The sequence below is a fragment of the Bradyrhizobium sp. LeoA1Lang genome (assembly GCF_055413685.1).
The window spans coordinates 1-57,671 of the sequence record NZ_JBVAPG010000030.1; the positions used below are offsets into that span (position 1 = coordinate 1).

Below are 57,671 nucleotides of genomic sequence, written 5' to 3' on the forward strand. Positions count from 1 at the left end.
CCGGCCACCGGCCCACAACCGGGTTGGCCGCCCCCCCGCGGCGCCGCTGTCGCTCGCCAGCGCTGCGCTTGGGGCGAGCGAGCGACGGCGGCTCCGAGGGGATGGCTTGGCCGGACCCCATGACCGATTTTGCTGAACTTGACGCACAGAACTCCCGGTCACCGGGGAGAGCACGAAGGAAGCCGTAACACCATCGCGCAGGGAAAGCCGGAATGCTTCGGTTGAGCCTGTGGTCCTACCCCCGTGCTTTTTGTTGCACGGGACCCATGGGTGCAACCGGCACCCGGCTTTCCCTGCGCCCTCTGTTCGATGAGAGGGTGAAACGAGACGCAAAGCTCGGGCGTAAAACGCCGCGAGAATGCGAACGCACATCCCTTCCGCTGTTTGACATTTGAATCAGAACTTACCCCGTCATTGCGAGCGCAGCGAAGCAATCCATCGCGCCACTTGCGGAGACGTGGATTGCTTCGCTGCGCTCGCAATGACGTGGAGAGAGCGTGCCGATTGCACGAACGTCGTAGGGTGGGCAAAGCGCAGCGTGCCCACCATCGCGCGCAGAGCGTCAGACGACCGCGGCGCGCCTGCTCGCCCTACGGATCTACGGCTTCGCGCCCTCGGCGGTCGGAAACACCACCCGGTCATCGGTGCGGCAATAGCGGTCGGCGAACATGCGGCCGACCGGGTGGTAGCGCTCCATGTGCACGCGCATGGCCTCGCGGTCCCACAGCTCGTCGCGGATGTAGAAGTGGATGCCTTCACCCATGATCAGCCGGCGGTCGTTGACGTCGATGATCTTCCAGGTCTTGCATTCCATCGCCCATGGCGCGTCGGCGAGGCGCGGCACCGCCACGCTGGTCGATGGCGCAAGCTTGAGCCCGAGATAATCGGGCTCGCCGACATCTGGCGGAAAGTCGCCGCTGGTCTCGTGCATCGCGTGCGCCAGCGGCTCGTCGGTCATGTTGACCACGAACTCGCCGGTACGCTCGATGTTGACAAGCGTATCCTTCACCCGCCCGTCCGGCCGCAGATTGACCGCGAACATGCAGAGCGGCGGGTCCTCGCAGAACACGTTGAAGAAGCTGAACGGCGCGGCATTGACAACGCCGGTTGGGCCTGTGCTCGTCACCCAGGCGATCGGTCGTGGCAGCACGAAGGATGCCAGCACCTTATAGCGCTCGCGGGGCTTCAGATCGCTGGCAGCGTATTCCATGAAGGCTCCTGTAGGGTGGGCAAAGCGAAGCGTGCCAACCATTCTGGCTCGGCTCGCGAGGGTGGGCACGCTTCGCTTTGCCCACCCTACGAATCGCCGCGCCCTTTACGGCATGCTCAGTTCGTGTCGGCCGACCACCATCCAATGCACCTCGTCCGGACCGTCGGCGAAGCGGAGGTGGCGGACGTCCTGGTACATTTCGGCCAGTGGCGTCCATTGCGAGATGCCGGTGGCGCCGTGCATCTGGATCGCCTGGTCGATGATCTTGCAGGCGCGCTCGGGGATCATGGCCTTGACCATGGAGACCCAGACGCGCGCTTCCTTGTTGCCGAGCACGTCCATCGCCTTCGCCGCTTTCAGCACCATCAGCCGCATCGCCTCGATCTCGCAGCGCGCCTGCGCGATGATCTGGAGATTGCCGCCGAGATGCGCGATCTTCTTGCCGAAGGCTTCACGGGTGAGGCCGCGCTGCACCATCATGTCGAGCGCCTTCTCCGCTTTGCCGATGGTGCGCATGCAGTGATGGATGCGGCCCGGCCCCAGGCGAACCTGGGAGATCTCAAAGCCGCGGCCTTCGCCGAGCAGCATGTTCTCCTTCGGCACCCGGACATTGTTGAAGCGCAGATGCATGTGTCCGCGCGGGGCATGATCCTGTCCGAACACATGCATGGGACCGAGGATCTCGACGCCGGGCGTGTCCTTTGGCACCAGGATCTGCGACTGCTGCTTGCTCGGCGGCGCGTCCGGATTGGTCTTCACCATCACGATCATGATCTTGCAGCGGGGATCGCCGAGGCCGGAGATGTAGTATTTCTCGCCGTTGATGACCCACTCGTCACCGACGAGCTTGGCGGTGGTGGAGATGTTCTTGGCGTCCGACGAGGCAACGTTGGGCTCGGTCATGGCGTAGGCCGAACGGATCTCGCCGTTCAGGAGCGGCTTCAGCCACTTCTCCTTCTGCTCCTTGGTGCCGACACGCTCCAGCACTTCCATGTTGCCGGTATCAGGCGCCGAGCAGTTCATGGTCTCGGAGGCCAGCGGGCTCTTGCCGAGCTCGGACGCGATATAGGCGTAGTCGAGATTGTTCAGGCCTTCGCCGGTCTCGGCGTCGGGCAGGAAGAAGTTCCAGAGGCCTTCCTCCTTGGCCTTCTTCTTGGCTTTCTCCAAAACCTCGATCTGGCCGTCGGTAAAGCTCCAGCGGTCCTTCTTGTTCTCGCCGTGCCGATAGAATTCGACCGACATCGGCTCGACGGTTTCCCGGATGAACTTCTTCACATGCTCAGGGACGGACCTGATCCGACATGCGGAGGTCGTTGAGCTCGTCGCCCGGATTGAGCGTGTAGTTGGTGGTCCGGGGTATGTAGGCGTGTTTCATGTTCTTCCTCCCATCGCCGAGATCGTTGCGGCCAACCATAGACGCGGTGGTTTCAAAGTGCGAGCGCGCTTTTTTCATGGGTGCCTGCGCTGACGCAGCGCAGGACGCCATTGCCGCATGACGGAATTCGAACAGCGTTTAAAACGCTGTGTAGCCGCCGTCGATCACGAAACAATCCGTCGTGTGATACGACGACGCATTGCTCATCAAGTAGACCGCGATGCCGCCGAAGTCGGAAGGCTCGCCGAAGCGGCGCACGGGGATGCGTGGCATCACATTGGCGACGAATTTCTCGTTCGACATGATGCCAGCCGTCATCTCGCTCTTGATCCAGCCGGGCAGGATCGCATTCGCGGTGACGCCATGGCGGGCAAGCTCGACGCCGAGGGCGCGCACGAGCGCGTTGATCGCGGCCTTGGTGCCGGCATAGTGCTCGTTGCGCGCGGTGCCGAACAGCGACGCCAGGCTCGAGGTGGCGACGAGGCGGCCGAAGGCGTCGCCGGCCTCGGCACGCTCGGTCATGTGGCGGGCGGCGGCCTGGAACACGTGGAAAACGCCGTCGAGATTGGTTGCGAACATGGTTCGCCATTCCTCCTCGGTGCGGTCGATGAAGGCGCGTCGTCCGCCGCCGCCGATCCCGGCATTGGCGAAGCAGCCATCGACGCGGCCGAAAGTGTCGAGCGTCGCCTTCATCGCATCCTGCACCGAGGCCGCATTACTGACATCGCAGATGCGGGTGTCGACCTTGCCGGGACCCGCCGCCATCGTTGCCGCAGCCGCCTTGTTCTTCTCGGCGTTGCGGCCCCAGATCGAGACATCGCAGCCGGCGGCATTCAGCGCCTGCGCGATGCCAAGCCCGATCCCGCCATTGCCACCGGTGATGACCGCGACGCGGCCGGAGAGGTCGAAGATGCTCATGGTATTTTTTCCTTGGCGTATTTCCCTGGGGTGTTTCCATTTGGCCTGACGCACGTTAATCGTGCATCCGAAAGCGAGGCGTGCTTGCTCCACCATGGACAAGCGCGTCTCAAAAATCAAATATGGGTCGAAGATTTGGCCCACCGCGTTACCCATGGCGCGGGTGCAACCCACGAGGAAACAATGCAATTTAAACATGTCACGCTCGATTTCGATGGACCGGTCGCGGTCCTCAAGCTCGACCATCAGGAAGTCATGAACGCGGTGTCGATCGACATGCTCGGCGGCCTCGCCGAGGCGCTCGATGCGATCGAGGACAAGCGGGACGAGGTGCGCTGCCTTGTGATCACCGGTGCCGGCCGCGCCTTCTGCACCGGCGCCAATCTGCAAGGACGAAACAACCAGACGCCGGGCAAGCGTAACGCAGGCGCGGCGCTGGAGACCGCGTTCCATCCGTTCCTGCGGCGGCTGCGCAATCTGCATTGCCCGATCGTCACCGCGGTCAACGGGCCGGCGGCGGGCGCCGGCATGAGCTTCGCGCTGATGGGCGACATGATCCTGTGCGCGCGTTCGGCCTATTTCCTGCAGGCGTTCCGCCGCATCGGTCTGGTGCCGGATTGCGGCTCGACCTGGCTCTTGCCGCGGCTGGTCGGCAAGGCGCGCGCGATCGAATTGTCGCTGATGGGCGAGCGGCTGCCGGCAGAGAAGGCGCTGGAATGGGGCCTCATCAATCGGCTCTACGACGACGGTGTGCTGATGGACGAGGCGATGAAGCTCGCGCATGAGCTTGCCAACGGCCCGACGGTCGCACTGTCGCTGATCCGCAAGCTCTATTGGGACAGCCCGGAGAATTCGTTCGAGGATCAGCTCGACCTGGAATACCAGTCCCAGCGGCTTGCCGGCACCACCGAGGATTTCAAGGAAGGCGTCACCGCGTTCCTCGAGAAGCGCCCGGCGAAGTTCAAGGGCAAATGATCGAGGCCGAGCTCGCGCGCTGCGTCGCGTCCTTCCGTCCGGGGGCGACCGGCGTCACCGGCGCCGCAAAACTTTCCGGCGGCGCCAGCCAGGAAACCTGGACGTTCGATATCGTGCATCCGGACGGCACTATCGGCGCAATCCTGCGCCGCGCGCCGCCGGGCTTTGGTGCAGCACCCTCGCGCGCGGCCGGGCTCGATGCCGAGGCGAGCTTGATGCAGCTCGCGCACGACGCCGGCCTGCCGTCGCCGCGCGTGCTGCACGTGCTGAATCCGGAGGAGGGACTCGGCACCGGCTTCATCATGGCGCGCATTGAGGGCGAGACCATCGCGCGGAAAATCCTGCGCGACGAGCAGTTTGCGAAGGCGCGGCCGCTGCTGGCGCGCCAGCTCGGCAAGGTCGCTGCCGGCATCCACGGCTTGCCGGCGGCGAAGCTGCCGAAGCTGCGGCAGATGACGGCGACCAAGGAGATCGGCGATCTCGAGCGCGAATATCGCGGCTTCGACTGGCCGCGCCCGGTGTTCGAGCTGGCGCTGCGTTGGCTGCGCGACCACGATCCCGGTCCATCGGACGAGGTGACGCTGGTGCACGGCGATTTCCGTCATGGCAACCTTATCATTGGTCCCGACGGCGTGCGCGCGGTGCTGGACTGGGAGCTCGCGCATTTCGGCGATCCGATGGAGGATCTCGGCTGGATCTGCGTCAACTCCTGGCGCTTCGGCGAGATCGACAAGCCGGTCGGCGGCTTCGGTTCGCGCGAGGAACTGTTCGCAGGTTACGAGGAGACCGGCCGCAAGGTCGATCCTGTCAGAGTAATGTTCTGGGAAGTGATGGGTACGCTGCGCTGGGGCGTGATGTGCTGCGGCATGATGCAGCGCTTCCGCTCTGGCCCCGACCATTCCATGGAGCGCGCGATGATCGGCCGCCGTGCGTCGGAGACCGAGATCGATCTGCTCAGGCTATTGGCACCGCGAGGGCGTTGAGATGCAGGATGAACCGACACCCAACGAGCTGATCAAGGCGGTCGCCGATTTTCTGCGCAGCGAGATCGCGCCTGCGATCGAAGGCCACAACGCGTTCAAGCTACGCGTCGGCATCAACGCGCTCGACCTGGTGATACGGCAGCTAACGCTCGCGCAAGCGGCCGATGCTGCCGAGGCTGCGCGGCTGCAGAAATTGCTCGGCACCGATGGTTCGCTGTTCGAGCTGAACCGTGCGCTTTCGGAGAAGATCGCAAAAGGCGAGATTGATCTGCAGACACCGGGGCTGGCCGAGCATCTCTGGCAGACCACAATGGACAAGCTAGCCGTCGACCAGCCGAACTATGGGTCCTACAAGCGAGAGCTGGGCGACACAACGAGATCGTAGTTATGTCGTCATGCCCGGGCTTGTCCCGGGCATCCACGTGCTTCTTCATCGAAGTGCCAAAGAACGTGGATGGCCGGGACAAGCCCGGCCATGACGGAGAGGGCAGATAACTTACTTCCCCACCCACTTCGGCGGGCGCTTCTCGGCAAACGCCTTCGGGCCCTCGATGTAATCCTGCGAGGCTGCCATCGCCTTCACCGCGCGGTAATCGCGCTGCTCGTTGATTGCCTGCTCCAGCGACACGGCCAGGCCGCGTTCGATGGTCTGCTTGGAGGCGCGGATCGACATCGGCGAGTTCTTGCAGATGGTCTCGGCCCAGCGCACGGCAGCGGCGAGCGCTTCGCCCTGCGGCACGACCTCGTTGACGAAGCCGAGCTCGTGGCCTTCCTTCGCGCTGACGTGGCGCGCGGTGAGGATCATGCCCATCGCGCGCTTCAGCCCGATCTGCCGCGGCAATCGGTGCAGGCCGCCGGCGAGCGCGGCGAGACCGACGCGCGGTTCCGGCAGCGCGAAGGTCGCGTTCTCGGCGGCAATGATGAGGTCGCAGGCGAGCGCGATCTCGAAGCCGCCGCCCATCGCCACGCCATTGACGGCGGCGATGATCGGCTTGTCGCAGTCGAAGCGCGAGGTCAGCCCACCGAAGCCGCCCTTGTCCCAGCCGCGCTTGCCGCCTGCCGCCTGCCATTTCAAATCGTTGCCGGCGCAGAACGCCTTGTCGCCGGCACCGGTGACGATCGCGACCCATTGCTCGGGATCGGCGGAAAAGTCGTCGAACACCTTGTTGAGCTCGAAATGTGCCTCGATATGCAGCGCGTTGTACACCTCGGGGCGCGACAGCGTTACGATCGTGATCGGGCCCTTGCGTTCCACCTTCGAGAATTTCAGATCCATATTCGCTCCCGCTGATTTTCTGTGGCGAAGAATATTGGCCGCGATATTAGCGCCGGCTTGGGGTTTGATGCCACTCAATTACGCAAGCAAGGCGCGCATGCCAAGCGCGACGTGATTGCTTGACTTGAGCGCCGTATTCTCACCTTAATCGACGAAGCAGGAGCGCGCAGCGCCTAAACGCAAAACGACAATCAACGATATCTCCGGGAGAGACTGCCTTGGATTTCAACCTGCCGGCCGACCTCGTCGCCTATCTCGCCGAACTCGATGCCTTCATCGCGCGCGAGATCAAGCCGCTGGAGGAGGCCGACAATAATATCCGCTTCTTCGACCACCGCCGCGAATGGGCGCGCACCGATTTCGACAATGGCGGCCTGCCGCGGCACGAATGGGAGGCGCTGCTGCGCAAAGCAAAGGACCGCGCCGATGCCGCGGGCCATCTACGCTTCGCGATCCCGAAACGCTATGGCGGCAAGGACGGCTCCAACCTCTGGATGGCCGTGATCCGCGAGCATTTTGCCTCCAAGGGTCTAGGCCTGCACAACGACCTGCAGAACGAGCATTCGATCGTCGGCAATTTCCCTGTCGTCACCATGCTGGACCGCTACGGCAGCGACGCGCAGAAGGCGATGATCGACGGCTCGATCACTGGCAAATACCGCATCACCTTCGGCCTCACCGAGCCCGACCACGGTTCCGATGCGACATATATGGAGACCAAGGCGGAGCCTGCGACCCGGGACAACGTCAAGGGCTGGCTGATCAACGGCGAGAAGATGTGGACCACGGGCATGCATGTCGCGACCCACTGCGCGCTGTTTGCGCGCACGTCAGGCAATGATGGCGACGCGCGCGGCATCACCTGCTTCCTGGTGCCGGCGAAATCGGAAGGCGTGAAGGTCGAGCAATACATGTGGACCTTCAACATGCCGACCGATCATCCCCGCGTCAGCTTCACGGATGTGTTCGTGCCTGAGGATGCGTTGTTCGGCGAGGTCGGCCGCGGGCTGTCGCTGGCGCAGTGCTTCGTGCACGAGAACCGCATCCGCCAGGCCGCGAGCTCGCTCGGCGCTGCCGTCTACTGCATCAACGAAAGCGTCAACTATGCGCGGGAGCGAAAGCCGTTCGGCAAGGCGCTGGCCGAGAACCAGGCGATCCAGTGGCCGCTGGTCGAACTCGCCACGCAAGCGGAGATGCTGCGTCTCTTGATCCGCAAGACCGCCTGGGAAATGGACCAGCTCACCCAGGCGCAGGTCGAGCACACGCTCTCCGACAAGGTCTCGATGTGCAACTACTGGGCAAACCGCCTCTGCTGCGAGGCCGCCGACCGCGCCATGCAAGTCCACGGCGGCATGGGCTATTCACGCCACAAACCGTTCGAGCACATCTACCGCCACCACCGCCGCTACCGCATCACGGAAGGCAGCGAGGAAATCCAGAAGCGCAAGGTGGCGGGCTTCCTGTTCGGCTATATGGGAGCGGGGAAGCGCTAGCCCCGCACTCCACTGTCGTCCTCGCGAAGGCGGGGACCCATAACCACAAGTGGATGTGATAAGCAAAGCTGTAACTGCTTGCTCGCGCCACAACGCCGCCCTGTGGTTATGGGTCCCGGGTCGCGCTTCGCTTGCCCGGGGACGACGGCCACCGCGCGGGTCACCCCCGCGCCGCGCGATCCTTCTCGTTCTGCGCCTTGATCGAGTCGCGGGCCTGGGTCCAGTCGTCGTCGCTCCATTCGCGGAGCTGATAGAAATTGCCGCCCATGGCGAGCGCCTGGGCGCCGTCCATTGCGATGGTCTCGCCGTTGATCCAGTCGCAACCGCCGGAGATCAGGAACACGGCGAGGTTCTGCAATTCCTCCATGGTGCCGACGCGGCCCATCGGGTTCATCGCTTTGGTCCGCGCGCCGGCTTCGTCGCCCGGCTTGATGCGCTTGCTCATGCCTTCGGTCGGGATCTCGCCGGGCGCGATGGTGTTGAGGCGGATGCCGTGTTTGCCCCATTCGATCGCAAGCGACATAGTCATGGCGTGGATCGCAGACTTGCTCATCGCCGACGGCACCACATAGGGCGAGCCGTTGCGCACCCAAGTGACGCTGATCGACACCACATTGCCGCGCTGCTTGCCGGCGATCCAGCGTCGCCCGACCGCATGGGTGACGTAGAACGTGCCGTGCATCACGATATTGGCGACCGCATCGAAGCCGCGCGGCGAGAGCTCTTCGGAGCGCGAGATGAAATTGCCGGCGGCGTTGTTGATGAGGTCGGTGAGGGGGCCGCTGGTCGTCCAGATCGCCTCGACCATCTCGTCGACGGCCAGTGCATTGCGGATATCGACGCCGTGGCTGACCACGCGCCCGCCATACTGGTCCATCAACTCGGTCGCGGTCTCGTCGCAGACGATCTTGCGGCGGCCGCAGATATGCACTTCGGCCCCCAACTGCAGGAATTTGGCGGCCATGGACTTGCCGAGACCGGTACCACCCCCGGTCACGAGGATACGCCGTCCGGCGAGAAGCTGATCTGTGAACATGGTTTCCACCCAAAGGGGATTGTCAGTTAATTGGTCGATTGACTAAAACCGGCAACGGCCCTTCTGTAAAGCGCCATCAAGAACAGCGGAGGACAATTCCATGGAGCAACGCGTCACGATCTCGGTTTCCGACGGGATCGCCGATGTCCGGCTGGTGCGCGCGGACAAGATGAATGCGCTGGATGCCCCGATGTTCGAGGCGCTGGTGGCCGCGACCGAGCGCCTTTCGACCGAAAAAGGCGTCCGGGTGGTAGTATTGTCCGGGGAGGGGCGGGCGTTCTGCGCCGGCCTCGACATGGGACGTTTCGCCGCGATGAAGGAGAAGGGCGGCAACGGGATCGCCGGCGGCGAAACGCGCGACCTGACCGTCCGGACCCACGGCGAGGCCAATTTCCCGCAACAGGCGGTGTGGGGCTGGCGGCAGCTCCCGGTGCCGGTCATCGCCGCGGTTCACGGCGTAGCCTTCGGCGGCGGCTTCCAGCTCGCGCTCGGCGCCGACATGCGGTTCCTCAGCGCTGATGCGCGGATGTCGATCATGGAGATCAAATGGGGCCTGGTGCCCGACATGGCGGGCACGCCGATCCTCGCCACGCTGGTGCGCGACGACATCTTGCGCGAGCTCACCTATACGGGGCGCATCTTCTCGGCCCAGGAGGCGCTGAGCTATGGACTTGCGACCCGGGTGTGCGACGATCCGCGCGCCGCGGCCTTCGATGTCGCGCGTGAGATCGCCGGCAAGAGCCCGGATGCGGTCCGCGCGGCCAAGCGCCTGCTGAACAAACTGTCGGTCGATCCGGGTCCTGCGCTACTCGCCGAGTCCGTCGAGCAGCAGAAGCTGTTGGGCAGCCCGAACCAGACGGAAGCGGTCCGGGCCAACATCGACAAGCGCCCGCCGCGCTTTGTGGATGCGTGAGCCGCCACGCACCGCCCTCATCCCGAGGAGCCGCGCAAGCGGCGTCTCGAGGGATGGGCCGCGGGTGGGACATCCGGGGCCTCATGGTTCGAGACGGCGCTGCGCGCCTCCTCACCATGAGGGGTCATCGTCGGAGCAAGTCGACACAAGCACGCAGCAAAGAACAATAACAATGAGCGAAACCTCCCAACTCTTCCTCGGCATCATCAGCGGCGATCACAGGCGCACGCATCAAGAAGTCGCCGAGCGCACTGAGCGCATCGCCAGCGGCTTGCGGAAGCTCGGCGTCCGCGAGGGCGACAGCGTGTGCATGTTGATGCGCAACGACATCACCTTCATCGAGGCCGCCTATGCCGCAATGCGGCTCGGAGCCTATGGCGTGCCGATCAACTGGCATTTCAAGCCGGAAGAGATCAACTACGTGCTGACGGATTCCGGCACGAAGGTGCTGATCGCGCATGCCGATATGCTGCATCCGCTGCGGGATGCTATCCCTGCCGGCGTCACCGTGCTGAGCGTGCCGACGCCGCCGGAAATCCTGGCGAATTACAAGATCAATCCCGATCATCTCGGCGTGCCGGATTTCGCTGTTGATTTCGAGCCCTGGCTCGCGAAGCACCCACGCTATGACGGCCCGGTGGTGCCGCAGCCGCAGAACATGATCTACACCTCGGGCACGACAGGCCATCCCAAGGGCGTCCGCCGCTTCGCGCCGACACCGGAGCAGGCGGCCAATGCGGAAGCGATGCGCGCCATGATCTATGGCCTCAGGCCTGGCGTCCGCGCGCTGCTGCCGGGTCCGCTCTATCATTCCGCGCCGAATTCCTTCGGCCTCCGTTCCGGCCGGCTCGGGGGCGCGCTGCTGATGATGCCGCGCTTCGATGCGGAAGATTTCCTGGCCCTGGTCGAGGAGCAGCGGGTCGACACCGTCTTCATGGTGCCGACCATGTTCATCCGCCTGATGAAGCTGCCCGAGAAAGTGCGCAGGAAATATGACGTGTCCTCGCTGCGCCATGTCATCCATGCCGCCGCGCCCTGTCCGGCCGATATCAAGCGCGCGATGATCGAGTGGTGGGGGCCGGTGATCTATGAGTTCTACGGCTCGACCGAGTCCGGCGCGGTGACGTTCGCGAATTCCGAGGATGCGCTGAAGAAGCCCGGCACCGTCGGCAAGATCTCACCCGGCGCCGAGCTGCGCTTCATCGGCGAGGACGGCAAAGTGCTGCCATCAGGCGAGATCGGCGAGATCTATTCGCGCATCGCGGGCAATCCGGACTTCACCTATCACAACAAGCCGGACAAGCGCGTCGAGATCGACCGCGACGGGTTCGTCACATCAGGCGACGTCGGCTATATCGACGAGGACGGTTACGTCTTCATCTGCGACCGCAAGCGCGACATGGTGATCTCGGGCGGGGTCAACATCTATCCGGCAGAGATCGAGGCGGTGCTGCATGCCGTTCCCGGCGTGCATGATTGCGCGGTGTTCGGTATCCCCGATGCCGAATTCGGCGAGGCGCTGATGGCGGTGGTCGAGCCGCAAACAGGGGCCAAGCTGGACGTCGCCTCGGTCCGCGCCCAGCTCAAGGCGTCGCTCGCCGACTACAAGGTGCCCAAGCACATCGAAATCGCGACCAACCTGCCGCGCGAGGATTCCGGAAAGATCTTCAAGCGCCGCCTCCGCGATCCCTATTGGGAACAGGCAGGCAGGAGGATTTGACTTTCCGTCGTCCCGGGCTTGACCCTCCCGACCCTCATGGTGAGGAGGCGCGCAGCGCCGTCTGGAACCATGAGGCCACGATCGTACCCGCGGCCCATCCTTCGAGACGCCGCTTACGCGGCTCCTCAGGATGAGGATGGAGATGGGGCGGGCGGCGCAACATCTCGTGTGCGCCGCCCCCAACTTCGTCTTGCGCTGCGGCAAAAAAGTTGCACACTCCGCACCTGCCGGGCAGTTGCTGGAGCGATCAGCCAATGTCTCCCCAGACCACGTCTTCCGAGACCGATGTCCGCGCCAATCGCGCTGAGGACAGCCAGGCGCTCGAGGAGGATGCGCGACTGCGCAATGACATCCGCCTGCTCGGGCGCGTCCTCGGCGACACCGTGCGCGACCAGGAGGGCGCCGACGTCTTCGACCTGGTGGAACGCATCCGGCAGACCTCGATCCGGTTCCATCGGGATGAAGACCGGCAGGCGCGGGGGGAACTGGAAACCATCCTCGACAGCATGTCGATCTCGGAAACGGTGCGGATCGTCCGCGCCTTCAGCTATTTCTCCCACCTCGCCAACATCGCCGAGGACCAGAACAACATTCGCCAGATGCGGGGGCGGGGAGCAGCCGCGCCGCGTCCGAGCCTGCTGGCGCAGGCCGTGGACCATGCGCAGCGGGCCGGTTTCAGCCCGGACGATTTGCGCCGCTTCTTCAAGGGTGCCCTGGTCAGCCCCGTTCTGACCGCTCATCCGACCGAGGTCCGGCGCAAGAGCACGATGGACCGCGAGATGGAAGTTGCACGCCTGCTCGACCGGCGCGAGCGGTTGCAGATGACGCCGGAAGAGAGCGAGGCCAGCGACGAGCAGCTTCGCCGCGCCGTGGTGACGCTATGGCAGACCAATCTGTTGCGCCGGACCAAGCTTACGGTGCTGGACGAGGTCACCAACGGATTGTCGTTCTACGACTACACGTTCCTCCACGAGGTGCCGCGGCTGCATTGCGCGCTGGAGGACCGGCTCAACAAGGAAGGCGGCGAGCCCGGCGAACTCGCATCCTTCCTGAGGATGGGAAGCTGGATCGGCGGCGACCGCGACGGCAACCCGTACGTCACCGCCGACGTCATGCGCGGCACGCTGCGGCTGCAGTCGAGCCGGATATTGAGCTTCTATCTGGAAGAGCTGCACGTACTCGGCGCCGAATTGTCGTTGGCCAAGAACCTCGCCGATGTTTCTGACGAACTGCGTGTGCTCGCCGAGCGCTCGCCCGATCCTTCGCCGCACCGGAGCGGCGAGCCGTATCGGCTCGCGGTATCCGGCATCTACGCCCGGCTGACCGCGACCGCCGAGAAGCTGCAGGTCGAGATCACGCGGCGGCCGGTCGGCAGGGCCGAGCCCTATACAAACGTCAACGAGATCAAGGCCGATCTCGACGTGCTCGACCGTTCGCTGATCGCAAACAACTCCGCCGTCATCGCGCGCGGACGCTTGCGGCTGCTGCGGCGCGCGGTGGATTGCTTCGGTTTCCATCTCGCCCGCCTCGACATCAGGCAAAACTCCGCGGTGCATGAGCGCACCGTCGCCGAACTGCTCGATACCGCGATCCCCGGCATGTCCTACATGGCGCTCAGCGAGGACGCCCGCATCAACCTGTTGCTCGGCGAGCTTCGCAGCGCGCGTCCGCTGTCGTCGCCCTTCGTGAAATACAGCGAGGAGACGCAGGGCGAACTCGCGGTGTTCCGGGCCGCCGCCGAAGCGCATGCGACCTTCGGCACGGAGGCGATTTCCCAATGCATCATCTCGATGTGCAAAGGCATGTCCGACATGCTTGAGGTCGCCGTGCTGCTGAAGGAGGTCGGGCTCATCAACCCCTCCGGCCGCAGCGCCATCAACATCGTGCCGCTGTTCGAGACCATCGAGGATCTGCAGGCCTCCAGCGGCATCATGGACCGCATGCTGGCGCTGCACGATTATCGCCGATTGGTGGACAGCCGCGGCGGCGTGCAGGAGGTGATGCTCGGCTATTCCGACAGCAACAAGGACGGCGGGTTCGTCACTTCCGGCTGGGAGCTCTACAAGGCGGAAATCGGCCTCGTCGAGGTATTTGAGCGCCATCACGTGCGCCTGCGCCTGTTCCATGGCCGCGGCGGCTCGGTCGGCCGCGGCGGCGGCCCGAGCTATGACGCCATCATCGCCCAGCCCGGCGGCGCCGTGAACGGCCAGATCAGGATCACCGAGCAGGGCGAGATCATATCGAGCAAATATTCCAACGCCGAAGTCGGCCGCAACAATCTGGAGATCCTTGCCGCCGCGACGCTCGAGACCAGCCTGCTGCAGCCCAGGCAAAGCGCGCCGCGCGCCGAATATCTGAAGGCGATGGAGCAGCTTTCGGCGCTTGCCTTCAAGGCCTACCGCGGTCTGGTCTACGAGACCGACGGCTTTGCCGATTATTTTTGGGGCTCGACGGTCATCAACGAGATCGCGACGCTCAACATCGGCAGCCGACCGGCGTCGCGCAAGAAGACCCGCGAGATCGAGGACCTCCGCGCCATTCCCTGGGTGTTCTCCTGGGCGCAGTGCCGGCTGATGCTGCCGGGCTGGTATGGCTTCGGCAGCGCGGTTGAGGCCTGGATCGCGGAGCATCCGGAGCAGGGCATGCCATTCCTGCAGGAGCTCTACCGGGAGTGGCCGTTCTTTCGCACGCTGCTCTCCAACATGGACATGGTGCTGGCAAAGAGCTCGATCGCGATCGCCTCGCGCTACGCCGAACTGGTGCCGGATGCCGAATTGCGTGAGAAGATTTTCGGCCGCATCCGCCGCGAATGGCATCTCTCGATCGAGACGCTGCTGGACATCATGGGCCATGAGCGGCTGTTGCAGGGCAACCCGCTGCTCGAACGCTCGATCCGCAACCGCTTCCCCTATCTCGACCCGCTCAACCACGTACAGGTGGAGCTGTTGAAGGAGCATCGCGCGCAGAACCCGGACGAGCAGGTGCTGCGCGGCATCCAGCTCACGATCAACGGGATATCCGCGGGGTTGAGGAATAGCGGGTAGCGAAGGGCGAATAGCGAATGGCGAGTAGCGAATAGACGTCTCCTATTCGCTATTCGCCACTCCCTATTCGCCGACTGCGTCAGCAGTTATGCGCGCCTTGCGTCTCCACATAGACCGCATAGAGCGACTGGCTCGCGGTCATGAACAGGCGGTTGCGCTTCTTGCCGCCGAAGCAGACGTTGGCGCAGGTCTCCGGCAGCAGGATCTGGCCGATGCGAGTGCCGTCGGGCGCGAACACCTGCACACCGTCATAGCCCGGACCGACCCAGCCGGCGCCGACCCAGATGTTGCCGTCGATGTCGACCCGCAGGCCGTCGGGGAAGCCTGACTTGCCGTCGAGCTTCATGTCGATCAATTGCTTCGGATTGGACAGCTTGTCGCCATTGATGTCGTAGCTCCAGACCACGTTGTTGGCATTCGGATAGTGCGTGATGCCGGTATCGCAGACATAGAGCTTCTTGTAGTCATGGCTGAAGGCGATGCCGTTCGGCTTGAACGGCTCGTCGGCAACCTTGGTGATCTGACCGGACTGGCCGTCGACCCGGTACACCGCCTCCTTCTGGTAGGGCTGCACCGAATTGGTGTTGGCGCGCTGCCCCTCGTAGATCGAGATCGCGCCATAGCCGGGATCGGTGAACCAGATCGACTTGTCGTTGGGGTGAGCCACCATGTCGTTCGGCCCGTTCAGCGGCTTGCCGTTGGCTTCCTGGGCCAGCACCGTCACCGTGCCGTTGTGCTCGAAACGCACCAGCCGCGTACGTTCGGCCGAAATCTGCCGTCCCTCGAAATCGAAGGAGTTGCCGTTGGCCTCGTTCGACGGTTTGCGGAATTGCTCGGAGATGTGGCCGTCGTCGTCGAGATAGCGAAGCTGCCGGTTGGCGGGGATGTCGCTCCAGACCAGATATTGCCCCTGCGCGTTCCAGGCGGGCCCCTCGGCCCACAGGCAGCCCGTATAGAGACGCTTGATCGCGGTGTTGCCGACCTTGGCTTTGAAGCGCTTCGGATCGATCACGACGATATCAGGGTCGGGATAGCGCTGCGGCTCCGCATTGCGACCGAAATCGCGGGCGAAGGCTTCCGGCGCCACCGCCGCAGTTGCAGCAATCGCCGTTGCACTGCGCAAAAGCGTCCGGCGGTCGAGCCCGATCGAGCCGCCGTCCTGCAGGTTGGGTGAATTGTTTGGATTGTTCATGACTTCCTCCCAGGCTTTTTTGTTGTTGGGAAGGAACTCATGCGCCCGCAATCCGGCATAATGCGGGCAGCCGTGATGGATCAACCAGAGATAGGCGTCGTCCCGGCAGCAAGCCGGGACGACGTTGTCATGAAAGTATCAGCGTAGGCGGCGGCCGGTAGGGTGGGCAAAGCGAAGCGTGCCCACCATCTAACGGCGTGCTCGGAATGGTGGGCACGCTGCGCTTTGCCCACCCTACGTCTTACCCAAGCTTCAGATCGGGTCCCAGCCGAAGATGTCGGCGGAGCGGTCGAGCTCGTAGAACGAGCCCTTGAGCGCCGGCATGCCGTGTTCGGCGATGGTCTGCGGCGTCCAGCCTTCGCCGCGGTGCACCGAGCGCAGCGGCCGCGACTGGCCCATCAGGAAGATCTCGTTCATGCGGACCGCAAAGATCTGCCCGGTGACCTCCTTGGCGGCGTCGCTGAGCAAATAGGCGCAGACCGGTGCGACCTTCTCCGGCCCCATCTGCTTCATCCTCTCCACGCGCGCCTTCTCGGCGTCGGTCTCGGTTGGAATGGTGCCGATCATGCGGGTCCAGGCGAACGGGGAGACGCAGTTGGAGCGCACGTTGAAGCGGCTCATGTCGAGCGCGATCGACTTCGACAGGCCGACGATACCGAGCTTGGCGGCGGCGTAGTTGGCCTGGCCAAAATTGCCGATCAGGCCCGAGGTCGAGGTGAAGTGCACGAAGGAGCCGCTCTCCTGCTCGCGGAACAGCCGCGCCGCGGCGTGGCTGACGTAGAAAGAGCCCATCAGATGGACCTTGATGACGGCCTCGAACGCTTCCACGCTCATGCGGTGGAAGATCATGTCGCGCAGGATGCCGGCATTGTTGACGACGCCGTCGAGCCGGCCGAAATGATCGGTCGCGGTCTTCACGATCTTGCTGGCCGGGATCGCTTCCGCAACCGACTCGAAATTGGCGACCGCGGTGCCACCGCGCTTCTTGATTTCCTCGACCACCTCCTCGGCTGGGGCGGCGCTCGATCCCGCGCCGTCGGACGTGCCGCCGGGATCGTTGACCACGACCTTGGCGCCTTCAGCGGCGCAGAGCAGCGCGATCTCGCGCCCGATGCCCCGGCCCGCGCCGGTGACGATGATGACCTTGTCCTGCAGTGATTTTGTCATGTGGGTTCTCCGCTCTCTGTTTCGCTTCAAGCCGTCATTCCGGGGCGCGCGAAGCGCGAACCCGGAATCCATTTTGCCGCGCGATGGATTCCGGGCCTGCGCCTATCGGCGCATCCCGGAATGACGGGCTGTTACTTCTCGTTCGTGAAGATGATCGTGCCTGACGCCGCGAACATGCCGCCGACGCCATGGCAGACCGAGATCTTCGCGTCCTTGACCTGCGCCGGCGCAATCCCGCGCATCTGGCGCACGCTCTCCTGCAGCGCGTACATGCCGTACATGCCCGAATGCATGTAGGAGAGGCCGCCGCCATTGGTGTTGAGTGGCAGCTTGCCGCCGGGGCGCGTGTTGCCGTCCGCGATGAACTTGCCGGTCTCCTCGTGCGGCATGAAGCCGAGATCGCCGAGGCCAAAGAGCGGCAGGTGCGCAAAGGCGTCGTAGATCATGAGATGGTCGACGTCCTTGTGGGTGATGCCGGCCTCCTTGAAGGCGAGGGGGCCTGCGACCTTGAAGGCGCGCGAGGAGTTGAAGGTCTCCATCTGGCTGACCATCGGCGTTTCCACGCTCTCGCCGGTGCCGAGGATGTAGACCGGCTTCTGCGGGAAATCCTTGGCCCGATCGGCTGATGTCAGGATGAGCGCGCCGCCGCCATCGGTGACGAGGCAGCACTGCAGGAGGCGGAACGGATAGGCGATCATCCGCGAGTTCAGGACGTCGGCAACCGTGATCGGGTCCTTCATGGTCGCGCGCGGATTCTTCGCGGCCCATTCGCGCTGCACGACGGCGACCATGGCGATCTGCTCATGGGTGATGCCGTAGGTCTTCATGAAGCGCAGTACCGGGATCGGGAACATGCTCGGCGGCCCGTACACGCCGAACGGTGCCTCGAACTGGCCGTTGAGGCTGTCCGGCGGCGTGGAGCGCGGCTGCTTGCCGATCATCGACTTGCCGCTCTCGGCGTGCGTGATCAGCACGGTCTTGCACAGGCCGGCCTCGATCGCGGCCGCGGCATGGCGGACATGCAGCATGAACGAGCAGCCGCCGACCGAGGTGCCGTCGACCCAGGTTGGCTTGATGCCGAGGTAGTGGCAGACCTGCTGTGGCGTCTCGACCGCGGTGGCGAAACCGTCGATGTCGGACAGCTTCAGCCCCGCATCGGCGATGGCATTGAGCGCCGCATCCGCGTGCAACTGGAGCTGCGACATATTGGGGATGACGCCGAGCTCGGTGGTCTCGGCCGCGCCGACGACGGCAACCTGGTTCCTGCGCATCTCTTTAACCCTTCGCCGGACGGAACAAAGGAAGCGTGATCTTGTCGTCGAGCTTCTCGAACGCGACTTCCAACTTCATGTCGAGCTCGAGCGCTTCCGGCGTCTGCGGGCAGTCGATGATATTGCTCATCATGCGCGGGCCCTCATCGAGTTCGACCACCGCAATGGCGTAAGGCGGCGTGAAGCCGGGCGCGGCGGGACGGTGGTTGATGACGTAGCTGTAGAGTGTGCCTTTGCCGCTTGCCTTGAACATGCTGACCTTGCGCGAGGCGCAGGACGGGCAGAACGGGCGAGGCGGAAAGTAGACATGCGAGCAGGCGTCGCAGCGCTGCAGGCGCAATTCGCCGACCTGCGTGCCATCCCAGAAATGCTGGGTTTCCGGCGTCGGTTTCGGTTTTGCGCGTGCAGCTTCGGCCATTCGGCATCCTCCCTGGATCAGGCCGTCAGGCCTCGTTCAAAAACGTGATGCGACAATTGACTATCGGTCGTCAACGGTCCAGCGTTTGCAATCGCATGGCGGTATTCCGAAGACGACAGCGCGCTTGTATGCCAGCCTGTCTCAGGCAATAGTCCGCCACGCGGCAAATCCGCCGCGCCGCGCCTCAAACAACGTTCGACGCCAGAAGAGACCTGAAATCGAAAGCCATGCCTGACAATCCGACCCTTGCCTCACTCGCCGCAGACCTCGAGAGCGGCCGCCTCACGGCCCGCCAACTGGTCGAGCAGTGCCTCGCCAAGATCGCCGATCCCGCGGGCGAGGGGCAGCGCGTCTTCATTCACGTCGACAAGGAAGCCGCGCTCGAGGCTGCCGATGCGATGGACCGCCTGCGCAAGGCGCATGCGGCGCCGTCGCCCTTCGCCGGCATCCCGGTTTCGATCAAGGACCTCTTCGACATCAAGGGGCAGGTGACCCGCGCCGGCTCCCGCGCGCTGGAGGATTCCGCGCCGGCGGAAGCCGACGCGCCGGTGGTGGCGCGGCTTCGCGCAGCCGGCTTTGTCGTGATCGGCCGCACCAACATGACCGAATTTGCCTATTCCGGCATCGGCATCAATCCGCATTACGGCACGCCGAAGAGCGCCTACAACCGCAGTGTCGGCCATGTGCCCGGCGGCTCGTCGTCGGGTGCGGCGGTCTCGATCGCCGACGGCATGGCCTTTGGCGCGCTCGGCACCGATACCGGCGGCTCCTGCCGCATCCCTGCGGCCTTCAACGGCATCGTTGGCTACAAGCCGACGCAGCGGCGCATCCCGCTCGATGGTGGTGTGCCGCTGTCGTTCTCGCTCGACAGCTATGGGCCGCTCGCCAATTCCGTCGCCTGCTGCGCAACGCTCGATGCGGTGCTCGCGAGCGAGCCGGTGACGCCGCTGCAGCCGCGGCCGGTGAAGGGCCTGCGGTTCGCGGTGCCGACCACGGTTGCGCTCGATGACCTCGATGATGCCGTGGCAAAGACGTTCGACCGAGCGCTCGCGGCGCTGTCGAAGGCGGGTGCGCTGATCGAGAAGATCGAGGTGCCGGAGTTCCTCGATGTCGGCATCATGAACGCCAAGGGCGGCTTTGCGGCTTCCGAGAGCTATGCCTGGCACCGCTATCTGCTCGCCAGCAAGGGCGACATCTATGACCCCCGCGTCGCCACGCGCATCATGCGCGGCGAGGGATATCTGGCCGCCGACTACATCGATCTGCTCAATGCGCGAAAATCCTTCATCGCACGCACCGAGAAGCGCATCGCGCCCTATGATGCGCTGCTGCTGCCGACCACGGCCAATGCGCCGCCGAAGATCGCCGACCTCGATGACGACAAGGCGTTCACCGCGGAGAATCTGCGCGCGTTGCGTAACTGCACGTTGATCAACGTGCTCGACGGCTGCGCGATCTCGCTGCCGGCCCATCGTGAAGATGATGTGCCGGTAGGTCTGATGGTCGCCGCCGCAGGCGGATCGGATCGCCGCATCTTCGAGATCGCGGCCGCAATGGAGACCATCATCCGTGTATGACCTCGCTTTCACCATCGACGACAAGGGCATGGCGACGCCACTGACGCTCGCCATCGACCAGGCCGTGATCGCCGGCTGGACCGGTCGCGATCCGGTGGCGCGCGACAAGCATATCGCCGAGCTAGAGGCGATCGGCATTGCGCGGCCGGCGACGACGCCGATCTATTACCGCTGCTCGGCGCGGCGGCTGACCACCGAGGACACGATCGAAGTCTGCGGCGAGGATTCCAGCGGCGAGGTCGAGTTCGTCTTGATCGGCTGGCAGGGCCGCATCTTCGTCGGCTGCGGCTCCGATCACACCGACCGCAAAGTCGAGAGCTACAGCGTCACCGTCTCAAAACAGATGTGCGACAAGCCGATCGCCTCCGAACTGTGGGAGCTGGAGGATGTCATCGACCACTGGGACCAGATGATCCTGCGCTCCTGGGCCTGGATCGATGGCGAGCGCGTGCTCTACCAGGAAGGCACGCTCGACGGCATGCTGCCGGTGAAGGAACTGATCGCGCGCGGCTTCGGCGACAAAGGCCTGCCCGACGGCTGCGCCATGTTCGGCGGCACTTTCGCCGCCAAGGGCGGCATCCGCCCGGCGAGCCGGTTCGAGTTCGAGCTGGAGGATCCGGTGCTGAAGCGAACGATCCGCCACGCGTATGACGTGGTGACGCTGCCGGTTTTGGGGTAGGTAGTCGCCCCATCGTCATTGCGAGCGCAGCGAAGCAATCCATGCCGCAGCGGGCGGAGAGATGGATTGCTTCGCTGCGCTCGCAATGACGCCGCAATATCGGAAATCGGGTGGTTGATAGTCCGCGGATCTGCCACCACCTCGGGACCAAAGCGAGCATTGTGGTTTGACGGCTGATTTATTCGATAGCGTTGCCGAGCGTCCGGCGCGGGAGGTGATCGCGGAAGGCGCGATGATCCTGCGCGGATTTGCGCTTGCGGTTGAGCCCGAGCTGATCCCGGCGTTGCGCGAGATCCTCGCGCAGGCGCCGTTTCGGCGCATGTTTACGCCCGGCGGTTATCAGATGTCGGTGGCGATGACCAATTGCGGCGCGGTCGGCTGGGTCACCGATCGCAGCGGCTATCGTTACGACAGCATTGATCCGGAATCCGGAAAGCAGTGGCCGGCAATGCCGCCGGTGCTCGTGCGCCTGGCGCGCGAGGCGGCGGCGGAGGGCGGCTTCGACGATTTCGGGCCGGATGCCTGCTTGGTGAATCGCTACGAGCCAGGCGCAAGACTGTCGCTGCACCAGGACAAGGACGAGACGGATTTTGCCGCGCCGATCGTCTCGGTGTCGCTCGGCCTGTCCGCGATCTTTCTGTTTGGCGGCGCAAAGCGCAGCGACAAGCCGGCTCGGCATCGGCTGACGCATGGGGATGTCGTGGTGTGGGGCGGCCCGTCGCGATTGTTCTTCCACGGCGTCGCGCCGCTCGCCGACGGTGAGCACACCGTGCTCGGTCGGCAGCGGATCAATCTCACGTTTCGCAAGACGCGATAGCTTCCCCCGTCATTCCGGGGCGCGCGTAGCGCGAGCCCGGAATCCATTTCACCGCGTTACCCGGTGGCGCCATGGATTCCGGGCCTGCGCCTTCGGCGCATCCCGGAATGACAGTGTCAGGGTTTGGCCGGATGAATAAACGCCCACGGGCTCACTTCCGAATCCGTCGGCACCTCGATCGCGATCACATAGGGCGCGGCATCGGCCAGCGCCTTTTCCAGCGCAGGGCGGAAATGATCCGGCGAGGTGACGCGCGCAGCTCCGGCACCAAAGGATTCCGCAAGTTTCACGAAATCCGGATTGACGAGGTCCGACGCCACCACGCGGCCGTCAAAGCGCTCGCGCTGGTCGCGCCGCACATTGCCATAGGAATTGTTGTTGAACACCAGCGTCACCACGCCGATGCGATACTGCACGGCGGTGGAAAGCTCTTGCACACCGAACATGAAACCGCCGTCGCCCGTGATCGCCACCACCGGCTTGTTGGGATTGGCGACTTTGGCGCCGAGCGCGGTCGGAAAGCCGGAGCCGAGTGTGCCCTGATAGCCCGAGGTGATGAAGGTGCGCGGCTCGTAGACGGGAAAGCCATACCAGGAGGCGAAACCGACCTGCGAGAGCTCGTCGGTGACGACAGCATTCGACGGCAGCACCTCGCGGAGAATCTTCAGGTAAGCCATCTGCGGCTGGATGCGCTGGATTTCGCGCGCGGCCGCCGCGGTCGCTTCGCGGATTGCCGCGCGCCGGCCGCTGCTCTTGCCAAGACCAGTCTTGCGTAGGGCCGCCAGCAACTCGGCGCTGCCGGCTTTGGCGTCGCTCACGATGGCGGCATCAGCCGTGAGCCGACGCATTTCGACCGGATCGATGTCGATGCGGATCGATTTGATGCCGTCGGGCTGGTACGGCCAGCGGAATCCTGAGGCCGGCAATTCCATGCGGGTGCCGATCCCGATCATCAGATCGGTCGTCGGCCACAATTTGTAAGCGGCCGCCATGGTCAGCCCGAGCTCATGCGCATTGGAGACGATGCCGCGGCCGCTGCGGAAGGCGACGACGGGCGCATCGATCATTTCCGCAAGCTCGAGAATTTCCTCGCCCGCGTCGATCGCGCCGCTGCCGACAAAGATCATCGGTGTCTTGCTCGCCGCGATCAGCGCGGCCGCCGCCTTGATCCGGTCAGGGTCGGGCAGTGGCGACGGAAACGGCTCGAACGGCTTTGATGGCGCGACGGCGGCACGCTGGGTGAAGACGTCCCAGGGCATCTCGAGCGATGCCGGTCCGCGCCGGCCCGACAGCATCTCCTGGAATGCGCGCGACACCATCGCCGGCGCCGCATCGGGATATTCGATGCGGTCCGCCCATTTCACGAAGGTACGCAGTGTCGCGAGCTGGTCCGGCATCTCATGCAGATGGCCGCGGCCCTTGCCGAGGAACGCGGTCGGCACCTGCCCGGTGAGGCAGAGCACCGGCTCGTTGCAGCCGAAGGCGGTGAGCAGCGCCGCGCTGGCGTTGAGCACGCCGGGGCCGGGCACCACGCTGAACACGCCCGGGCGGCCGCTCGAACGCGCATAGCCGAAGGCCATGTAGCCGCAGGCCTGCTCGTGCCGCGCGCCGATCACCTTGTGCTGCGCCTGATGGAAGGCGTCGAACAGGCCATAGATTTGCGCGCCGGGCAGGCCGAACACCGTGTCGACGCCGTGGGCGACGAGGCCGTTGACGATCGCTTCGCCGCCGCTGGCTGAACTCATCTTGCTATCCATCTGCTTCTTATGCTTCGTCGACAACGGTGTTGCGCAACACGCCGACGCCTTCGGCCTCGATGCCGATCGCATAGGTGGCGAGACGAGGTGGAGACATCGGCTCTCTCAATCTGCAATCGTGACGTCGGCAACGAACAGTGGCTCGCGCACCGCCTGTCCGGCGAATGGCGACCCCTGCTCGAACCAGGAGCGTGGAGCGGGCGCGCCCCACAACGTCTGCCGCCGCGGGTCCTTCAGCGACCAACGCAGTGGCTCATGGTCGTGATCTCCCGTGAAATAGTCGCTGGTGTAAAGCTCGAGCCGATGGCCGTCGGGATCCCTGACATAGAGAAAGAACGCATTGGAAATGCCGTGGCGGCCGGGGCCGCGTTCCATGTTCTTCAGGAAGCCGCTCGACGCCATAACGTCGCAGAGATGCAGGACATTCATCGCGGTCGGCACCCAATAGGCGAAATGGTGCAGGCGAGGGCCTTTGCCGTTGGTGAAGGCGAGGTCGTGCACATTGCCCTTGCGATGCATCCATGCCGCGGCGATGCGTCCGTTCGGGCCGTCTTCTTCGCCATATTCGGTGAGACGAAAGCCGAGCCGTGCGTAGAAATCGATGGTGTCCTGCAGCTCGGCGGCGAAGATATTGAAATGGTCGAGCCGTTGCGGATGACAGCCCTTGTAGAGGTCGTAACGGCGCAAGAGGTGCGGGCGGTTGTCCATCGTCGCGTAGAGCTCAAGCTGGAAGCCGAATGGATCGGAGAACTGCAAGGTGCGGCCCTGGAACGGCTGATCCGAGAAGCGATAATCGACGCCGTGCTCGGAGAAGAACGCCGCCGCCTTGTCGAGGTCAGCATCATTGCCGACCTTGAAGCCGAGCCGGCTGCAGGCTGCTACAGGCGCCTTGCGCAGCACCAGCGAGTGATGCTGATGCTCTTCGGAGCCGCGCAGATAAACCGTCTTGTCGTCCGCGTCCTCGACATGTAGCCCAACGGTGGTCTCATAGAACGCGCGGCTGGCGGCGAGGTCGGTCACGTCGAGCACGACGTGGCTGCAGCGGATGATGTTGAACGGCGGATCAAAGACGTGCTGCGGAACAGGCATCGATGCTTCCCTGCTTGAGGTCGTCATTCCGGGGCAGCCCGCAGGGCTGAACCCGGAATCTCGAGATTCCGGGCTCGATGCTTCGCATCGCCCCGGAATGACGGCGTACTACACTCCCAGTTTCTGTATCTTATGCGTCCCGCGTGCCAGCGAGACGTGCTTGGTTTCCATGTAGAAGTCGAACGAATAATCGCCGCCGTCGCGGCCGATGCCTGACGATTTCATGCCGCCGAACGGCGTCGGCAGGTGCCGGACATTTTCCGAATTGAGCCAGATCATGCCGGCTTCGAGCGCATCCGCTACCCGCAGGGCACGCCCCATGTCACCGGTCCAGACATAGCCGGTGAGGCCATACTGCACGCCGTTGGCGATTTCGACCGCATCTGTCTCGTCGCCGAACGGGATGACGGTAAGGAACGGCCCGAACACCTCTTCCTGTGCTACCCGCATCTTGGAATGCGCAGCCGTAACGAGCGTCGGCTGCACATAATGTCCGCCGCCGGGACCGTCATGCGGCTTGCCGCCAACCGCGATCGTCGCGCCTTCCCGTCGCGCCACGTCGAAATAGGAGCAGACCTTCGCCAGATGCCGTTCATGGATAAGCGGTCCGATCTCGGTTGCGGGATCGAGGGGATGGCCGACCTTCAGTGCCTTGACCCGCGCGGTGAGCTTCTCGATGAACTTCTCCGCGATGCTCTCTTGCACCAGGAGACGGCTCGAGGAGGTGCAGCGCTCGCCGTTTAGCGAGTAGATCATGAACACGACGGCATCGAGCGCGTGCTCGAGATCGGCGTCCTCGAACACGATCACCGGGTTCTTGCCGCCGAGTTCGAAATGTACACGCTTCAGCGTCGGCGCGCCCTGGGCCATGATCGCGGACCCGGTCGCGCTCTCGCCGACGAAGCCGATAGCCTTGATCGCGGGATGCTCGGTCAGCGCCTTGCCGGCCTCCTCGCCGAAACCGTGCACGGTGTTGAGCACGCCGTCGGGCACGCCCGCCTGCTTCACCAGCTTCGCCAATAGATCAGCCGTCACCGGCGACCATTCCGCGGGCTTGTGCACCACCGTGCAGCCGGCGGCGAGCGCGGGCGCGATCTTCCAGGTCGACAGCATGAACGGCGTGTTCCACGGCGTGATCACGCCGACCGGACCGATCGGCGCCCGCGTGGAGATGTTCCAGTGCTCTTCGCTCGGCATGTTGAGGCCGTCTCGCGCCTCGGCGCATTTGTCGGCAAAGAAGCGGAAGTTCTCGGCCGCGCGGATCGCGGCTTTCGCCATGAAGCGATGTGCCTGGCCGGTATCGATGCATTCGAGCACGGCGATATCGTCGGCATGATCCTCGATCGCATCGGCCACGCGATTGAGCAGCTTGCGCCGCATCGAGGCCGACATGTCGCGCCAGGATTTGAAGGCGAGGGCGGCCGCGGTCGCGGCGCGATCGATGTCCTCGGCATTGCCGCGGGCCACGGTTGCCAGCACGGCGCCGTCGATCGGCGACTTTGTCTCGAAGGTCTGCCCGGAGATCGATGGCACGACCTTGCCATCGATCATGTGGCCGATTCCCTCCGCCTTCAGCTTTGCCAGCAGCGGCGCGGCGCGGTCGCGGTTGGCCTGGAATAATTCGGCCGATTTCGGCCTCGCTTTATCCATGGACAGTCTCCACCTTCAGCGCATCGTGGATATTGTTGCGCTTCCAGCTCGTCTCCTTGTCGTTGATCTGCATGTCGAACGACAGCGCGAATTTGCTGCTCGCGAATACCGGGTCGAGATAAGTCGATAGCGCTCTGAAGATATGTTCTCCCGCCTTCTTGCGGGTTGCGAGATCGCGGCCTTCGCCGAGCCGCAGCACCATGTCGAGAAAGCCGTAAACGTTTCGTCCGTCGGCGATCGCGTAGTGCTCGCATCTGATGGCGCGAACGCGGATGCCGCCGAGCGGGAAGATGCCGGTCTCGACCGCCGCCTTGCGCACGAGTTCGACGACTTCGCCCATGTCGAGGTGGGAATCCAGGTTGGCCGAATATTCGATGGTGAAATGCGGCATGGCGGATCACTCATGGTGCGCTGGAATGATTAACATGTTAAGTGTATCGGCGTAAATTGATTTGCGCTTTGTTGCGCCGCAAAAGATTGGCGATGGCACGGAAGAAATCATCATTGAACGGTTCGCGGCCGCGCGCGGCGGCAGAGACGAGGCAGCGTGGGCCGATGCGTGAATTTTCCCGCTCGCTGCCGATGTCGCTCTTGCGCGCGCGTGAGGCAGTGATGCGGCAGTTCCGTCCCTCGCTGCGCCATCATGGGCTCACGGAGCAACAATGGCGCATCCTGCGCGCGCTGACCTCGGTGGAGGCGATCGAGGTCACCGATCTCGCGCGGCTCGCCTTCCTGCTCGGGCCGAGCCTGTCGCGCATCCTGCGTGACCTCGAGGCGCGCGGGCTGATCGAGCGCCGTTCGGCGGAGGCGGACCTGCGGCGCGCCGTGGTGTCGATCTCGCCGAAGGGATTGAAGCTGATCGAAGCGGTCGCGCCGACATCGGAAGCGATCTACGCCGCCATTACAAAACGTTACGGCGCGCGCAAGCTTGCTGAACTGCAGGCGATGCTGGGCGCGCTCGAAGAAAGCCTTGCGAGCTTGTCAGGCGCGGAAGGGGAAACGGTTGAGGTCGATGAGTAAATGCAAAATTTGCATGATGATATGTGCTAGGACGCATAGCTCGCCTTTCCTGCACATCGTTTGAGCACAAAGGAATTGGTAGGCCCACGGAATCTGCCGGAATAGTCATGATCTCGTCGGCATTAATCTTTCTTGATGCGCGCGGATAACGATGCGTCTCCATCGTTAGTCGAAAACACCGCAATATCAATTTACTCCGAGACGGAGAGTCCGTAAGTACGCATGCGGTTCGCGCCCCGTCGGGGATCGCCAACAGCAAGAAGGGCCGACGAAGACGCCCGGCCTCAGGGAGAAACCAATGAAACTGACGAGACGCGATTTCGCGGCTGGCGTCGTCGCCGGCCTTGCCGCCCCCCACATCATTACGAGCGCAAGAGCGCAGGGCGCCACGATCAAGATCGGCATGTGCGCGCCGGTCACCGGTCCCGCCGCCGAATCCGGCCGCTACGCCATCCAGGGTGCGAAGCTTGCACTCGAAGCCGTCAACAAGGCTGGCGGCATCCTCGGCAAGCAGGCCGAGTTGATCATCGAAGACGATCAGACCACCAATCCCGGCATCGTGCTGGCATTCTCCAAGCTCGCTGCGCAATCCGACATCGTCGGTTTCCTTGGTTCGATCCGGTCGACCCAGGTGCACGCTATGGCGCCCGACGTGCTCAAGCTCGGCAAGCCCGTGATGATCGGGGGAACCGATCCGAACCTCACTCACATGGGCAATCAGTGGCTGTTCCGCTTCCGTCCGAATGACAGCTATTCCGGGCGCGTCATCGCCGAGTATGGGGTCAACACGCTCGGCAAGAAGAAATGGGCCGTGCTGCATTCGACCGACGCGTTCGGCACCGCAGGCGGCAAGGCCCTGACCGCTGCGTTGGAAAAGCTCGGCTGTGCGCCCGTGCTCGACCAGGGTTATGCCAACCAGAGTCAGGACTTCACCCCGGTCGTGCTCGCGATCAAGCAATCCGGCGCAGACATTCTTGGCTCCTACTTCACCTTCGAGAACGACCTCGGCATCTTTGCCCGGCAGTTGCGCCAGCTCGGCGTCAACATTCCCTGGGTCGGCTCGCCCTCGATCGTCAATATCACCGCGCTGAAACTCGCCGGGCCTGCGCTGTACAACACCTATGGTGTCGCGGACTACGCGGAAGATTCCAGCGAAGCCTCCAAGGCGTTCGGCAAGCTCTATCGTGATGCGGTCAAGGTCGCGCCGGATAACCAGAGCTCTTGGCCCTATGACGCGGTCACGGTGCTGTCGGCGGCAATCAACAAGGCCGGCTCGACCGAGCCTGCAAAAATCCGTGAGGCGATCCTGTCGATCAAGAAATTCCCCGGCGCCGAAGGCGAGTATAATTTCGACCAGAACGGCGATGGTTTACACGGCTACAACATCGTGAAAAACGAGAAGGGCAATATCGTCTTCGACAAGCACATTGAATTCAACGATTGACCACTTTTTCGGCCTCTTCGTTCTCCACGAAGAGGCCGAAAACCTTTCGGCGAATTCCTTAGGTCTCCTCCTAACCGAAGCTTGTCATGGATCTCGTCCTTCAACTGCTGTTTACCGGCATCGGCATCGGCGCCGTCTACGCGCTGGTCGCGCTCGGTTTCGTGCTGATCTTCCGCGCCACCAATGTGGTGAATTTCGCGCAAGGCGAATTCTCCATGGTCGCGGCCTATCTGATGGTGGTGTTCGCCGTCGATCTCGGCTGGCCCTACTGGCTGTCATTCCTGATCGCGCTTGGCGGCATGGCGCTGCTCGGCGTCATCTTCAATCTCGGCGTCTATTATCCGCTGCGCCACCGCACGTTCCTGCCGGTCATCATCGCCACCATCGGCGCCTCGATCCTGCTCTCCAATTCGGTGCTGGCGATCTACGGCCCGCAGCCGCAGGTGCTGCAGGGATGGTTCGAGACGCCCGGCATCCAGCTCGGCCCGGTCTATCTCGACAGCCAGTATCTGCTGATCATCGCGGTGACGATCGCGCTCGTGATCTTCAACTACTGGTTCTTCGAGAAGACGCTGCTCGGCAAGAAGCTGCAGGCGACCTCGCAGGACAAGGAAATGGCCTCGCTGCTCGGCATTTCCGTCTCCACCATGATCATGATCACCTTCATTTATTCCGCCGTGCTCGGCGGCTTGGCCGGCATCCTGGTCGCACCGGTGCTGTTCGTCTCGATCCAGATGGGCTCGACGATCGCGCTCAAGGCATTCGCAGCCACCATCATCGGCGGCTTCGGCGACGTCGCCGGCGCCATCATCGGCGGGCTCGCGCTCGGCGTCATCGAGACTTTTGGCGCGGCCTACATTTCGGTTCCCTACAAGGATGGTTTCGCTTTCCTGGTCCTGGTCGCTTTCCTGATCTTCCGGCCGCAGGGCATCTTCGGCGAACGTGTGGCGGAGAAAGCATGAGCGCACCCAGCGACAACATGCCGATTCCGGCACCCGCGGTCCGCTCGAGACCGCTTCTGCTCCGCCATCTGCCGTACTTCATCGGCGCGGCGATCCTGGTGGCGCTTGCCGCAGGATTGCGGTTCGACGGCTACATCCTCAACATCCTGCTGCAAGCGACGACGTTCTCGATTGCAGTGTTCGGCCTGTCGGTCGTGCTCGGCCTGTGCGGGCAGATCAATCTGGCGCAGGCGGCGTTCTTCGGGCTCGGCGCCTATGCGGTCGGCCTCGGAACGAACGACCTGCATCTCAGCTTCTGGCTGTGCCTTGTCGGTGGCTGCGTGGTCGCGCTGCTTGCCGGCGCGCTCCTGGGGATGTCGACCTTGCGGCTCGGCGGGCATTACCTCGCGATGGTGACGATCTCGTTCCAGCAGATCGTTACGCTTGTCATGATCAACGCGATCTGGCTGACGCATGGCCCCGACGGCGTCTCCAATATCCGCCGTCCCGAACTGTTCCAGACGTCGCAGAGCTATCTCGCCTTCTGCGTCGCCATGCTCGCGATCGTCGGCTATCTGGTCTGGCATCTCTCCGACACCAAGCTCGGCCGCGCAATGCGGGCCGTGCGCGACAACGAACTCGCGGCCGGCGTCAACGGCATCGACGTGTTCCGCACCAAGATCTACGCCTTCGCGCTCTGTGCGCTGCTCGGCGGCCTGGCGGGCGGCCTGTTTGCTGGCGGCTTCGCCTATGTCAGTCCCGATCAATTCTCGTTCGCGGAATCGATCGTGTTCCTGACGATGTCGTTGCTTGGCGGCGTCGCTTCGCCGATCGGCTCGGCGATCGGCACGGGGCTGCTGATCCTGATTCCGGAATGGCTGCGTTTCCTCAAGAGCGTGCCCGGGCTTTATCTGGCCATTTACGGCCTGTTCGTGATCCTGATCATTCGCTTCATGCCAGACGGCATCTGGGGCTTCGTCGCCGATGCCTTCAGCCGCTGGCGCGCGCACATCAAGGCGCCGCCTGTGGCGGCTGCGCTGCAGTTGAAGCCTGCGACCGTCGGCGGCGAGTTCGTGCTTGAGGTGACCAGCCTGTCGAAGCATTTCGGCGGCCTCAAAGCCGTCGATGGCGTCGACATCGCGGTGAGGCGCGGCGGCGTCCACGCGCTGATCGGGCCGAACGGCTCCGGCAAGACCACGACGCTCAACGTGCTCTCCGGCCTCTACGAGGCGACCTCGGGCAAGATCGTGCTCGACGGCACCGACATCACCCACATGCCGCCGCATCAGCGCACGGCCGCGGGACTCGGCCGCACCTTCCAGAACATCCGTCTGTTCCGTTCGATGACGGCGCTCGAGAATGTCGAGATCGGCGCCGAGCGGCCCGGCAACGCGATGATCGGGAAGGGCGAGGACGCGCTGACCGAGCGGGCGATGGAGGCGTTGACCTTCGTCGGCCTAGGCCACCGGGCCAACGAACTGATCTCGAGCTTCTCCTACGGCCACCAGCGCCTGATCGAGATTGCCCGCGCGCTCGCCGCCAATCCGACGCTGCTGCTGCTGGACGAGCCAGCCGCCGGCTTGAACTCGACCGAGAAGCTCGAACTGCATGAGCTGCTCAAGCGCATCGCGGCGCAGGGCCTCACCATCCTGATCATCGATCACGACATGACGCTCGTCTCCGAAGCCGCCCAGCACATCACGGTGCTCAATTTCGGTCGCCGCATCGCGGACGGCGAATCCATGGCGGTGCTGCGCCATCCCGATGTCGTCTCTGCCTATCTCGGGAGCGAATGATGCCGCTGCTCGAAATCCGTAATCTCGTGGTCCGCTACGGCGAAATCGAAGCGCTGCGCGGCGTCACCATCGCCGTCGAGGCGGGGCAGGTGGTGACCTTGCTCGGTGCGAATGGTGCCGGCAAGTCCACCACGCTTCGCGCCATCTCGGGGCTCGCCAAGCCCACGTCCGGCGAAATCCTGTTCGACGGCGAGTCGATCGCCGGCCTTGGGCCGGAAGCGATCGTCCGGCTCGGCATCTCGCATGTGCCGGAGGGCAGGCGGGTGTTCCCGGGCCTCACGGTCAAGGAAAACATCATGCTCGGCGCGTCGAACCGAAAGGCTTCGTCGGCGCAGATCTCGCGCGAGGCGGATGCGATGTTCGACCTGTTCCCGGACATTCGCGCCTTCGCCGATGCGCTGGGCTGGACGCTGTCCGGTGGCCAGTTGCAGATGGTCGCCGTTGCTCGTGGATTGATGGCGAAGCCGCGGCTGCTCTTGCTGGACGAGCCTTCGTTGGGACTGGCGCCCGTCATCGTGCAGGCGGTGTTCCGCATCATTTCGCAGATCAGGAAAGACACCACGGTCTTGCTTGTTGAGCAAAATGCGCGCATGGGACTTTCGGTCGCCGATCACGGCTTCGTCCTGGAAACGGGGCGGATTGTGCTTGGCGGCAAGCCCGACGAATTGTGGGGCAATGAGGCCATCGCCGCGGCCTATCTCGGCGGTCACGCCAAGGCCAGCGCATAAGAAGCATGATCCGGAGGTGCCGGTTTCCCGGAAGGATCATGCTCCAAACCAAGGAGCGAGTGACATATCCATGGTGACGATCAAGGTCGATAATCTCATCAATTTTGTCGCTGAAGTCTTTTCCCACGCCGAATCCTCGCCCGAAGAAGCCCGTCGCATTGCAACATATTTGACGACCGCCAATCTCACCGGGCACGACAGCCACGGCGTGATCCGCGTACCCGTCTATATCCGCTGGAAGAAAATGGGCTCCGTGGTTCCGAACCAGACCGCCGAGGTCGTGGTTGATACGCCTTCGCTTGCGGTCGTCGACGGCAAGTTCGGCTACGGGCAGACGGTTGCGCCGGTCGCCGTCAGGATCGGCATCGAAAAGTGCAAGAAGGCAGGACTTGCCGCGGTTGCGCTGCGCAATGCCGGCCATATCGGCCGCGTCGGCGATTGGGCGGAGATGGCCGCCGCCGAAGGGCTGGTGTCGGTGCATTTCGTCAATGCCGCGGGTTCGCTCCTGGTTGCGCCGTTCGGCGGCGTCGAGAAACGGCTGTCGACCGCGCCCTATTGCGTCGGCATTCCGCGCGAAGGCCAGGACCCGATCGTGCTCGATTTCGCCACCTCGATCGTCGCCGAGGGCAAGGTGCTGGTCGCAAGCCGCGGCGGCAAGAAACTGCCTGTTGGCGCGCTGGTCGATTCCGACGGTACCTTGAGTGAAGATCCGCACGTGCTGTATGGGCCATACACCCCGGATGGGCCGCGCGATCACACCAAGGGCACCGGCGCGATCCGTGCGTTCGGTGAGCACAAGGGCTCTGGCCTCGCGTTCATCTGTGAACTGCTCGGCGGCGCGCTGACCGGAACGGGCGCGACCGCGCCGGACCGGCGTTTCGCCAACGGCATGCTGGCGTTCTATGTCGATCCCAAGGTGGTCGATCCCGCCAATTTCTTCGACGGCGAAATCTCGCGCTATGTCGACTTCATCCGCGAGACCAAGCCGATTGCCGGTACCGATAACGTGCTGATCCCGGGCGATCCCGAAAGAAAGACCCGCGCCGAGCGCACCAGGAACGGCATCCCCTTGCCTGACGACACCTGGACGGCGATAGTGAATACCGCGCGCGAAGTCGGCGTCAGCGAAGTCAGCATCCAGCGGGCAACAGGCTAACGAGCACCCATCATCGCGAGCGGAGTGAGGCAATCCATGTCGTCACAAGCGAAGTATGGATTGCTTCGTCGCTATCGCTCCTCGCAATGACGGCATGGCCATGACGGTGAGAACAAGGGAAGGACGGCAAAGTGGCAAATAACAAGGTCAAGCAAATCTGGGCGTCAGGCAAAGCCGTGGTGAACGCATGGCTGGCGATCCCGTCGGGCTTTTCGGCCGAAGTGATCGCGCAATGCGGTTTTGACAGCGTCACCGTCGACATGCAGCATGGTGTGCAGGATTATCTCTCGATGGTGCAATGCTTCCAGGCTATGAACGGTCACCCGGTGACGCCGATGGTGCGCGTGCCCTGGAACGACCCCGGCATCATCGGCAAGGTGCTCGACGGCGGCGCCTATGGCGTGATCTGCCCGATGGTCAACACGCCCGAGGAAGCCAAGAACCTCGTCTCTTATGCGAAGTATCCGCCGAAGGGCACGCGCTCCAACGGCCCGATCCGCTCTGGCATGTACGGCTCGGCCGGCACCTATCAGCAGACCGCAAATGATGAGATCGTGCTGTTGCCGATGATGGAAACCAGGACCGCGGTCGAGAACATGGAAGCGATCCTCGACGTCGAGGGCATCGACGGCGTCTATATCGGTCCGTCCGACCTCGGCTTCTCCTACGGCCTGGTGCCGAAGCTCGATCGCGACGAGCCGGAGATCCTCAAAATCTACGAGAAGATCGTCAAGGAATGCGGCAAGCGCGGCCTCAACCCCGGCATCCACTGCAGCGGCGCCGAAGGCGCGGTCCGTGCGATCAACATGGGCTTCAAGCTCGTCACGCTCTCGAACGAGAGCGGCTTGATGATGACCTACGCCAGGATGCAGGTGAACCAGACCCGCAAAGAGTCTGGCGGAAAAGCGTGAGAAGCGAATAGCGAGTAGGGAATGGCGAATAGGGATAGCGAGCGCAGCGATCTTATTCGCTACTCGCCATTCGCTATTCGCCCCTCGCAACCATTCGCCCCAAAGGAGACCCCCATGGCCCCGGCACCCGTGATCCGCCTGCATCCCGATGACAGCGTGCTGATCGCGCGCGCCAGCCTGCCGCCGGGGCTTGAGGTCGCCAACGGCGTCACCGCGGTTGACCGCATTCCGGCCGGCCACAAGGTCGCGATCAAGCCGATCGCGGAGGGCGAGCCGATCAAGCGCTATGGCCAGATCATCGGCTTTGCCACAGCGCCGATCGCGCCGGGCCAGCATGTCCACACCCAGAATTGCGGCATGGGCGATTTCGCCAAGGACTACGCCTACGGCGTCGACGTGAAGCCGGTGCCGAATTTCGATCTGCCCGCGACCTTCGACGGCATCCGCCGTCCCGACGGGCGCGTCGCGACGCGCAACTATATCGGCATCCTCACCTCCGTGAATTGCAGCGCCCATGTCGCTAGCCTCGTCGCCGACGTCTTCAAGAAGAATCCGTTCACCGGCGACAATCCGCTGGCCGATTTTCCGAATGTCGACGGCGTCGTCGCGCTGACCCACAAGACCGGCTGCGGCATGACGCAGGACGAGCCATTGGCGCTGCTTCGCCGCACGCTCGGCGGCTATGCGCGGCATGCGAATTTCTCCGCGGTGATCGTGCTCGGTCTCGGCTGCGAAGTGAACCAGATCGGCGGCCTGATGCAGGAGCAGAAGCTCGCCGGCCGCCTGCGCGCGATGGACATCCAGGAAGTCGGCGGCACCCGCAAGACCGTGGAAGCCGGCGTCGCCTTCGTGCGCGAAGCACTCGCCGACGCCAACAAGGTCAAGCGCGAGAAGGTCGCGGCGAGCGAGCTCACGGTGGCGCTGCAATGCGGCGGCTCCGACGGCTATTCCGGCGTCTCCGCCAATCCCGCGCTCGGCGCCGCCAGCGATCTCCTCGTGCGGCACGGCGGCACCGTGATCTTGTCCGAGACTCCGGAGACCTATGGCGCTGAGCATCTGCTGACACGCCGCGCCGTCAGCCGCGAGGTCGGCGAGAAGCTGGTCGGCCTGATGCGCTGGTGGGAAGAATACACGCAGCGCGAAGGCGCCGAGATGAACGCAAATCCGAGCCCCGGCAACAAGGCCGGCGGCCTCACCACGATCCTCGAGAAATCGCTTGGCGCGATGGCGAAGGCCGGCAGCACCAATCTCGTTGACGTGCTGCACTACGCCGAGCCGGTGACCAAGCGCGGATTCGTGTTCATGGATACGCCCGGTTACGACCCGGTGGCGGCGACCGGGCAGGTGGCGGGCGGCGCCAATCTGGTCTGCTTCACCACGGGACGCGGCAGCGTGTTCGGCTGCAAGCCCGCGCCCTCGATCAAGCTCGCCACCAACACGCCCATGTACAAGCGCATGGAAGACGACATGGACGTCAATTGCGGCACCATCCTCGATGGCGAGGAGAGCGTGCAGGAATGCGGCCAGCGCATTTTTGATCTCATGCTGAAGACGGCATCCGGCCAGCCCACCAAGAGCGAGAGCTTCGATTTCGGCGGCGCCGAGTTCGCGCCGTGGGTGCTCGGCGCGACGATGTGAGAAGGCGAATGGTGAGTGGCGAGTAGCGAATAGGGCCGTTCCGTTCTATTCGCCACTCGCTATTCGCCACTCGCCCGCCTGCTAGGCAGGCGTGCCCGTTGTTAGTGCTTGCCGTCGGCCGGAACCAGTGTTCTGCTCAAAAAAGCTGCTGGAGTCCGCCATCCGTGTCGATCTTCGTCGCACTGCATCACGTTACGCATTACAAGTACGACCGACCGATCGACCTCGGGCCCCAGACCGTTCGCCTGCGTCCGGCGCCGCATACGCGCACGCCGATCCTGAGCTATTCGCTCAAGGTCACGCCAGCCAATCATTTCGTGAACTGGCAGCAGGACCCTCAGGGCAACTGGCTGGCGCGCCTGGTGTTTCCGGAGAAGGCAACCGAGCTCAAGATCGAAGTCGATTTCACGGCGCAGATGACCGTGATCAATCCGTTCGACTTCTTCGTCGAGTCATACGCCACCTCCTATCCGTTCCAATACACGAGCGATCTCAAGAACGAGCTCGCGCCTTATCTCGCAACCATCGAGCCGGGCCCGCTGTTTGCCGACTATCTGAAAGAGATTCCGCGCGAGGCAGACGGCACCGTCAATTTCCTGGTCGACCTCAACGCAAAGCTGCGCGAGAAAATCCGCTACGTCATTCGCATGGAGCCCGGCGTGCAGACGCCGGAGCAGACGCTGGCCGCCGGCGCGGGCTCCTGCCGTGACTCGGCATGGCTGTTGATCCAGATTCTGCGCCATCTCGGTTTCGCCGCACGCTTCGTCTCCGGCTATCTGATCCAGCTTCGTCCCGATATCGATCCGGTCGAGGGCCCGCGCGAGGTCGACAACGACTTCACCGACCTGCATGCCTGGGCCGAAGTCTATTTGCCCGGTGCGGGGTGGATCGGCTTCGACGTCACCTCGGGCATGCTGACGGGCGAGGGGCACATCCCCGTTGCAGCCACGCCGCACTACCGCTCGGCAGCGCCGATCTCCGGCACTGCCGGCTTCGCCAATGTCGATTTTGCCTTCGAGATGAGCGTCAAGCGCATCCGCGAGGCGCCGCGGATCACGCGTCCGTTCTCGGATGAATCCTGGGCGCGGCTCGACGCGCTCGGCGAGCAGGTCGACGCTGATTTGAAGACGGAAGACGTGCGGCTCACCATGGGCGGCGAGCCGACCTTCGTCTCGGTCGATGATCTCGAAGCGCCGGAATGGAACATCGCCGCGGTCGGTCCGACCAAGCGTGCGCTCGCAGATGACCTGATCCGCCGCCTGCGCGATCGTTTCGCGCCGGGCGGCTTGCTGCACTACGGCCAGGGCAAATGGTATCCGGGCGAAAGCCTACCGCGCTGGGCCTTCGGCCTCTACTGGCGCAAGGACGGCGTGCCGATCTGGAAGAATGCCGATCTGATCGCGAAGATCGAAAACCCGTACAAGGCAGAGATCAAAGACGCCGAGCGCTTCGCCGTGACCATGGCGCAGAAGCTCGCGCTGGCGGCCGACTACGTCATGCCGGCCTTCGAGGATCCCGCCTACTGGCTCCAGCGCGAAGCCGCGCTTCCGGCCAATGTCAGCCCTGAGAATTCCAAACTATCCGATCCGGAAGAGCGCTCGCGTCTCGCGCGGGTGTTCGACCACGGGCTGACGACGCCGAAGGGCTATGTGCTGCCGATCCAACGCTTCACCCCACTTGCCGGCCGCGTTCCCGCCCGCTGGCGTAGCGAGCACTGGAAGATCCGGCGCAGCCACCTGTTCCTGTCGCCGGGCGATTCTCCGCTGGGACTGCGGCTGCCGATCTCCTCGCTCGAATACGTCGCGCCGGAAGATTATCCCTACATCATCGAGACCGATCCGATGGCGCCGCGCAGCGGCCTGCCGGATTTCGACGAGGAATTGAAGCGGCTGCTTGAGGACCTCCCGGAGCCGCCGCCGGTGCGCACGGCGATGTCGATCGAAATCCGCGATGGCACCCTGTGCGCCTTCATGCCGCCGGTCGAGAAGGCCGAGGACTATCTCGAACTGGTGACGGCGCTCGAGGCGACCGCCGAAGAATTGCAGATGCCTGTGCATGTCGAGGGCTACGCGCCGCCGTTCGATCCCCGCATCGAGGTCATCAAGGTCACGCCCGATCCCGGCGTGATCGAGATCAACATCCAGCCGGCACAAAGCTGGCGCGAGGCGGTCGATATCACTTTCGGCCTCTATGAGGACGCCGCGAAAGTACGGCTCGGCGCCAACCGTTTCCTGATCGATGGTCGCCACACCGGCACCGGCGGCGGCAACCACGTCGTGGTCGGCGGCAGCAATCCGCAGGATTCGCCGTTCCTGCGCCGTCCCGATCTGTTGAAGAGCCTCGTGCTGTATTGGCAACGGCATCCGTCGCTGTCCTATCTGTTCTCCGGCATGTTCATCGGCCCGACCAGCCAGGCGCCGCGGATCGATGAAGCGCGCCATGACGGGCTCTATGAACTCGAGATCGCGCTCGCCCATGTGCCGCCGGCAGGCGTCGAAGCGCCGCTGTGGCTGGCGGACCGGCTGTTCCGGCACATCCTGGTCGACATCACCGGCAACACCCACCGCGCCGAGATCTGCATCGACAAGCTCTACTCGCCCGATGGCCCGACCGGCCGGCTCGGCCTGGTCGAATTCCGCGCGCTCGAAATGCCGCCCGATCCCAGGATGTCGCTGGCGCAGCAGCTCCTGATCCGCGCGCTGATCGCAAAATTCTGGCGCGAGCCGCAGCAGGGCAAGTTCGTGCGCTGGGGTACGACGCTGCATGACCGCTTCATGCTGCCGCATTTCCTCTGGGAAGACTTTTTGGACGTGCTCGCCGACCTCAGGCTGTCCGGCTACGATTTCTCGCCGGAGTGGTACACGGCGCAGCTCGAATTCCGTTTCCCGATGTTCGGCCATGTCCACCATGGCGGCGTCGCGCTGGAACTGCGGCAAGCGCTCGAGCCATGGCATGTGCTGGGCGAGGAGGGATCTGCCGGCGGCACGGTGCGCTATGTCGATTCCTCGGTCGAGCGGTTGCAGGTGAAGGCATCGGGCTTTGTCGACGGCCGCCATGTCATCACCTGCAACGGCAGGCGGATGCCGATGACGGGGACCGGACGGTCGGGCGAAGCGGTCGCGGGCGTCCGCTTCAAGGCCTGGCAGCCGGCCTCCGGCCTGCATCCGACCATCCCCGTGCATGCGCCGCTGACCTTTGACCTGATCGACACCTGGAACGGCCGCTCGCTCGGCGGCTGCGTCTACCATGTCGCCCATCCCGGTGGCCGCAACTACGAGACCAAGCCGGTCAATTCCTACGAGGCCGAGGCGCGGCGGCTGGCCCGCTTCCAGGACCACGGCCATACCCCCGGCAGGATCGAGCCGCCGCCGGAAGAACGCACAATTGAATTCCCGCTGACCCTCGACTTGCGGACGCCGCTCCTGCATTGATACGCATCTCGTTTCGGGAAGCGGAATGGCGACCGGCCAGGAACACAGCCAGGAGAACAAGGCCCGCCCGGGCCAGCGCCGCATGGCGCAGTGGTCGCGCGACTATGCGCGGCTGCCCGGCATTCCCGATGAATATATCGGCCCGGACGGCACCCCGCGCCCGGTCTGGACCCGCTTCTTCGATGCGTTTTCCGCCCTATCGCCGGCGGAGATCGAGCGTCGCTTCGCCGCCGCCGACCGGCATTTGCGCGACGCCGGCGTCACCTATCGTGCGCCCGGCGAGACTTCCGACCGGCTGTGGCCGCTGAGCCACCTGCCGCTGATCATCGATGACGCCGACTGGCAGCAGCTTGTTTCCGGCATCACGCAGCGCGCGCAACTGCTCGAAATGATCCTGCGCGACATCTATGGCGATGGTCGCCTTGTCACTGATGGCGCGATCCCCGCCGCCGCGATCGCCGGCAGCAGCGAATATCTGCGCGCCGTCAGCGGCATCAAGCCGCCGGGCGGGCGCTACCTCCACCTTTATGCCGCCGATGTCGGCCGCGGCCCTGACGGCCGCTGGTGGGTGCTCGGCGATCGCACGCAGGCGCCCTCGGGCGCGGGCTACGCGCTGGAAAACCGCCTGGTGCTGTCGCGCGCTTTCGCCGGCCTCTACAAGTCGATGAATGTCGAGCGCGTTGCGCCGTTCTTCGAAGCGTTCCGCGACGCCTTGCGCGCCAGCGCCGACCGCGACGAGCCACGGATCGGTCTGTTGACGCCGGGCTCGTTCAACGAGACTTATTTCGAGCACGCCACGCTGGCGCGATATCTCGGTTTCCTGCTGGTCGAAGGCGACGATCTCGCCGTCAGCGGCGACCGTGTCCACATCCGCACCGTCGCCGGGCTGAAGCGGCTCGACGTGCTGCTGCGCCGGGTCGACTCCAACTGGCTCGATCCGCTCGAGCTCAACGCCTCCTCGCATCTCGGCGTGCCCGGCCTGATCGAGGTGTTGCGCAAGGGCGGTGTCGTCGTTGCCAACATGCCCGGTTCTGGCGTGCTCGAAGCACGGGCGTTGCTCGGTTTCCTGCCGAGCCTGTGCCGGCGTCTGCTTGGCGAAGAATTGGAAATGCCGCATATCGCGACCTGGTGGTGCGGCCAGAAGGCTGCGCGCGAACAGGTGCTGTCGCGGCTCGATGATTTCGCGATCGAAAGTGCCTATGGCCGGGGTGTCCCCGGTTTCGCCAGCCATGGCCCCGTGCTCGCGGGCGAGTTGGCGCCGAGTGAACGCGAGCGGCTGAAGTCCGCCATCGCCGAGCGCGGGATCGACTTTGTCGGCCAGGAACTGGTGCGGCTGTCGACCACGCCGGTGTGGGAGAACGGGCAGCTTACGCCGCGCCCCTTTGTGCTGCGCGTCTTCGCGGCGGCCACGCCGCATGGCTGGACGATCCTGCCCGGCGGCTTCTGCCGGATCGCCGAACAGGCGGATGCCCGCGCGGTCTCGATGGGCGACGGCGCACGCGCCGCGGATGTCTGGGTGGTGTCGGAAAAAGCAGTCTCGACCGCGAGCCTGTTGCCCGCCGGCGATACCGTGCGCATCCGCCGCATCGCCGGCGTGTTGCCGAGCCGCGCCGCCGACAATCTGTTCTGGCTCGGCCGCTATCTCGAACGTGCCGAAGCGACGCTGCGATTGATCCGCGCGCTCGGCTCGCCGATGCGCGATCCCGCGAGGTCGAATGCGAGCGGCGCGTCCAACCTGCATTCGGTCGAGCGCATCCAGCGCATGCTGGTGGCCTGGGGCGCGACCTCGCAGACGGCGCGGGCGAACCCGGCCAAGGTCGTCGCCGAAGCCTTGCAGAGCGAGGAACGTTTCGGTTCGGCGCTCTCGCTGGTACGCTCGGCACAGCGCACCGCCACCTCGCTGCGCGAGAGGCTGTCGCCGGACGCGTGGCAGGTCATCACCGAGATGGTGGACCGGCTCGGCGAGGAGGTCGAGGATGACGATGGCGTCATCAGCGCGGCCGAATTGACGCTGCAGGAGCTGGCGAGCTTTGCGGGACTTGCGCAGGAGAACATGAACCGCGCCGCGGGCTGGCGCTTTCTTGACATGGGCCGCCGCGCCGAGCGCGCCATCAACACCACCCGCTTCGCGCGGCAGTTCGCTTTTGACGAGGCTGGTGATGAAGATCTCGACATCCTGCTGACGCTCGTCGATTGCCAGATCACCTATCGTTCCCGCTATCTGGTGACGCCTATCCTTGCGCCGGTGCGCGATCTCGCGGTGCTCGACCCTTACAACCCGCGCTCGGTCGCGTTCCAGGTCGAAAGCCTCAACGAACACATCGCGGCACTGCCGAGCCTGAAGGAATACGGGATGATCGAGCGCCCGCAGCGGCTCGCGGTTGCGCTGCAGGCGATGCTGGCGACGGCGGAAGCGGAAACTCTTGATGTCAAGACGCTGTTCTCGCTGGAGCAGGACCTGCTCAATCTCGCCGACGCCATCGGGCTGCATTATTTCCCGCACGGGCCCAATGCGAGCCGGCCGGAGAAGCTGACAGGCCTCGCGTGATCTACGATATCAGGCACGTCACGACCTACTCCTACGAAAGCCCCGTGAGTTTCGCGCGATGCTCGCTACGGCTGGAGCCGCAAAGCGGCAACGGGCAGGAGCTGATCTCCCACAGCGTCGAGATCAGGCCGCGGCCAGCAGAGCGCACGGCGCGGCGCGACTTCTTCGGCACCTTGACCGAAAGCGTCCTGATCGAGACCGCGCACCGTAATCTGCGCGTCGACTCGCGCTCGCGCGTCGCGGTCTCGCGCCATGCGCCCGGCCGCAGCTCGCCGAGCCCGCCCTGGGAGAGCGTGCGCGACGTTGCGTTCGAGGCGACGAGTCTCGGACCATCATCGCCGGTCGGCTATGTCTTCGAGAGCGCGCTGGTGCCGGTGCTCGGGCCGCTTACGGCCTACGCGTCCGCAAGCTTTCCGCGAGGAGGCGGCATCCTTGCCGGTGCCGCCGACCTGATGCGCCGCATCCGCAGCGACTTCAGGTACGATTCCAAGGCCACCGTGATCTCGACGCCGCTGACGGAAGTGTTCGAGAAACGCCACGGCGTCTGCCAGGACTTTGCCCATGTGATGATCGCGGGGCTCCGCGGCCTCGGCCTGCCGGCCGCCTATGTCAGCGGCTATTTGCGCACCATCCCGCCGCCGGGACAGCCGCGCTTGCAAGGGGCTGACGCGACCCACGCCTGGGTCTCAGTGTGGTGCGGCGCCGAGCTCGGATGGATCGGTTTCGATCCGACCAACGATCTCCTGGTTGAGAACGATCACATTATCCTCGCCGTGGGCCGCGATTTCTCCGATGTTTCTCCGGTCGACGGCATCATCGTCGGCTCGCGCAAGCAGAAGCTGAACGTCGCCGTCGACGTGCTGCTGGTGGAGTGACGCCATCGCGCACATCCTGCCGTAGCCCGGGTGAAGCGTCAGCGTAACCCGGGTTCTTTCTTCGCAGATGTCCCGGGTTGGGCTGCGCTCCACCCGGGCTACGGATTAAAGCCGATGGCTCAGCGAAATGCGGCGGCGGACGGCGGCAGTCCACCCGCGCGCTTGCCGCGCAGTGTCTCGGACGGGTACTCGCCGAACAGGTTTCTGTAATATTGGGCGAACCGTCCGAGCTCGATGAAGCCCTGCTGCATCGCGATTTCGCCGACGGTGACCTCTCCGGGCACGCTTTCCCTCAGCATGGAATGGATGGCGCAAAGGCGCTTGTGGCGCAGGAATGTCACGGGGCCGATGCCGAACACCTCCTGAAAGGCACGGTGAAGTCCGCGCCGCGACAGGCTGAATTCGGCGCAGATCTCGGAGATATGCACCGGCCTCGGGCCCACCCTGTCGAGATAGTCCTCGACGCGGCGAACGAGCTTCATCGCCGATGGCAGATGGCCGCGGTCATCGGGCGGCAGCGAATTGACGATCGTACCCGTCATGCAGTCGACGATGGCGCGCTTCCAGAATTCCGCCGCATCGTCCGAAAGCACCGACTCGTGTCGTGCGAGACCTGAAATGATCTGGGGCAGGCGGCGGGCTGCGACCATGCCGATCGCATCGTCTGTGCGATAGTAACTCTTTTGCAGCCAATGGGCGGGATCGCTGAGCCGCGCGTCGCCGCCGAACACGGAGCCGAGATGAGCGAGATCAAGCCGGACCGCTGCATAAGTGGACGCGCCGTGGAAGATCCCATCATGCTCGACCAGCGGCGGGATCACCAGGACGTCGGACGGACGCATGTCGAACGACCAGTGCGTGACCCGGTCTTCGGCATCAAGCAGCATGCCGACGATCAGCCGGTCATCGGTCGAAATACGCTGCGTGCGCAGGCCGAGACTGAACGAGCCGATGCTCAGCGAGAAATCCCCGATGCCGACATGAGACAGGGTCCCGCGCAGCTTGCCACGTCCGATCTGCATGACGTCGACATGGCTGCCCTTGACGCCCTGATGCATGCCCTCGAAGCCATCGAGGTTGGAGATGTTGACCGAAAGACGTTGCGCCATCTTCGCCTCCCCCACGCACGGTGGGGCAGTGCCGGTCCCGACAACAAGTCGGAGACGGTGAAGTTCCTGCCACACCATGACACCGATTTGTTGCAGCGATTCGGGTTTCGTGATGGCGCGCGTGCGGCAGCAATTGTCCCTGAATTTTCGTCAAAGCCTTCGCAACCCCCAGGGATCGGCCACATCAGGTGAGTTCGCGCGACGGCTGTAAGCAAGCTTGCCGAAAATTGGCACACTCTGCACATCACAGGCCTGCGGAGTTGGTCTATCGTTTGGTCCTCAACCAGAGCAGGCACGTGATCAGGTCGTCTTGGACCGCGTCACGCGCGGCGGGAGCGGCTGTGCTTATCGCAGCCTGCGCACACGACAAGAGGGGCTAACGTATTGCTGCCGCTGGGCTGGCGGCGCTTGAACCGGAAGGGGCGCGACACCGCGCAAAGTTGGCGCCATGTTTCGGGCAGAAACCGAGTGCAGCAATTATCAGCCGGATGATATCAGGACCGAGGACATGGTCTGGATTCCTGGCGGCGCGTTCCGGATGGGATCGGACCATCACTACCCCGAAGAAGCGCCAGCGCATCGCGTGACGGTCGACGGTTTCTGGATCGACCGAACACCCGTCACCAATTGGCAGTTCCGCGAGTTCGTCCTCGCCACCGGCCACATCACCGCGGCGGAGATCCCGCCCAGTCCCGCGAACGATCCGGACGCGCCGCCGGACATGCGCCAAGCCGGCTCGCTTGTCTTCATGGCGCCGCGGCGCGTGCGCGATTTGCGCGACACAAGCCAGTGGTGGACGTTCACGCCCGGCGCCAACTGGCGCCATCCATATGGCCCCAAGACCCACATCAATGTGCTCGGCAGTCATCCGGTCGTGCACATCACTTACGCTGACGCATTGGCTTACGCGAAATGGGTCGGAAAGGAATTGCCGACGGAAGCGGAGTGGGAATTCGCTGCGCGCGGCGGGCTCGAGGATGAGGAATACGCCTGGGGCAACGCCTTGATGCCCGGCGGCGTCCACATGGCCAATACCTGGCAGGGCAATTTCCCGGTCCAGAATCTCTGCGAGGACGGCTATGACCGCACCTCGCCGGTGACGGCGTTCCCGCCGAACGGCTATGGTGTCTACGACATGATCGGCAACGTCTGGGAGTGGACGACCGATTGGTGGTCGGCACACCACGAAGCCGACGCGCAGCACGGCGTCCCGCATAATCCCGTCGGCGGCCGCAAGGAGGCCAGCTACGATCCGGCGCGCCCGCGGGTTCGCATTCCGCGCAAGGTGCTCAAGGGGGGCTCGCATCTCTCCGCGCCGAACTACAGCCGCCGCTATCGTCCCGCCGCGCGGCACGCGGAGGCGGTTGATGCCTCGACGAGCCATGTCGGCTTCCGGTGCGTGTTGCGCTCACCCGTTTCTCCATCTCGCCACCATTCATGATGCGCGGTCATCCTGCTGGTTGCACACCGCTGAACGTGCTACCGAGCTAGGAAAGCGTCATTGAATCGGTTCCGATGATGGGAACAAGTCTGTGCTTCCGGCAATTAGCCCACTCGGCAGCAGGGGAGGCGTGGTGTCGAATACTGCGAATGCGAGGCCGGGGGGCGAACCAGCGGCCGTCATGTTGTTCCCGCAGCCGGCGCTGCAACTGGTCTATGACACAGCGCCGATCGGGCTCGCATGCCTGTCTCCAGACTGCCGGTATCTGCAGATCAATCAACGTCTTACCGAGATATGCGGATTGTCCGTCGAGTACCATCTCGGACGCTCCGTCAGGGATTGCGTGCCGGCGCTGGCCGACTCGGTCGAGCAGATCGTACGGTCGATCATGGAGACCGGCGAACCGGTGATCGGCGTTGAAGTCGCCGGTCAACGGGCCGATCGGGTCGATGAGCGTTTCTGGGTAACGTATTGGCACCCGTTGCGCGCCCCAAGCGGCCAGATCGTCGCCATCAATGTCGCGGCGGAGGAGATCACCGAACGGAAGCGCAGCGAGCAGGCGCTTCGCCAGGCCCGCGATGCTGCCGAGGCCGCGCTGCAAGATCTGCGTGAGGCCCAGGCGTCGCTGGTTGAAGCCGAGAAGCTTGCCGCGCTTGGACGGATGGTCGCGGGCGTTGCCCATGAGGTCAACAATCCCGTCGGCATCAGCCTGACGGTTGCCTCGTCACTTCAGCGCAGGACCGAGCGCTTTGCGGCCGAAGCCGCGCGCGGCGGGCTCCGCCGGTCGACGCTGACCGAGTTCGTCGCCGCGATCAACGATGCATCGAACCAACTCGTGACGAACCTCAATCGCGCGGCCGAACTGGTGAGCGCGTTCAAGCAGGTCGCAGCCGACGGCGATCAATCCGAGCGGCGAGAATTTGATGTTGGCGAATTGACCGGACGGATTCTCCTCAACCTTCGTCCCGAGTTTCAGGAGCGCGGCATCACGTTGAATGCATGGTGCGAGCCAAATCTTCGGATGAACAGCTATCCTGGCCCTTACGGGCAGGTGCTGACCAATCTGGCGTTCAATGCCATCGCGCACGCGTTTCCGGACGACCGCCGCGGTGCCGTCGACCTGACCGTGCGCGGCGCAGGGCCCGATCATATCGAGGTGGTGTTTGCCGACAACGGTTCAGGGATGATTGCCGAGACCAGGCGTCGGGCGTTCGATCCCTTCTTCACGACCCGCCGCCACGAAGGCGCAACCGGTCTCGGTCTGCATATCGTCCATAACATCGTAACCGAGCGCCTGGGAGGGCGGATCAGGCTGGATAGCGAGCCCGGCAGCGGCACGCGCGTTCAACTGCTGTTGCCCAGGATCGTGGGCGAGCAGAGCGCGCACCGAAGCGCGGACTGATCACGCGCTCTTCCGCGCGCCCTCAATCGGATCGGCGCGCAAATTACCGAAAAACTTCTCGACCTCGCGCGATAGCGTCTCCGCCGTCGCAGTCAATTCGCCGGACGCGGCAAGCACGGATTCCGCGGCGACGGATGTCTTGCCCATCGCGTCGCTGAGTGAGCCGATATTGACCACCAGCGTGTCATTGCCTTGCGCGGCCGCCTGCGCATTGATCGAGATCTCGCGCGTCGCGGCATCCTGCTCGCCGACTGCGCTTGCGATATTCGATGTCACCACGTTGATCTCGCGCACGGCGTTGCCGATCTCGCGCACTGCTTCGACCGAAGTGCGCGTCGAGGCCTGGATCGTGCCGATATTCTCGCCGATGTCGACGGTGGCTTTCGCCGTCTGCTCCGCCAGCGCCTTGACCTCATGGGCGACGACCGCGAAGCCGCGGCCGGCGTCGCCGGCGCGTGCGGCCTCGATGGTGGCGTTGAGCGCGAGCAGGTTGGTCTGCTCGGCGATGGCCCGGATCAGCGTGAGCACGCCGTCGATGCGTTGGGTCGCGGCGGCAAGCCCTTCGATCTCGGCGACTGACCTGTCGGTGCGCTGGCCGGCCTCTTCGACCGCGCCGGCGGACTGGCGGATCTGGCGGCCGATCTCCTGCACCGAGGCCGAGAGTTCTTCGGCCGCGCTGGCGACGGCGGAGACATTATCGGCGGCCTGCGTGGTGGCGCCGGCGGCCGTCACCGCGCGATCGCTGGCATCGGATGCGACGCTGGCAATGGCCTGCGCGGTATCGCGCATCGAGGCCGCATTGTCGTTGACCGCGCGCAGCACCGCGCCGATCGCCTCGCGGAATGCTTCCACCGAGGCTTCGATGTGCCTGGTGCGCTCGTCGCGTGCCTTCGATTCCTGCAGCACCTGTGAATTGAGGTTGCGGTTGCGCTGCATCGCCTCCCGGAAGATCTCGATTGCGCGCGCCAGCGCGCCGATCTCGTCGCCGCGCCCAGTGTGAGGAACCGCGACGTTCTCCTCGCCTTCCGCGACCTGCCTGATCGTGGTGGTGATCGCGGACAGCGGGCGGGCGACCGAGCGCGAGATGATCAGCACGCCGAGCACCACCAGAACCAGCGCCAGGCCGCCGAGGCCGGTCAGGACAAGCGCCAGGGTGCGGTTGGTGTCGGTCTCCTGCGCCAGCTTCTTGCTGCGCTCGGCATAGACCTTCGACAGCGCCTCCAAATCCTTGTTCAGCGCGGTCCGCACGTCGCGATTGGCGTCGTTGTCGCCCCATTCGCGGCCCGCGGCGGCGCCGATCTCGACGCCGCGGCGCACGAGCTCCTTGCGGAAGTCGACGAACTGCTCGATGCGCTTCTTGAAATTGGCGAACTGCTCGGCATCGTCGGCCTGGACGATCTGCTCCCAGTTCTTGACCACGGCGAGGATGCGCTCGTTGAACTTGAGCAGCCCATCGCCGTATTTCTTCACCGTGGCCGGATCCGTCGACATGTAGATGCCGCGGGATTCCATCACCACCGCATAGACGAGCGAATTGACCCGCTCGACGTTCAGCGCCGCGTGGCTTGCCGTCTCCACAGCCTCCGTGAGCTCCGCGTTCCGGCGGCTGTTGTAGTCGGACAGGAAGGTGATGGCCGCGGTCAGCACCGCGAACAGTGCAAAGATCGCATACAGCTTGGCAGCAAGCGAAAGCCGGGACGCCATGGCGGGGACAGGGATGGGGCGGGGAGAGGTCGTGATTTCAGCCATTCGCGGCACTCCAGATGGGCCGGGGAGCACCGACGGCCGGTAAAATCATCTAGAATCTTGATGGACAATTTCTTAATGCGCGAAGTTTTCCGCATTGCAACCAAAGGCAAGCGACCCAGGCGGCGTCCGGCCCGGATAACCGATCGGCACCGGTTCTTGCATGGTGATAGGCTGTTGATCCAATGAAGCGCGGCCAGCGCGCGGGAACTCGTCATGGTCTATCGCCACGTCATCGGTGCCACTTCTTACGTATTCGGCGATCTGCGCGACCTGCTCGCCAAGGCCACGCCGCCGCGCTCCGGCGACCGCCTTGCCGGGATCGCGGCTGGCAGTGCGGAGGAGACGATCGCGGCGCGGATCGCACTCGCCGATGTGCCGCTGAAGCGGTTCCTGAACGAGGCGGTCATTCCTTACGAGGACGACGAGGTCACCCGCCTGATCCTCGATACCCATGATGCCGCAGCTTTTGCGGCCATCTCGTCGCTGACCGTCGGCGGCTTTCGTGACTGGCTGCTGTCGGATGCCGCGAGCACCGACAGGCTGCAGAAGTTGTCCCGCGGCATCACGCCCGAAATGGCGGCCGCGGTGTCGAAACTGATGCGCAACCAGGACCTGATCCTGGTCGCGAAGAAATGCGAAGTGACGACCCGCTTCCGCAACACCATCGGGCTGCGCGGCCGGATGAGCACGCGACTGCAGCCCAACCATCCCTTCGATGACGTCAAGGGCATCACCGCCTCGATCCTCGATGGGCTCCTGCTCGGATCGGGCGACGCCTGCATCGGCATCAATCCAGCAAGCGATGACCCCAACGTCATCGGCGGCCTGCTCAGGCTGCTTGACGACATCATCACGCGCCTTTCGGTCCCAACCCAGGGCTGCGTGCTGACCCATGTGACGACGACGCTGGGGCTGATCGGGCAGGGCCTGCCGGTCGACCTGGTATTCCAGTCGATCGCCGGGACGGAAGCCGCCAACCGCAGCTTCGGCGTCGATCTCGTGCTGCTCGGCGAAGCGCGCGAGGCGGGGCTGTCGCTCCGCCGCGGCACGGTCGGCGACAACGTCATGTATTTCGAGACCGGGCAGGGCTCGGCGCTGTCGGCCAACGCCCATCATGGCGTCGACCAGCAGACTTGCGAGGCCCGCGCCTATGCGGTCGCCCGCGCCTTCGATCCTTTGCTCGTCAACAGCGTGGTCGGCTTCATCGGCCCGGAATATCTCTACGACGGCAAGGAAATCATTCGCGCCGGCCTTGAGGATCACTTCTGCGGCAAGCTGCTCGGCCTGCCGCTCGGCGTCGACGTCTGCTACACCAACCACGCCGAGGCCGACCAGGACGACATGGACAATCTCCTGACGCTGCTGGCCGCGGCCGGTGTCACCTTCATCATGGGGGTGCCCGGCGCCGATGATGTCATGCTGAATTACCAGTCGACGTCGTTCCACGACGCGCTCTATGTCCGGGACGTCTTCGGCCTCAAGCGGGCGCCCGAATTCGACGACTGGCTGTTGCGCGCCGGGCTCGCGGGGAACGACTTCCGGCTCACCGATCGCGCAGGGCTGCTGCCCGAATTTGCCTCGCGCCTGATCGCCTGAAACTCGGCGTTCCCTCTCGCAGTGCTCTTTGGCAACGACCCGTTCCCTGCGCGTGTGCGCCGCCACAATCTTGAAGAATTTCTGGCCCAGCGTCCGATGCCGTGCTTACATTTGGTTTAGGCTCGTCTTAAGGAAGTTTGGATGAGAGCTGAGGGCATCGAGGCGGCACGACGCATCCTCTGCGTCTTCCCGCGCTACACATCGGCGTTCGGTACGTTCGAATACGCCTATCCGTTGACCGACGGCGTCAAGGCTTTCATGCCGCCGCAGGGGCTCTTGCTGATCGCGGCCTATCTGCCGGAAAACTGGCAGGTCCGCTTCATCGACGAGAACATCCGTCCCGCCGCCAAGGCAGATTTCGAGTGGGCGGAGGCGGTGTTCGTCAGCGGCATGCACATCCAGCGCCACCACATGAACGACATCTGCCGCCGCGCGCATGCCTTCGATCTGGCCGTCGCCCTTGGCGGCCCGTCGGTCAGCGCATGTCCGGACTACTATCCGTCCTTCGATTATCTCCATGTCGGCGAACTCGGCGACGCCACCAATGAGCTGATCGCACGGCTCGCGCGCGATACGTCGCGTCCCGCTGAGCAGGTGGTCCTGAAGACCGTGGACCGTGTGCCGATGACGGAGTTCCCGATTCCGGCCTACGAGCTTGCCGAGACCAAACGCTATTTCCTCGGCAGCATCCAGTTCTCCAGCGGCTGCCCCTATCAGTGCGAGTTCTGCGATATCCCCGGCCTCTACGGCCGCAACCCGCGCCTGAAGACGCCGCAGCAGATCATCGCCGAGCTCGACCGGCTGCGCGAATGCGGCATGACCGACACGGTCTATTTCGTCGACGACAATTTCATCGGCAACCGCAAGGCGACGCTGGACCTGTTGCCGCATCTGATCGAGTGGCAGAAGAAGACTGGTTACGTCGTGCGGCTCGCCTGCGAGGCGACGCTGAACATCGCCAAGCGGCCCGAGATCCTCGAGAAGATGCGCGAAGCCTACTTCGTCACGATCTTCTGCGGCATCGAGACGCCCGATCCCGACGCGCTGAAGGCCATGCACAAGGACCACAACATGATGGTCCCGATCCTGGAAGGCGTTCAGACCATCAATTCCTACGGCATGGAGGTCGTCTCCGGCATCATCATGGGCCTGGACACCGACAAGCCCGAGACCGCGGACGCGCTGCTTGCTTTCGTCGATGAATCCCGGATTCCGCTATTGACGATCAACCTGCTGCAGGCGCTGCCGAAGACGCCGCTCTGGGATCGGCTCGAACGCGAGGGACGCCTGGTCGAGGACGACGGCCGCGACTCCAACGTCGAGTTCCTTCTGCCCTACGATCAGGTCATCAGCTCCTGGAAGCGGTGCATGGAGGTGGCCTACGAGCCCGAAAAGCTGTTTGCGCGCTACGAGCACCAATGCGACTACACCTACGCCAACCGCGTGAAGGTCCCGGTCAACCCGGAAATGAAGAGCTGGGCCAATATCAGGCGCGGGCTGATCATGCTGCGCAACATCTTCTGGCAGGTCGGCGTGCTCGGTGACTATAAGCGGACATTCTGGAAGTTCGCGCTCGGGCGGCTTCGCCGCGGCGACATCGAGGGATTGATCGCATCGTCGATGATCGCGCATCACCTGATCACGTTCGCGCGTGCGGCCTCGAGCGGCCAGCAGAACGCGTCGAACTATTCGATCCGGTTGCGCGAAGCTTCCGTGCCTGCCGAGTAGCCGGAAATGAAACCACCGGCGCCGCCCCTTTCGCTGACGCGCCTGCGCGAATTGACGCCGGCGCGCGTCGGGCTCGGCCGTTCCGGCGCCAGCCTGCCGACCGAGGCGCTGCTGGGCTTCACGCTCGACCATGCCCGTGCGCGCGACGCCGTTCACGCCGCTTTCGATCTCGATGGCCTCATTGCAGGATTGAACGAACTCGGCCTGCAGCCGCTCCAGGTGTCGAGCCAGGCGCGCGATCGCGGCGACTATCTCAGGCGTCCCGATCTTGGACGCATGCTCGATCCCGAATCGCGGCGCGCCTTGGAGAGCCTCGGCAGCACGTCCAGCCAACTGGACCTTGTGATCGGCGATGGCCTGTCGCCGACCGCGGTCAATGTCCATGCGGTCGAACTGGTTCGCCATCTGCTGCCGCAGCTTGCGGCCGGCCGGATCAATATCGGCGGGACCGTGATCGCCTCGGGCGCCCGCGTCGCGCTGGGCGATGAGATCGGTGCGCTTCTCAACGCGCGCATGGTCCTGGTGCTGATTGGCGAGCGGCCCGGCCTGTCCGCGCCCGACAGCCTCGGCGCTTACCTGACCTTCGCACCGCGGATCGGCCGCACCGATGCGGAACGAAACTGCATCTCCAACATTCACCGCGCGGGCCTCACCTACGCGGAAGCCGCATACCGAATCGCGTGGCTGGTCCGCGAGGGACTGAGCCGCCAAGTCACTGGCGTTGCGTTGAAGGACGAGAGCGGAGGCATTCCGCCGCAGTTGGCCGCGCCCTGAGCTCATGATCCGGGGAGGCGGGACCGGCCCTCCGAAAAGATCACGTTCGAACAAAGAGATGAGAGCAGGACGGCTTCAGCCCGATCCGCTCCTGCGCTGTGACAAATCAGATACTTAATGGCGATTTTTGTACCGCACACGCCGATTTGACCTCTCCCTCGTGCTTGCGAGGCGGGGGAGGGGCCTGTAAAACCGGCGGCGGTCAATACTTCCGTGTTTTCAAAGGCTAGCGCCGATTGGAAGTGGCCGTAGAGCGTTGTTCACGCCCGTAAAACCCAAGCTAGACAATTCGCGCCGATTTCAGAACTGGACAGGGCATGCTCGAAAAGAATTCCGAAAGTCAGGTCCACGTCGGAAAGGTCGAGGAGCCGCCGCAGGGGGCCAGCATTGCTTTCGGGCTGGAGCGCATCGGGCTGATCGCGGTCAAGGCGCCGGTCGTCTCGCTGATCGTGCTGGTCGCGCTGATGATCGCGGCCGTGTTCGGCGTCCAGCGGATCAAGATCGATGATTCGCTGTCGCAACTGTTCCGTTCGAACACCAAAGACTACAAGCAGTACGAGGAGGTGACGAAGCGCTTCCCGGCGACCGAGTTCGACGTGTTGGTCGTGGTCGAAGGCAAGACGCTGCTGGCGCGCGACAACCTCGAAAAATTGCGCGACATGGTCACCGACCTGCAACTGGTCGACGGCGTGCGCGGCCTGATCTCGCTGTTCTCGGCGCGGCAGGCGCCGGAGCCCGGCAAACTGCCGGCGGCGCTGTTCCCCAACGAACTGCCGGAAGGCGCGGCCTACGACAAGTTCGTCGAGACGGTGAAATCCAACGAGATCATTCGCGGCAAGCTGTTGTCGGAGGACGGCACGCTGGCGCTGGTCGTGCTGTCGCTCGATCCTGAAGTGGTCTCGAGCAGTAAGCTGAGCACCGCAGTCGGCGAGATCCGCAAGGTGATGGCCGACGACCTCTCCGGCAGCGGCCTCAATGCCCAGCTCTCCGGCGTGCCGGTGATGCAGCTCGAGATCCGCAACGCGGTCGAACGCGACGGGCTGACCTACAACGTCCTCGGCATCCTAGCCGGCTGCATCATCGCGATCATCTTCTTCCGCAAGATCTCCTTCATGGTGGTGGCGGCATTCCCGCCCATGATCGCGATCCTGCTCGCGCTCGGCGCCCTCGGCTGGGCCAATTTCAATCTCAACATGTTCCTGAACGTGATGACGCCGCTCATCATGGTGATCAGCTTCTCCGACTCGATGCAGCTCACCTTTGCGGCGCGCGACCGGCTGATCGCGGGGCAGGACAAATTGAGCGCGTTCACCAATGCCGTCCGGGTGGTGGGGCCGGCCTGCGTGCTGACGCACGCGACCGCCGGCATTTCCTTTATCGCGCTGCAGTTCTCCGATTCCGACCTGATCCGCAAATTCGGCGAGGCGGGGCTTGCCGCCACCATCATCGCGCTGCTCGCGGTGCTGTCGTTGGTGCCGGTATTCGGCGTATTGTTCGTGCGCAACGAGCGCATCTTCGCGGTCAAATTCCAGAGCGCGGATGCCGGCGTGCAGGCGCTGCGCAATTTCTGCTACTGGATCGCGGTGCGCATGGTCAGCCGGCCCGGGCTGTTCAGCCTGGTCGCGTTGATCTTCGTCGGCGGGCTCGGCATCATCTATGCCAATCTCGAGCCGCGCTATCGGCTGGCCGACCAGGTGCCGAACAAGCAGCAGGCGGTTGAGGCCAGCAATCGGCTTGACGCGAAGCTGACCGGCGCCAATCCGATCGACGTCCTGATCGAATTCCCGAAGGGCGCATCGCTCTACTCGCCCGAGACCTTGAAGGTGATCGCAGAGGTTCACTCCACGGTGGAAGGGGCGGCGGGCGTCGGCAATGTCTGGTCGCTGGAAACGCTGCGCCGCTGGCTTGCCGAGAAGGCGGGCGCGACCGACGTCGCGACGCTGAAGGAATATGTCAGCGTCATCCCCGAACATCTGGTGCGGCGCTTCATCTCCGCGAATCAGGATGCCGTGGTGGTGTCCGGTCGCGTGCCCGATCTCGATTCAAGCGAGATCCTGCCGGTGGTCGACAAGCTCGATCACGCCCTCGACAAGGTGCGCGCCGAGCATCCCGGCTACGAGATCGCCGTCACCGGGCTGTCCGCGATCGCCGCGCGCAACAGCGCCAGCATGATCGAGAAGCTCAACCACGGGCTGACGATCGAGTTCGCCCTGGTCGCGATCTTCATCGGGCTTGCCTTCCGCTCCGTCGTCGTGATGTTCTCCTGCATCCTGCCGGGCATCTTCCCGGTGGTGCTGTCGGGCACGGTGTTGTGGCTGCTCGGCGAAGGCCTGCAGTTTGCGAGCGTCGTGGCGCTGACGGTATCGTTCGGCCTCGGCCTCTCCGCGACCATCCACTTCCTCAACCGCTTGAGGCTCGAGCGCAAGCCCGGCATCAGTGCCGCGCTCGCGGTGGAGCGCGCGACCGTCCTGGTCGGACCCGCGCTGATCCTGACCACTGTGGTGTTGGCCTGCGGCCTGGTGGTGACCGTGTTCTCCGACCTGCCGTCGCTGCGCCTGTTCGGCTGGCTCTCCGCCTTCTCGATGATCGCAGCCCTCGTCGCCGACCTCTTCATCCTCCGGCCGACCGCGATGTTCCTGATCAACCTGTCGGAGAAATTGCGCGGGACGGCAACGCCACCGCAGGCGAAAGCGGCGGAGTAGACGCACGAAGCCTACCCTTGGCTTTTGTATTGCAAAACGCGCTACAGAATTCTATATATTCTGTCAGGGAGACCACTCATGCCCCGAGCCATTAAGCGCAAGGAGCACCCGCTTTCGATGCGGCTGCCCGAAGCCGACATTGCGATCATCGATCGGGCAGCAGCGCTGCGCGGCCGTTCACGAACCGATTTCGTACGTGACGCGGCCGTAAGAGCGGCCGAAGATGTGCTGATGGAAACGGCGCCAATTCGGATGAGCGCCGCAGGCTTCAAGGCCTTCACGGCGGCATTGTCCAAGCCTGCTGCCGCGGTCCCCGAAATGGTTGAGCTCTTCCGGCGTGCGGCCCCGTGGGAGACCAGCGGTTCAAAGACCGGGAAGTAAGGCTTGGCGGTCTCCGATCCTGAGTTACTGACGGCAGCCCACGATCTTGCCGAGTTCTCCTGTGGCAAGCCGTCACTCGATCGCTGGCTGAAAACCCGGGCGCTATCCAACCAGGAGAAAGGCTTTACGGCTGTTCTTGTCGTCCATGAAGCCAATCGCGTGATCGGTTATTACGGTCTCGCGCCAACGGCAATCGTACCTTCAATACTGCCGCGATCTATCCGCACGGGTCAGCCGCCCGACCCAGTCCCCTGCCTGCTGCTGGGACAGCTTGCAACTGATCAGAACTGGATTGGCAAGGGAATCGGCACTGGCCTGCTCAAGCATGCGCTGCAGCGCTGCGTCACGGTCGCCGGCCTCATCGGAGGCCGCGCACTGATCGTCAACGCCGTCGACGTCGAGGCTGCTTCGTTCTGGCACCGACGGGGCTTCATTCCCTCAAAGGACAATCCACTTATCCTTTTCAGATCGATCGCCGATATTGCGGCATCGCTTCGCTGAGTTATCCTCTCGGGAGCGGCTCGGCATTCATTTTCGAACAAGAAGAACTTCCGTTCTGATTCAGTCAGAATCGAAGCTCTACCCCAGAGCGCCGTTCAGCGCCGCTTGGTCGTGCAGCGAGAAGCGCGGTCCGGCATACATGAACGAGCACTGGTGGATCACGATCTGTCCGCCGCTCACCGTGACATGCGAATAGTCCGGCGCCTCGTGCGAGCCCGGGATGTGGCCCTCGGTCTCAAGGTCGAACGCGACCTGGTGCGCCAGTGCGCGCTGGATGTGGAAGGGGATGCCGTTCCAGAGCCCTGCGATCGGCCGGTGCAGATGGCCCATGAACAGATAATCCGGCCGGCGCGTGCGCGCGATCACCGCCCACTCGGCGTCCGGATTGGCGAGTCGAATGGTGTCCATGTAGCGCAGGCCGGTGTCGAACGGCGGGTGATGCTGGAACAAGAGCAGCGGGCGGTCGGTCGGCGCCGATGTCAGCGCATGCTCGAGGAACGCGAGCCGGCGCTCGCAGAGCAGGCCCTCGTGGTTTGGCGCTGCCTCGTTCAGCGTGTCGAGGGCGACGATGGTCGCGGCGTCGAACACCTGCATGGATTGCACAAAGCCGTCGACGTCGCGGACGACGCCCGGGAAATAGCGGCCAAACCTATCGCGGCGGTCGTGATTGCCCATCATCAGGATGGTCGGCGCGTTCAGGCGCGCAAGCACGTCGGCAAGATGTTCGTAAGCCGCGTCCTCGCCCCAATGGGCGAGATCGCCGGTGACGATGACAAAGGCGAGGTCGGGATGGTCGCGGTTGATGCAGGCGATCGCCGCAGCGAGCCGATCTGCCGGATCGAGGCCGTAGATCCTGCGGCCGCGGGCGACGAAATGGGTATCGGTCAGGACGACAAATTTCATCGGACCATGGTCTCCCGGTTCCAGGTCTGATAGTCGGGCGAACCTTCGATGCGGATCGGACCGTCGTAGCCGAACTCCACCATGTGTACGGTGACGTAATCCTCGCCAAGGAACACAACGCCGTAGGCTTCAGGCAGATCCGACGCGCAAAGGATCTCTGTTTCGGCGAACAGCGGATAGCTCGCATGGTTGGTGCCGCGCAGCGAGGAAACGGGAACGCCGGCGACCGATCCCGCGAGCGGCAGGTGGCAATGGCCGAAGAAGATATGCCGGATCCGCTCGCGGTGCCGCGCCACCAATTTCCGGAACGCGGCGTCGTCGAGCAGACGGATCTGAT

Annotated in this window: 45 protein-coding genes and 1 pseudogene (1 of these 46 running past the window's edge); 29 read left to right on the forward strand and 17 right to left on the reverse strand. The window is 64.1% G+C overall.

All coding sequences use genetic code 11. The annotated features are described in order from the left end of the window. Positions 1-598: 598 nt before the first annotated feature. The 3 genes and pseudogenes from ACZYOF_RS13095 to ACZYOF_RS13105 form a co-directional block, all read right to left on the reverse strand. Positions 599-1,210: a flavin reductase family protein gene (locus ACZYOF_RS13095; protein WP_130583395.1), complete on the reverse strand. Its 612-nt coding sequence runs from the start codon at positions 1,208-1,210 to the stop codon at positions 599-601. Between the two features lie 105 nt (positions 1,211-1,315). Further along, positions 1,316-2,585 (reverse strand): annotated as a pseudogene (locus tag ACZYOF_RS13100) (acyl-CoA dehydrogenase family protein). A gap of 138 nt (positions 2,586-2,723) precedes the next feature. After that, a complete protein-coding gene (locus ACZYOF_RS13105; protein ID WP_130583396.1) occupies positions 2,724-3,503 on the reverse strand; it encodes an SDR family NAD(P)-dependent oxidoreductase in 780 nt (259 codons plus the stop codon). Positions 3,504-3,686: 183 nt separating this feature from the next. Here ACZYOF_RS13105 and ACZYOF_RS13110 point away from each other — a divergent pair, with 183 nt between their 5' ends. Genes ACZYOF_RS13110 through ACZYOF_RS13120 form a run of 3 tightly spaced genes read left to right on the forward strand, consistent with a single transcriptional unit; the run spans position 3,687 to position 5,846 of the window. Next, entirely contained in the window at positions 3,687-4,478 is a 792-nt protein-coding gene (locus tag ACZYOF_RS13110; protein ID WP_463716003.1) for an enoyl-CoA hydratase/isomerase, read from the forward strand. After that, the gene (locus ACZYOF_RS13115) at positions 4,475-5,461 is read left to right on the forward strand and encodes a phosphotransferase family protein (RefSeq protein ID WP_463716004.1); all 987 of its coding nucleotides are present in this window, start codon (positions 4,475-4,477) and stop codon (positions 5,459-5,461) included. The genes ACZYOF_RS13110 and ACZYOF_RS13115 overlap by 4 nt, the downstream gene beginning before the upstream one ends. 1 nt (position 5,462) lies before the next feature. After that, a complete protein-coding gene (locus tag ACZYOF_RS13120) occupies positions 5,463-5,846 on the forward strand; it encodes a DUF6285 domain-containing protein (protein ID WP_463716005.1) in 384 nt (127 codons plus the stop codon). Positions 5,847-5,957: 111 nt separating this feature from the next. Here the strand turns inward: ACZYOF_RS13120 and ACZYOF_RS13125 are convergent, their stop codons facing one another. Beyond that, complete coding sequence (locus ACZYOF_RS13125) at positions 5,958-6,737, reverse strand: enoyl-CoA hydratase-related protein (protein WP_463716006.1); 780 nt, start codon at positions 6,735-6,737, stop codon at positions 5,958-5,960. Between the two features lie 218 nt (positions 6,738-6,955). On the opposite strand from ACZYOF_RS13125, the gene ACZYOF_RS13130 reads away from it, so the two are divergent. Then, on the forward strand, positions 6,956-8,230 hold the full coding sequence (locus ACZYOF_RS13130) for an acyl-CoA dehydrogenase family protein (protein ID WP_463716007.1): 1,275 nt from the start codon (positions 6,956-6,958) through the stop codon (positions 8,228-8,230). Between the two features lie 160 nt (positions 8,231-8,390). On the opposite strand, the gene ACZYOF_RS13135 is transcribed toward ACZYOF_RS13130, so the two are convergent. Next, positions 8,391-9,266 carry an SDR family oxidoreductase gene (locus ACZYOF_RS13135; RefSeq protein WP_282529257.1) on the reverse strand — a complete coding sequence of 292 codons (876 nt, stop codon included), beginning with the start codon at positions 9,264-9,266 and terminating at the stop codon, positions 8,391-8,393. A gap of 100 nt (positions 9,267-9,366) precedes the next feature. Between ACZYOF_RS13135 and ACZYOF_RS13140 the strand changes: the two genes are divergently transcribed. From ACZYOF_RS13140 to ppc, 3 genes are all read left to right on the forward strand, one after another. Then, on the forward strand, positions 9,367-10,179 hold the full coding sequence (locus ACZYOF_RS13140) for a crotonase/enoyl-CoA hydratase family protein (protein WP_130577154.1): 813 nt from the start codon (positions 9,367-9,369) through the stop codon (positions 10,177-10,179). A 172-nt stretch (positions 10,180-10,351) separates the two neighbouring features. After that, positions 10,352-11,899, forward strand: a complete 1,548-nt coding sequence (locus ACZYOF_RS13145) for an acyl-CoA synthetase (RefSeq protein ID WP_463716008.1) — start codon at positions 10,352-10,354, stop codon at positions 11,897-11,899. A 254-nt stretch (positions 11,900-12,153) separates the two neighbouring features. Continuing rightward, the gene (ppc, locus tag ACZYOF_RS13150; protein ID WP_463716009.1) at positions 12,154-14,943 is read left to right on the forward strand and encodes a phosphoenolpyruvate carboxylase; all 2,790 of its coding nucleotides are present in this window, start codon (positions 12,154-12,156) and stop codon (positions 14,941-14,943) included. Between the two features lie 79 nt (positions 14,944-15,022). On the opposite strand, the gene ACZYOF_RS13155 is transcribed toward ppc, so the two are convergent. The 4 genes from ACZYOF_RS13155 to ACZYOF_RS13170 all read right to left on the reverse strand — a co-directional run bounded on the left by ACZYOF_RS13155 (position 15,023) and on the right by ACZYOF_RS13170 (position 18,991). Continuing rightward, positions 15,023-16,135 carry an SMP-30/gluconolactonase/LRE family protein gene (locus tag ACZYOF_RS13155; protein WP_130577152.1) on the reverse strand — a complete coding sequence of 371 codons (1,113 nt, stop codon included), beginning with the start codon at positions 16,133-16,135 and terminating at the stop codon, positions 15,023-15,025. A 252-nt stretch (positions 16,136-16,387) separates the two neighbouring features. Beyond that, a complete protein-coding gene (locus ACZYOF_RS13160; protein WP_130577151.1) occupies positions 16,388-17,302 on the reverse strand; it encodes an SDR family oxidoreductase in 915 nt (304 codons plus the stop codon). A gap of 131 nt (positions 17,303-17,433) precedes the next feature. Next, positions 17,434-18,573 carry a thiolase C-terminal domain-containing protein gene (locus ACZYOF_RS13165; RefSeq protein WP_130577150.1) on the reverse strand — a complete coding sequence of 380 codons (1,140 nt, stop codon included), beginning with the start codon at positions 18,571-18,573 and terminating at the stop codon, positions 17,434-17,436. 4 nt (positions 18,574-18,577) lie between these two features. Beyond that, positions 18,578-18,991, reverse strand: coding sequence for a Zn-ribbon domain-containing OB-fold protein (locus ACZYOF_RS13170; RefSeq protein ID WP_130577149.1), 414 nt, complete (start codon positions 18,989-18,991; stop codon positions 18,578-18,580). A 227-nt stretch (positions 18,992-19,218) separates the two neighbouring features. On the opposite strand from ACZYOF_RS13170, the gene ACZYOF_RS13175 reads away from it, so the two are divergent. The 3 genes from ACZYOF_RS13175 to alkB all read left to right on the forward strand — a co-directional run bounded on the left by ACZYOF_RS13175 (position 19,219) and on the right by alkB (position 22,064). Further along, on the forward strand, positions 19,219-20,568 hold the full coding sequence (locus ACZYOF_RS13175; protein WP_463716010.1) for an amidase: 1,350 nt from the start codon (positions 19,219-19,221) through the stop codon (positions 20,566-20,568). Then, positions 20,561-21,247 carry a DUF2848 domain-containing protein gene (locus tag ACZYOF_RS13180; RefSeq protein ID WP_463716011.1) on the forward strand — a complete coding sequence of 229 codons (687 nt, stop codon included), beginning with the start codon at positions 20,561-20,563 and terminating at the stop codon, positions 21,245-21,247. Before ACZYOF_RS13175 ends, ACZYOF_RS13180 begins: the two co-directional genes overlap by 8 nt. A 166-nt stretch (positions 21,248-21,413) precedes the next feature. Next, positions 21,414-22,064 carry a DNA oxidative demethylase AlkB gene (gene alkB, locus ACZYOF_RS13185; RefSeq protein ID WP_463716012.1) on the forward strand — a complete coding sequence of 217 codons (651 nt, stop codon included), beginning with the start codon at positions 21,414-21,416 and terminating at the stop codon, positions 22,062-22,064. Between the two features lie 116 nt (positions 22,065-22,180). Here the strand turns inward: alkB and ACZYOF_RS13190 are convergent, their stop codons facing one another. The 4 genes from ACZYOF_RS13190 to ACZYOF_RS13205 all read right to left on the reverse strand — a co-directional run bounded on the left by ACZYOF_RS13190 (position 22,181) and on the right by ACZYOF_RS13205 (position 26,951). Beyond that, entirely contained in the window at positions 22,181-23,809 is a 1,629-nt protein-coding gene (locus ACZYOF_RS13190; protein WP_463716013.1) for a thiamine pyrophosphate-dependent enzyme, read from the reverse strand. A gap of 117 nt (positions 23,810-23,926) precedes the next feature. Beyond that, entirely contained in the window at positions 23,927-24,910 is a 984-nt protein-coding gene (hpaD, locus tag ACZYOF_RS13195; RefSeq protein WP_463716014.1) for a 3,4-dihydroxyphenylacetate 2,3-dioxygenase, read from the reverse strand. A 108-nt stretch (positions 24,911-25,018) separates the two neighbouring features. Then, positions 25,019-26,560, reverse strand: a complete 1,542-nt coding sequence (gene hpaE, locus ACZYOF_RS13200; protein WP_463716015.1) for a 5-carboxymethyl-2-hydroxymuconate semialdehyde dehydrogenase — start codon at positions 26,558-26,560, stop codon at positions 25,019-25,021. Further along, a complete protein-coding gene (locus tag ACZYOF_RS13205; RefSeq protein ID WP_130577143.1) occupies positions 26,553-26,951 on the reverse strand; it encodes a 5-carboxymethyl-2-hydroxymuconate Delta-isomerase in 399 nt (132 codons plus the stop codon). The genes hpaE and ACZYOF_RS13205 overlap by 8 nt, the downstream gene beginning before the upstream one ends. Before the next feature lie 164 nt (positions 26,952-27,115). On the opposite strand from ACZYOF_RS13205, the gene hpaR reads away from it, so the two are divergent. The 11 genes from hpaR to ACZYOF_RS13260 all read left to right on the forward strand — a co-directional run bounded on the left by hpaR (position 27,116) and on the right by ACZYOF_RS13260 (position 43,048). Beyond that, positions 27,116-27,580, forward strand: coding sequence for a homoprotocatechuate degradation operon regulator HpaR (gene hpaR / locus ACZYOF_RS13210; protein WP_463716016.1), 465 nt, complete (start codon positions 27,116-27,118; stop codon positions 27,578-27,580). Between the two features lie 298 nt (positions 27,581-27,878). Then, positions 27,879-29,024: an ABC transporter substrate-binding protein gene (locus tag ACZYOF_RS13215; protein ID WP_394566050.1), complete on the forward strand. Its 1,146-nt coding sequence runs from the start codon at positions 27,879-27,881 to the stop codon at positions 29,022-29,024. 86 nt (positions 29,025-29,110) lie between these two features. Further along, positions 29,111-29,986: a branched-chain amino acid ABC transporter permease gene (locus ACZYOF_RS13220; protein WP_282529272.1), complete on the forward strand. Its 876-nt coding sequence runs from the start codon at positions 29,111-29,113 to the stop codon at positions 29,984-29,986. After that, positions 29,983-31,761 (forward strand): branched-chain amino acid ABC transporter ATP-binding protein/permease, encoded by a 1,779-nt coding sequence (locus tag ACZYOF_RS13225; RefSeq protein WP_463716017.1) that lies wholly within the window; start codon positions 29,983-29,985, stop codon positions 31,759-31,761. Before ACZYOF_RS13220 ends, ACZYOF_RS13225 begins: the two co-directional genes overlap by 4 nt. Further along, on the forward strand, positions 31,761-32,489 hold the full coding sequence (locus tag ACZYOF_RS13230) for an ABC transporter ATP-binding protein (protein ID WP_130577138.1): 729 nt from the start codon (positions 31,761-31,763) through the stop codon (positions 32,487-32,489). The genes ACZYOF_RS13225 and ACZYOF_RS13230 overlap by 1 nt, the downstream gene beginning before the upstream one ends. A gap of 70 nt (positions 32,490-32,559) precedes the next feature. Next, positions 32,560-33,645 carry a malate/lactate/ureidoglycolate dehydrogenase gene (locus tag ACZYOF_RS13235; protein ID WP_463716018.1) on the forward strand — a complete coding sequence of 362 codons (1,086 nt, stop codon included), beginning with the start codon at positions 32,560-32,562 and terminating at the stop codon, positions 33,643-33,645. Between the two features lie 131 nt (positions 33,646-33,776). Further along, positions 33,777-34,556: an HpcH/HpaI aldolase family protein gene (locus tag ACZYOF_RS13240; protein ID WP_463716019.1), complete on the forward strand. Its 780-nt coding sequence runs from the start codon at positions 33,777-33,779 to the stop codon at positions 34,554-34,556. 114 nt (positions 34,557-34,670) lie between these two features. Continuing rightward, positions 34,671-36,194, forward strand: coding sequence for a UxaA family hydrolase (locus tag ACZYOF_RS13245; protein WP_463716020.1), 1,524 nt, complete (start codon positions 34,671-34,673; stop codon positions 36,192-36,194). Positions 36,195-36,358: 164 nt separating this feature from the next. Then, positions 36,359-39,625: a transglutaminase family protein gene (locus ACZYOF_RS13250; RefSeq protein WP_463716021.1), complete on the forward strand. Its 3,267-nt coding sequence runs from the start codon at positions 36,359-36,361 to the stop codon at positions 39,623-39,625. Between the two features lie 25 nt (positions 39,626-39,650). Then, the gene (locus tag ACZYOF_RS13255; RefSeq protein WP_463716022.1) at positions 39,651-42,173 is read left to right on the forward strand and encodes a circularly permuted type 2 ATP-grasp protein; all 2,523 of its coding nucleotides are present in this window, start codon (positions 39,651-39,653) and stop codon (positions 42,171-42,173) included. Next, on the forward strand, positions 42,170-43,048 hold the full coding sequence (locus ACZYOF_RS13260; protein WP_463716023.1) for a transglutaminase family protein: 879 nt from the start codon (positions 42,170-42,172) through the stop codon (positions 43,046-43,048). The genes ACZYOF_RS13255 and ACZYOF_RS13260 overlap by 4 nt, the downstream gene beginning before the upstream one ends. A gap of 119 nt (positions 43,049-43,167) precedes the next feature. On the opposite strand, the gene ACZYOF_RS13265 is transcribed toward ACZYOF_RS13260, so the two are convergent. Further along, positions 43,168-44,157, reverse strand: coding sequence for an AraC family transcriptional regulator (locus tag ACZYOF_RS13265; RefSeq protein ID WP_463716024.1), 990 nt, complete (start codon positions 44,155-44,157; stop codon positions 43,168-43,170). Positions 44,158-44,605: 448 nt separating this feature from the next. Here ACZYOF_RS13265 and ACZYOF_RS13270 point away from each other — a divergent pair, with 448 nt between their 5' ends. Together ACZYOF_RS13270 and ACZYOF_RS13275 are read left to right on the forward strand one after the other, a co-directional pair. Then, positions 44,606-45,598 carry a formylglycine-generating enzyme family protein gene (locus ACZYOF_RS13270; RefSeq protein WP_463716025.1) on the forward strand — a complete coding sequence of 331 codons (993 nt, stop codon included), beginning with the start codon at positions 44,606-44,608 and terminating at the stop codon, positions 45,596-45,598. Positions 45,599-45,731: 133 nt separating this feature from the next. Next, a complete protein-coding gene (locus tag ACZYOF_RS13275; RefSeq protein ID WP_463716026.1) occupies positions 45,732-47,000 on the forward strand; it encodes a sensor histidine kinase in 1,269 nt (422 codons plus the stop codon). Here ACZYOF_RS13275 and ACZYOF_RS13280 read toward each other — a convergent pair whose 3' ends face one another. Then, the gene (locus ACZYOF_RS13280) at positions 47,001-48,749 is read right to left on the reverse strand and encodes a methyl-accepting chemotaxis protein (protein ID WP_463716027.1); all 1,749 of its coding nucleotides are present in this window, start codon (positions 48,747-48,749) and stop codon (positions 47,001-47,003) included. A gap of 213 nt (positions 48,750-48,962) precedes the next feature. Here ACZYOF_RS13280 and ACZYOF_RS13285 point away from each other — a divergent pair, with 213 nt between their 5' ends. The 6 genes from ACZYOF_RS13285 to ACZYOF_RS13310 all read left to right on the forward strand — a co-directional run bounded on the left by ACZYOF_RS13285 (position 48,963) and on the right by ACZYOF_RS13310 (position 56,431). Next, positions 48,963-50,345, forward strand: coding sequence for an ethanolamine ammonia-lyase subunit EutB (locus ACZYOF_RS13285; protein ID WP_463716028.1), 1,383 nt, complete (start codon positions 48,963-48,965; stop codon positions 50,343-50,345). A gap of 141 nt (positions 50,346-50,486) precedes the next feature. After that, entirely contained in the window at positions 50,487-52,073 is a 1,587-nt protein-coding gene (locus tag ACZYOF_RS13290; protein WP_463716029.1) for a B12-binding domain-containing radical SAM protein, read from the forward strand. A gap of 6 nt (positions 52,074-52,079) precedes the next feature. Beyond that, positions 52,080-52,847 (forward strand): ethanolamine ammonia-lyase subunit EutC, encoded by a 768-nt coding sequence (gene eutC, locus ACZYOF_RS13295; protein ID WP_463716030.1) that lies wholly within the window; start codon positions 52,080-52,082, stop codon positions 52,845-52,847. A 317-nt stretch (positions 52,848-53,164) separates the two neighbouring features. Next, on the forward strand, positions 53,165-55,549 hold the full coding sequence (locus ACZYOF_RS13300; protein ID WP_463716031.1) for an efflux RND transporter permease subunit: 2,385 nt from the start codon (positions 53,165-53,167) through the stop codon (positions 55,547-55,549). A 117-nt stretch (positions 55,550-55,666) separates the two neighbouring features. Beyond that, positions 55,667-55,930, forward strand: coding sequence for a type II toxin-antitoxin system TacA family antitoxin (locus ACZYOF_RS13305; protein ID WP_463699168.1), 264 nt, complete (start codon positions 55,667-55,669; stop codon positions 55,928-55,930). A gap of 3 nt (positions 55,931-55,933) precedes the next feature. Then, complete coding sequence (locus ACZYOF_RS13310; RefSeq protein ID WP_463716032.1) at positions 55,934-56,431, forward strand: GNAT family N-acetyltransferase; 498 nt, start codon at positions 55,934-55,936, stop codon at positions 56,429-56,431. Between the two features lie 78 nt (positions 56,432-56,509). On the opposite strand, the gene ACZYOF_RS13315 is transcribed toward ACZYOF_RS13310, so the two are convergent. Continuing rightward, a complete protein-coding gene (locus tag ACZYOF_RS13315; RefSeq protein ID WP_463716033.1) occupies positions 56,510-57,334 on the reverse strand; it encodes a phosphodiesterase in 825 nt (274 codons plus the stop codon). Continuing rightward, positions 57,331-57,671 carry the end of a phosphodiesterase gene (locus ACZYOF_RS13320; protein WP_463716034.1) on the reverse strand. Its footprint extends 484 nt past the window's final position, so 341 of the gene's 825 nt are visible here — the last part of the coding sequence; the start codon falls outside the window, past its right edge; its stop codon occupies positions 57,331-57,333. Before ACZYOF_RS13320 ends, ACZYOF_RS13315 begins: the two co-directional genes overlap by 4 nt.

Excerpts from the sequence above, each read along its gene's own strand:
- ACZYOF_RS13095 (WP_130583395.1), bottom strand. The coding sequence starts at position 1,210 with ATGGAATACGCTGCCAGCGATCTGAAGCCCCGCGAGCGCTATAAGGTG.
- ACZYOF_RS13105 (WP_130583396.1), bottom strand. The coding sequence starts at position 3,503 with ATGAGCATCTTCGACCTCTCCGGCCGCGTCGCGGTCATCACCGGTGGC.
- ACZYOF_RS13110 (WP_463716003.1), top strand. The coding sequence starts at position 3,687 with ATGCAATTTAAACATGTCACGCTCGATTTCGATGGACCGGTCGCGGTC.
- ACZYOF_RS13115 (WP_463716004.1), top strand. The coding sequence starts at position 4,475 with ATGATCGAGGCCGAGCTCGCGCGCTGCGTCGCGTCCTTCCGTCCGGGG.
- ACZYOF_RS13120 (WP_463716005.1), top strand. The coding sequence starts at position 5,463 with ATGCAGGATGAACCGACACCCAACGAGCTGATCAAGGCGGTCGCCGAT.
- ACZYOF_RS13125 (WP_463716006.1), bottom strand. The coding sequence starts at position 6,737 with ATGGATCTGAAATTCTCGAAGGTGGAACGCAAGGGCCCGATCACGATC.
- ACZYOF_RS13135 (WP_282529257.1), bottom strand. The coding sequence starts at position 9,266 with ATGTTCACAGATCAGCTTCTCGCCGGACGGCGTATCCTCGTGACCGGG.
- ACZYOF_RS13140 (WP_130577154.1), top strand. The coding sequence starts at position 9,367 with ATGGAGCAACGCGTCACGATCTCGGTTTCCGACGGGATCGCCGATGTC.
- ACZYOF_RS13145 (WP_463716008.1), top strand. The coding sequence starts at position 10,352 with ATGAGCGAAACCTCCCAACTCTTCCTCGGCATCATCAGCGGCGATCAC.
- ppc (WP_463716009.1), top strand. The coding sequence starts at position 12,154 with ATGTCTCCCCAGACCACGTCTTCCGAGACCGATGTCCGCGCCAATCGC.
- ACZYOF_RS13155 (WP_130577152.1), bottom strand. The coding sequence starts at position 16,135 with ATGAACAATCCAAACAATTCACCCAACCTGCAGGACGGCGGCTCGATC.
- ACZYOF_RS13160 (WP_130577151.1), bottom strand. The coding sequence starts at position 17,302 with ATGACAAAATCACTGCAGGACAAGGTCATCATCGTCACCGGCGCGGGC.
- ACZYOF_RS13165 (WP_130577150.1), bottom strand. The coding sequence starts at position 18,573 with ATGCGCAGGAACCAGGTTGCCGTCGTCGGCGCGGCCGAGACCACCGAG.
- ACZYOF_RS13170 (WP_130577149.1), bottom strand. The coding sequence starts at position 18,991 with ATGGCCGAAGCTGCACGCGCAAAACCGAAACCGACGCCGGAAACCCAG.
- ACZYOF_RS13175 (WP_463716010.1), top strand. The coding sequence starts at position 19,219 with ATGCCTGACAATCCGACCCTTGCCTCACTCGCCGCAGACCTCGAGAGC.
- ACZYOF_RS13190 (WP_463716013.1), bottom strand. The coding sequence starts at position 23,809 with ATGAGTTCAGCCAGCGGCGGCGAAGCGATCGTCAACGGCCTCGTCGCC.
- hpaD (WP_463716014.1), bottom strand. The coding sequence starts at position 24,910 with ATGCCTGTTCCGCAGCACGTCTTTGATCCGCCGTTCAACATCATCCGC.
- hpaE (WP_463716015.1), bottom strand. The coding sequence starts at position 26,560 with ATGGATAAAGCGAGGCCGAAATCGGCCGAATTATTCCAGGCCAACCGC.
- ACZYOF_RS13205 (WP_130577143.1), bottom strand. The coding sequence starts at position 26,951 with ATGCCGCATTTCACCATCGAATATTCGGCCAACCTGGATTCCCACCTC.
- hpaR (WP_463716016.1), top strand. The coding sequence starts at position 27,116 with ATGCGTGAATTTTCCCGCTCGCTGCCGATGTCGCTCTTGCGCGCGCGT.
- ACZYOF_RS13215 (WP_394566050.1), top strand. The coding sequence starts at position 27,879 with ATGAAACTGACGAGACGCGATTTCGCGGCTGGCGTCGTCGCCGGCCTT.
- ACZYOF_RS13220 (WP_282529272.1), top strand. The coding sequence starts at position 29,111 with ATGGATCTCGTCCTTCAACTGCTGTTTACCGGCATCGGCATCGGCGCC.
- ACZYOF_RS13225 (WP_463716017.1), top strand. The coding sequence starts at position 29,983 with ATGAGCGCACCCAGCGACAACATGCCGATTCCGGCACCCGCGGTCCGC.
- ACZYOF_RS13230 (WP_130577138.1), top strand. The coding sequence starts at position 31,761 with ATGCCGCTGCTCGAAATCCGTAATCTCGTGGTCCGCTACGGCGAAATC.
- ACZYOF_RS13235 (WP_463716018.1), top strand. The coding sequence starts at position 32,560 with ATGGTGACGATCAAGGTCGATAATCTCATCAATTTTGTCGCTGAAGTC.
- ACZYOF_RS13245 (WP_463716020.1), top strand. The coding sequence starts at position 34,671 with ATGGCCCCGGCACCCGTGATCCGCCTGCATCCCGATGACAGCGTGCTG.
- ACZYOF_RS13255 (WP_463716022.1), top strand. The coding sequence starts at position 39,651 with ATGGCGACCGGCCAGGAACACAGCCAGGAGAACAAGGCCCGCCCGGGC.
- ACZYOF_RS13265 (WP_463716024.1), bottom strand. The coding sequence starts at position 44,157 with ATGGCGCAACGTCTTTCGGTCAACATCTCCAACCTCGATGGCTTCGAG.
- ACZYOF_RS13270 (WP_463716025.1), top strand. The coding sequence starts at position 44,606 with ATGTTTCGGGCAGAAACCGAGTGCAGCAATTATCAGCCGGATGATATC.
- ACZYOF_RS13280 (WP_463716027.1), bottom strand. The coding sequence starts at position 48,749 with ATGGCTGAAATCACGACCTCTCCCCGCCCCATCCCTGTCCCCGCCATG.
- ACZYOF_RS13285 (WP_463716028.1), top strand. The coding sequence starts at position 48,963 with ATGGTCTATCGCCACGTCATCGGTGCCACTTCTTACGTATTCGGCGAT.
- ACZYOF_RS13290 (WP_463716029.1), top strand. The coding sequence starts at position 50,487 with ATGAGAGCTGAGGGCATCGAGGCGGCACGACGCATCCTCTGCGTCTTC.
- eutC (WP_463716030.1), top strand. The coding sequence starts at position 52,080 with ATGAAACCACCGGCGCCGCCCCTTTCGCTGACGCGCCTGCGCGAATTG.
- ACZYOF_RS13300 (WP_463716031.1), top strand. The coding sequence starts at position 53,165 with ATGCTCGAAAAGAATTCCGAAAGTCAGGTCCACGTCGGAAAGGTCGAG.
- ACZYOF_RS13305 (WP_463699168.1), top strand. The coding sequence starts at position 55,667 with ATGCGGCTGCCCGAAGCCGACATTGCGATCATCGATCGGGCAGCAGCG.
- ACZYOF_RS13315 (WP_463716033.1), bottom strand. The coding sequence starts at position 57,334 with ATGAAATTTGTCGTCCTGACCGATACCCATTTCGTCGCCCGCGGCCGC.